The following is a 56,680-nucleotide window of genomic DNA, read 5'->3' as shown; positions in this document are numbered from 1 at the left end:
GCCTTCACCACCGCGGGATGAGCCTCGGCACGTTCCAGCAACGCTTCCCGGTCCGGGCGCCGACCGGTGAGACCTGCCACCAACTCCCGCCAGATACCGACCGGCACCTCGTACGCCTCCCCGAGCGCCAGCGCACGCAACTCGATGGGCAGAACGTCCACGTCCGTGTCCGGCGACTCGGCGGCGAGGCGCAGAGTCTGCCCACTCGCGTCGAATGCCTCCACCTCCCCGGCATGGACGGTGGCGACGACGGTGTGTCCCCGGCGGGCCACGCGCTCCAGCGCCGCCATGAGCCGCTTCGGATCCCCGCTCGTGCGCGTCAGGCCCGCGAGATCGGGATGGCGCACCAGGATCAGTCGCGTCGGCCGCTTCGGCACATGCCGCGCCGACCACAGTCCCGACGGCGGAATCCGCACGTCCAGGGCACGCAGGACCTCGGTGATCGCTTCATCCGCGGTGCCTGCGGACGCGTCGACGAGAACGCTGCCGGGCACGCGCTCGTGCACCGCGTGCAGGACCTGCTCGCCGTGCCGTCCGGACGGGTCCACAACGCAGTTCACGCCTCCGCCTGTGAGACCGGCGTACCCGCCGACGATCCGCTCGATCACGTCACTCACGGACAGCCTCGTCACGGCCACCTCCCCACTTGCTCGACCAGCGCGGCATCCGCGTACCTGCCCAGGTCCGAGTCCGCACCGACGTGCTCGACCAGCCACCGCGCCATCTGGGCGTGCACCTGCCGTGCCAGGCCCGGGTCCACCGAGCGCGCCAGCTCACGTGACCGCTTGAAGTTCCGGAACCGGTACCAGCCGCGCCGGTCGACCTCGATCTCCTCGTCGACGTCGACCGGCAGTTCCAGCTCGTCGTGGTTGAGCGCCCACGACAGCTGCCGCCACACCTCCAGCGGCGCTCCGCCGCCCTCTTGCAGGGCGAGCGCCTGCAACGCCCACTGCCTCGACTCGGCCGCGGAACGCCCGGGATCCGGCCCCCGCACGGGGCTCTCCAGCTCCAACTGCGCCCGGGTCCCGCCCCGTACCTCGTGCCAGTCCACCTCAAGGACCAGCAGCACACCCAGCGCCTCCGCGACCTCCCGCTCCAACTGCTCGAGGACCGCCGTCGGGCACCCCCACTCACGCCTTCCGGTAACCCGCTGCCCCTCGGTCAGGACGACCAGCCGCACCCCGACACCGGCCCCGGCCTCCGCGGCCTGCCACACCCCTTCCCGGATACGAGCGACCAGCGCGTCACCGTCGAGCGCCGCAGCATCGACACACACGACTCCCGGTACGGCGTCGCGTACCTGGGTGCGTACGTCGGCGCGCGCAGCCCCGGTCGAGCCCATCAACTCGACGACGCGGCCGCCGCCTTCTTGATGCCAGGCAGTGATGCGCTGGACGGCGGTCGCTGCGGTGACGGTCTCGTACACGGTTACTGGTTCTCCCCGCCCATTGCCTGCTGCCGTACGCTCGACGTCCGTGCGGTAATCCTGTCAGACCCCCTTGGGCATCTCTTGCCGACCGCTGGACCGGGAAGAGGGGCAATGGCCAGTGCAGCCCTGCCTGTCAGATGACCTCCTGCAGCCCCTCCGTCCACCAGCTGTGCGCCGCGTGCGGGCCGATGGAGCGCAGGAGGTCCTCCAACTCGTCGCGTAGGTCGAAGAGTTCGGGCTGCGTGTACGCCATCGGGAAGTGGGCGCGGAGGACTGCCCAGGTGGTGACGAGGCGGACGAAGACGTCCAGGTTCTCGGCCATGAGGTGGGGGGCGTCGTGGTCGACGTTCCATTTGCCGGAGTGCCACTCGGGGTACCAATCATCGCCGGGTGGGGTGTCGTCGGGGAGGTCGGACTCGGTCCAGTGGGCGTGGCGGGGCAGGCGGTGGACCCGGCCGGTCGTCGCGTGCACGGCGATGGGGCCGCCGTTCCAGTCGCCCAGTACGTACAGGGGGAGATCGCGGAGGCGGGGCAGCGGGGTGCCGGCCTCCGGGGCGATGCCCAGGTGGAGCTCCGCGGTCACCAGGGCCGGGAGACCGGTCGTGGTCAGGGTGTGGCGGGCGGTGGGGTCGGTCAGGTCCTCGGGAAGGTGAGCTTCGGGGAGGCGGGTCATGGATTGCGGGACGAACACCTTCCCGGGTGACGACGCGAAGTCGGCCTGGGCAGGGGCGAGATGGCAGGGGCGGACGTTGATCAGTGCGGCGCTGTTCGGGGACGGCATGGCCAGGCCGAGGCCATCGCCGCCATCACCGTCGGAGTCGTCGGAGTCGTCGGAGTCGTCGGAGTCGTCGGAGTCGTCGGAGTCGTCGGAGTCGTCGGTCCAGTCCTCGTCGAACTCGTCGTCCTCATCCACCGTCCGCGGTCCCTGGAACCCGTCCGGGAAGCGCTCCGGGTCGGTGGCCTCGACCGCGAAGATGCCGCCGGTCGACGCCACGACGACCAGCTCCCCCACCTGCAACCGGTCCCGTACGAGACCGGGGTCCGGGGGAAACGGGTCGAACGCGGCCCACGCCCGCAATCGGCCCCCGCCGCCTCCGACACTGCCCCACAACGGCTCATGCTCCCCATAGGCGGGCACCGCGCCCGTCCACGGCCCGGCGAGCACGTCACCCGTGGCCGCGTCGTACACCCAGTAGCGCGGCTTCGGCCGAGTGTCGTCCCGCGCGACGACCGCCGTCCGGCCCTCCGGGTCCCAGCCGTCGGGGGCGAGTTCGAGACCGGTCACCGGGCCGGGGAACACCCGCCGCGGGTCGACGACGCCCGGTGGACGCCAACGCGACCAGCGCACGGCCCACGGCCGGTCGGGGTACGCCTCGGCCACGGCCTCCGCCGCCGCCTCGTCACCCTGTGCCAGCGCCGCCAAGGCGAGCCAGGACGCCCATTCGTCGAACTCGAACATGCGCAGGCCGGCCGTTTCGAGGTCGCGTGCGCGGCCGGCGGTCGTGGGGGCCGACCAGGCGGCGTAGCGGTCGCGGTAGGCGGGGTCCATCCGTACGGCGTCGAGGTCGGCGCGTACCGTCTTGTCGGCCTCGATGAGGCTTTGGGGCGAGAGGCGGGCCAACAGCCGTGTGTCACCGGACAGTTCGTGGAAGGACTCGCCGTACCTCCCGCCGCGCGCCGCGTGTGCGGCCAGCGCGAGGATGGCGTAGCGGCCGACTCCGTCCCCTCGCTGGTCGACACGTTCGCGCAGCCACTGCGTCATGTCGGCGTGGACGTGGCGGGCGTGGGCCAGGTCCACCGAGGCCCGGAGTTCGTCCCGGCGCGACCAATCGGTGAACCAGACGCGGCCGTCCGACGCGACCGTGATCTCCGGGGCGTCCAGGGGGAGTTCGAGGTCGCCGCCGTTGAGCAGGCGGGAGAGTTGGCGCCACACCGCGACCGAGGCCGCGGACGACTGGGCGAGGGCGAGGGCCTGGAGGGCCCACTCGCGCAGTTCCGCCGGGGAGCGGCCGTGGTCGGGCTGACGCCGCGGTGCCTCGATCTCCAGTCGCGGCCGGGAGGTGAACCATCGGTCGTGCCAGCCGACCTCGACCACGACCAAGGCACCGGCTCCGGCTCCGGCTCCGGCATCGGCATCGGCATCGGCATGGGCCGGCCTGGCGATCTCGCGGTCGAGGAGGTCGAGCGCGGCCTCCGGGTAGCCGGTTCCGCGCCCGCCGGGTACCCCGTGCCCACCCGCGACCAGCACCAACGCGGGGCCCGCTCCGGTGTCCGCACCACGCTCCCGTAGCGCCTCGCCCACCCGATCGACCAGCTCCCGCGCCCCGAGCCCCGAGGCCTCGACCCACACCGCGCCGGGCACGGCGTCGCGTACCCGGGACAGGATCTCGGCGCGACTGCCCGGCCCCGGCCCGGCCGAACCCATCAACTCGACCACCTGACAGCCGCCTTCACGGTGCAAGGCCATGATGCGTTCGACCGCCGTCGCAGCGGTGACACTCTCGTACATGACTGGTGGTTCGCTCCCCCGACCTGGCGCGCCTGGAAGTGCTGAGCCGTGACCGGCTGCACCTAGTGCTGCGCCGCGGAAGTTCCGCCGATGGCCATCAGGCGGCAAGGCGTCTGTTGATGTCCTCGGCGTTGAACTGGGTGGGGTCGAATGCGCCGCCGACCCACTCCAGGAGGTCGTCATGTTCCTCGTGCCCGGGATCGGTGATGGCCTCGACGAAGTTTGCGTAGCCCCACGGGCCGCCGCAGTCCTCGGGCGGGCAGGCCCGGCGGCCGGTCAGGCAGCGGGGGTAGGTCGTTCCCGTGTCCCGGGGCAGGACCTTTTCGACCTCGATGTGGTGCGCCCAGTCGTCCCCGAAGTCGTAGGTGTAGCGGATCTTGTCTCCGGCGGCGGGCGCGGCCGCGCAGAGCGGGACCTTGCGTTCGTCGCGGTGACCCAACTCGCTGTCACGGCGTCCGTAGGCGCCGGCCGGGGTTTCGAAGAGGTGTATGTGGTAGTTCTCCCAGCCCATTGCGGTCTGGATCACCAGGTGCAGGCGGTCGAGGGTGAGGTCGGCCGGCACCTGCAGCCGCCGCCAGATGGGCGGGCGGATGTCGGCCAGTGTCACCTTGATCTGCAGGATGGAGTCAGCGGGCATGGAACGGTTCCTTCGCAGCGACGGCGATTCCCGCCTCAGTCTGGCGCGGGCGCCCCTCGTAGTTCCAACTGAACGGGCGAGCCGTCTCGTTGTGGACGGTGGCGAAGTCGGTCACCTTGCGAAGCAGGTCGGCGCGGGAGGAGAAGTCCCCGTGGCGCAGGACGGCGCGGGCCAGGAGGGAGAAGAAGATCTCCACCTGGTTGAGCCAGGAGGCGTGCTTGGGGGTGTGGTGTGCCACGATCCGCGGATGCCTGGCCAGCCAGGCCCCGGTGGCCTTGGAGGTGTGCGAGGAGCCATTGTCCAGGACCAGATGGATCGTCAGCCCGGCCGGGATGCGCCGCTCCAGCCGCGTCAGGAACCGGATGAAGTGCGCGGAGTCGTTGCGCGGGAGGTCCTCCACGACGACCTGCCCGGTGTGCACGTCCAGCCCGGCGGTGACCGAGACGGTGCCGTGCCGGACGTACTCGAACTCCCGCCGCCGCGCCCGCCCGGGACCGGGCGGCCGGTCGGGGAACTTGCGGGAACGCGCAGCCATCGCGGTCTTCTCGTCCACCGACACCACCACCGAACGCGGCGGTCGACAGCAGTAAAGGGCACACGCCTCGGCCGCCTTGGTAAAGAACTGCGGGTCGGCGGGCCGGGTCAGCCAGCCGCGGACCCGGTGCGGCTTGACCTGGAGCGCCGCGAGAATCCGCCCGACCTGGGAGGCAGAAATACCCGTGTCCGCCAGGTGATCGGCGATCAGCCGGTGCGACCAGCCTCCGTAGGGGCGCGGCGGCGTACTGGTGGCTGCCGCCACGACCCGCAGCCGGACTTCGGGCCCGTAGACGGGCGGTCTCCCCGAACGGGGCCGGTCCTCCAACCCTGCCAGCCCCTGCCGGGCATACCGATCCCGCCACCGGACCACCGTGGAGACGTCCACCCGGACGATCTCCGCTATCCGCCAGGCCGAACACCCTCCAGCAGCCAGCAGAACTATGCGCGCACGACGGGCCACCCGCTGCGGGGCAGTGTGCGCACGAACCCGGTCCTCCAATACACACCGATCATCAGGATCAAGCACCATGCCCGGTCAACGAGCCGATGGCCATCGGCGGAACTTCCGCGGCGCAGCACTAGTGATCCGTCAACGCCACTCCCCAGACCCCCGCCGCCGCGCCGAGCGGATCGACCGCGGACTGCAGGCCCTTCACCCGGTCCTCGAGGTCGCGCGTCTCGATCTCGTCGCCCGATGTCGTGAACACCTGGACTCCGAGGAGCCAGACGGAGACCAGCGCGAGGAAGTCGTGCAGGTTCCGGCCGACGATCTCCGCCCTGTGGAAGTCCTCGCGGTTCTCACCGGGCAGGTGGAGGATCTGCCCGGTCGGGCCGTCGATCACGACGTCGTCGCCCATCCAGAGGCCGATGGCGTAGTACGGGCCGCTGGGGGTGATCGGTTCGTGCTGGTGGTCGGTGCGCGGGACGCCGTCCGGCCAGGGCACCTCGCGCAGGAGATTCGCTGGGCGGGGCGGCAGCGGGCCCGTGTGGGTGCCCTGCGCGACGTCGGTCCAGCGGTGGTCCGGTTCCAGGCCGTAGAAGCCGAGGCCGTGCACGTCGCGGAAGGACGGCAGGCCCAGGGTGGTGAGGAACTCGCGGGTGGCCGGGTCGGTGAGGCCGTCGGGGAGCAGGGGCTCCTGCACCCGGTACAGGGTCCCGGAATCGGCCTCGAAGATCGTGTCGAGGTCCTCGGGGCCGGGGGCGGGGGCGTGGGCCGGGACGGTCGCCGGGGCGGTGAGTACGGGCGGGCACAGGGCCTCTGAGCGGTGGCGGAGGCTGAGGCCACTGAATGGCGGTGCAGCCGCTTCCTGCGTGGTGGGCTCGATGGCGAACAGGCCGCCCCAGCCGCCGAGTACGACCGTGTCGCCGATGGTCACCGGACCCGCTTCGAGGAGGTAGCGGCTCGCCGGGTCCACGTCCGGGCGGTCGTCCTCGCCGCCGGGGGTCGGCCAGCGCAGACCTGGTACGGCGTCCTCGGGAGGCTGGTTGCGCGGCCAGGCGCCGGTGGCCAGCACCTCGCCGCTCCGCGGGTCGTACACGGTCACATGGCGCTCCCGGCCCCGGTAGGCGAGGGCAGCCACCACCGGGCGGTCGTGCAGGCGCAGTTCCAGCAGGTCGTAGGCGTCGGGGATGGCGAGGTACGGCACGTGCAGGCCGGCCGGGGGCCGCCACCGCGACCACCGCACCCGCCACGGCAACCGTACGCCGCTGCGCTCCAGCTCCTCCGCCAACTCCGTGTCGCCACGAACCGTCGCCTGAAGGTGCAACCACGCCACCCACGTCGGCTGCGCGCACGGCAGGATCGCGTAGTCCCGGGCCAGCACCGCGTCGGCAAGCACGGAACCGGCGGGCGCTTGCTCCATGCCCGCGCCTTCGGCGGCCTCCAGCAGGGCTGTGGGCGGGATGTGGGCGACGAGACGGGTGTCGTGCAGGAGTTCGGTGAGCAGGGGGAAGTGCGGGTCTGCGGTGGCCATGCCCGCGGCCGCGGCGTGGGCGGCGAGGGCGATCGTGGCGTAGCGGGCCAGTGGGTCCGTGTCGGCGTCGGCGTCGGCGTCGGAGTCGGCGTCGGAGTCGGCGTCGGAGTCGGCGTCGGAGTCGGCGTCGGAGTCGGCGTCGGAGTCGGCGTCGGTGTCGGCGTCGGTGTCGGCGTCGGCGTCGGTGCGGCCCTCCGGGTGGACCCACTGTGTACTCGACTCCGCGAGGTGGGCGTAGAGGTGGCGGTGGATGCGTGCGCGGTCCTCGGGCGGGAGTTGGGCGCGCAGCTCGCGTGCAACGGACTCGTCCCGGAAGGAGACCGTCCGGCTCTCGGTCCCGGCCAGCAGGAGCTCGCCGTGCTGCTCGACCACCCGGGACAAGTCGTCGACCTCGACAGGCCGCCCGGTCATGGCCGTGACGAGTTCCCGCCAGATGACGTACGGCACCGTACGCGCCTCCGCCTGCGCCAACGCCCGTACGTCTACGGGCACTTCGCGCTCCGCCTCGGCCTGCACCGACAGCTGGAGCGGGCGGTCGCCGCGGCCGAGGTGGCGGGTGTCGCGGGTGACCACGACCACGGCGTGGCCCTTGCCGCCGATCCGGCCCAGGGCGCGCAGCAGCCGCTGCGGTTCGCCGCTGGTGCGGGTGTGGCCCACCAGTTCCAGGTGGGATACGAGCACTGGCCGCGCAGGCTTCTTCGGCACCTGCCGGGTCCAGGAACGGGGCGCCTTGGCCCGCGCGCCGAGAGCGTCCAGCACCTTGGTGAGCGCCTCGTCCGCGGTGCGGCCGGCCACGTCGACGAGGACGCTGTCGGGCACCCGTTCCCGCACGGCGTGCAGGACCTGCTCGCCGTGCCGGCCGGACGGGTCCACGACACAGGTCACGCCGCCGCCGGTGAGGCCCACGTCCCCACCGACGAACCGTTCGATCACGTCACTCACGGACAGACTGATCACGGTCGCTTCACCTGTCTGCCCGCACGTGCCGTTCCTCCCCCACTGAGCGCCGCTGCCGCAGCACCACCCAGGCGGTCACCAGCCGCACGAACGTACTGAGGCTCTCCGCCATGACGTGCGGGCGGTCGCGGTCGACGTTCCACCGGCCGGAGTGCCAGTCGGGATCCCAGTCGTCGCCGGACGGGGCGGTGTCGGCGAGTTCCGCCGGGTCCCAGTCGTCGTGCTCGGGAAGCCGGTAGCCCCTGCCGGTGACGCCGTGCAGCGCGACGGCGACGCCCGCGTGGGCGGCCGAGGTGAACTCCCATACCGGAGGTGCATGCTTCCACCCACTCCCGGGTGGGGGTGCGGAGGCGGGCGACAACGGTGCTGAGGCCGGACAGGATCGTCAGGGGCAAAAGGACCTCCGTTCCGAGGGTGCGTTGATCGTTGGGACAGCTGCTGAGTACCCATGCCCCGAGCCCCGAGCCCCGAGCTCAGAAGCCGTCCACGTCGAGCTCGGTGATGCCCGCCCAGATCCAGCTCCACAGCACACCACTGGGCACCTGCGGATCGAAGAACCCCGGTGCCAGCGCCTCCAGTTCGTCCAGGAACTCCTGTACCACCGTCTCCTGTTCCCCCTCCACCGGATAGGGGTGCCAACAGGCGTTGGAGTAGCGATACACCGCCTCCAGAACACGCGTGAACACATCGAGATCAGGCGCCAGGGGCACGAGCGTGCGGTTCGTCGGCCCTTCCAGTCGGCTCCAGATGTGCACGGATCCGTCGCGACCATGTACGTACAGATCGCCGAAGTCGCAGACCCCGAAGCCGACCAGGTCCTGTGGCAGATCATCGGCGGCGGTTGCGGGCCGCAACTCCTCGGGGGCGTACGCCGTGAACCCGACCCCATGGCACGCCCACCGCGCCGGGATGCCCACATCACGCAAATGCCGCCTGCTTTCCGGGTGCTCAAGGGCCTCTGAAAGCGCGCTGTCGGGAACGCGCAGCACGTTGCCCACTCCGAACGCGTCGTCGATCCGGGCGGCAGTCAACGGCCCCACCGGCCGCTTTCGCCCTGGGGTGGGGCCCAGCGGCAGACCCTCGGACGAAGAGGTGTCGATCCCCGCGCTTCGCGGCCAGTTCCGGAGCACCTCCGCATCCGTCTCGAGCATCGCGATGCCGTGAGAGTCCACTACGAGGTGGCGCGCCCGCCCACCCTCGGCAGACCATGCGACGGCGGCCTGCCAGCTCTCCGGTGCGGTCAGATCCCATCGGTACAACTCGGCCGGGCCGAGCGACTCCCATGACACCGTCGGTTCGCCCGCCCCTTCTTCACCGCCCAGCGGCGGCACAGGCACCCTGCGTCCCGACTCCGCATCGAGGCGGATCGGCCCCCGATGGTCCACCACCTCAACGAGGCCCGCCCCCTGGCGGCGACAACGCACCTCGAAGTAGTCACCGTTCAGGCTGGGCTGGGCAACGAACCAGCTGGCCGGCCGCCACCACGCCCACCGCGTGCTCCACGGCATCCCCGGCTCGGCTGCCAGGACTCGCGCGGCGTACTCGTGGTGCCCCGTAGCCATGGCCGCGAAGTGCAGCCAGGAGGCGAACTCGGCGGCCGGCACATCCGCGCTCCCGAAGACGGCCTCGGCCTGCAGGAAGACCTCGCGGCCCACCTCCACGCCCGTGGGCTCGGCTGCGATCCGCTCACGCACGTCCGCGCGGTCGACCGTCAACAACCTTGCCGGGTCTGCAAGTACGGCATCAAGGTCCATGCTCATCGGGTAATCCTGTCAGACTCACTTCCCCGCGGAAAGTTGCCGAACTTCTCTCCCATCCGGACTCCGTCAATGAGTAGTCACCAACGGCCGGATTCCTCTTCCAAACTGTCCAGTGAGACACACTCTTGAGGTTCCTTATCGGTGATGCGCCCCATTCCCGTCAAAGGCGGCTGAGCGACGAGCCAGTTGAGAACTGTTGATGCAGGGAGGCCGAGAGCATACGCGTCACGCAGCCGCTGAATCCAGAGACGTCCCGCTTCGAGTGCGACTTCGCCGGCTGCGGTTCGAGGTTCGAATCCAACCGCATTGTCCGTTTGCGCCGCCCATACATAGCCCAGGACTCTCCCACCGTCGTCCCGTACGGCGAGATAGGAAACGGCGTCATCGGTGACATCAAAGTATTCGCCCTCCGACGGCGGCAGTCCGAACCGAAGCCGTTGAGCCCGCGCGGGCACTTCGAAGGTCCCCCAAGCATCGATGTACGCAGGCCCCTCGACCCTGACGTCCTCGAATCCGGACTCCGTAGGCGTGGCGTACCGGTTTTCGTCGCCCGGAGTCGGCTGGACTCCCAGCAACTCGGAGATCTGTTTCAGGGCGAGTTCGAGTCGAGGAGAATTATCGGCATGAATCGCCAATTGCTCCCGGCCTCGGGTGTCAATCGTGAGCCACGCATCGCAATACGTCTCCAGCGTCACCGTCGCCAGGCTATTCTTCCAGACGTCCGCCTGGATGGTGAAGAGTTGTTCAGCGCGGTGCTCCACCCCACCGACCGTCCACACTCCAGGGCAGCGCACACGCGCATCGACGATGAAGTCGCCCTGGAAATCTTGAACTTGTTCGATGGCGCGAGTGAGTGCGCTCCTGGCCGCTTGCGTGCCATCGCCCACTGGTGCAGCGGTCTCCACAAGTCGAATGTCCCGCGCGGCACCCACCTGTCTGACCGTGACACCGACCTCGGCGACCGGAACCGCCACCCCCACACTCGCCAAGACGCTCCACACCTCTACAGCCAGTTCGATGGCGCGCGACGAGTGGATACGACCATCGACAGGGACCACTTCCCAGGTCCAGTCACCAATCGGGTCTGTAGTGATCACAGCATGTCCTTAGGGTCGGTCTTGGCGCCGGGCGGGATCACCAGTGTGCCGTCACTGAGACGTACAACAAATGTGATTCCTTCCCCCTTCGGCCCTCCCCCACCGTTGTGGATGTTCATGAGAGCCTCGTGCGAACCGTTGGACATCCAGTCGGCGCACGTGCCGCTGCCACCATCGATCAGCATGATTCGGTGATCTGCTTCGGTCCGGGCCAACTGCAGCAGGTACTTCCCCCTGGTGATCTCCGAAACCTCGTCAAGGGGGTTGTTTAGATGCTTCATCTGATAGGTGTATATTGCGCCGGATTCATCGGTGATACGAATATCGGCATCGGCACCGACAGGGATCTTGTACTCGAATTCAATGCTTTGCGCAGGTACTCCACTACGCACCAACTCATCGCCGAAGAGAATCTGATCGGCGCCGGGCTGGAACATCGCTTCCTTACGGGCACCCAACGATGAGACGACCTGCCCAAACCCCTCGCTCCGGCTGAAATTCCCAGCGGCGATGGCTTCAGCCACACGCTGCCCACCGGGCTCGGATGCCAAGCGTTCGAGCGCCCTTTCCAAGACATCCGGCTTTGGTCGCTGCTTACCTGGAATCTCCTTGATTGCTTCACGGAGCTCCTGCTCGGTGGAACCCCCACGCTCCATGGGCGGCTCAGAGTACCCCGACTGCTCGGACTCTACGTCTGGGCCCGTTCTTTCGTCCCCGTTCGAGCCAATTCCCTCCGACCCTTCCGGCCCAGGCGTCGACGACGTCGTTCCGGCGCCGCCATATTCCGGCGGGTTGCTGTTACCTGTGGGTGGCTCGGAGCTTACGGGTGGCGCATGGAGAGGGCTGGCCTGGTCGGCTGCACCTGTCGGCGGGACCCTCAGGTCCCCAGCGGCCATCGCCCCGACCCAGACTCTGCCAAGTCGCTCCAGGTTCCTGGCGAGATCTTGGTCGAACTGCTTCTTACGCTTGGCGCTACTGGTGTCCCCCTCGACCACTTCCGCGTTCTTTCGATACCCGGTGCCGTAGTAGACATCGACACCAGGAATGCGGTTCGACAGCATCCGTGAGCAATTCGCGTGCCCAGCACCAAAACCACACGGCTCCCGGTCCGTGAACAAACCCTCGACGGTGTACCGTTCACCGCGCTCGCGCCGACTGTTGAGATGATCCAGGTAGTCCAGGACGTTCTCTTCCGAATGCTTCCCCTTCTCACCGGTGCGGTTCGGGTAGGAACTGTCGACAAGGTAAGTACTTTCGTCCGTTATGGGATCACGTACTTCAATTACCGCGTAGTTCCGCCCAGTGAAGTCCGGGCGATGCTTTCCCGCATCCCGCAGCGCGCCTGCCACGCCGGAGCGCTGGTACTCCTCCTGGATCGCGGCCCTGAGCACGTCGTCCTGGCGGTGGCCGGCGTTCCATCCCGCGCGTGCATGGGCAGCGGCGCCGTGCGCGGGATGGTTGGGGTCGGCTTCCGGACTGACGCCGACGCCATGAGCGGTGTGAAAGTTGTGGCTCAATCGGGCGAGCGACGCGACGACAGCTCCTTGCTCTCCGGGGTGCATGTTCTCGAAGCCGGGGAGAATCCGGGCGAGCTCGGCCTTCGAGAGGGGCTTCGGCTTGGGAGGTGTCCCGTCCTGGTCCGGCGGCGCGTCCTGATGGGCGGCCCGCACCAGTTCCATCGCGTCGATCAAGGGGCGCCGAGGCGTCGGTGTGCCGTTCGGGTATCCGTCGGTGACGGGTTCCAACCAGGAATCGAGCTGGTTCAGGACGTGATCCATACCGACCTGCCGGACGTCGTTCGTCTGGCGCAGGTTCTGCTGGTCGGGCATGGGAAGCATTCCGTGGTGCGGGGTCGAGTCGACCGTCTCTGGAGGCGGCAGCCTCGGGTGGTCGGTAGGGGCAGGGTCAGCCTGCGGATAGTTGGGCTTGTGCGTCTGTGCGACAGCTTGTTGCTGTGTTGCTTCTTGTTGGGATGGGGTGTGCCCTGCACCAACAGGGTCGGAGGCGCCATAGGGTGTCTGGCCTGAACCCGGTGCGGGACTGCCAGCATGGTGGGAAGGCGATGCCGTAGGTGTCTGGCCGGCAGATTCATGTTCTGTTGGCGTCTGATCACCTTCAGTGGCCGCCTGGCTCTGCTCCTGCCCCTCCTGTCCTTCCGTCTCGTTCTTCTTCTCCCATGGGGCGTCCATGGTCTGGCCGTTGGGGTCGAAGGGGACGTAGCGGACGCCGGCGGCGCCGGTGTGGATGGGGTTGGGGCTGACCTCGCCGGTCTGGTGGTCGACCCAGATGATCTGGCCGTTGTGGTTGTAGACGTTGAAGGCGTGGCCGCCGCCGCCCGGCCACTGCACGCCCACCACGGCCGCCGAGCCGGGACCCGCCTCCTGGAGGTGGTGGGCGATGCGGCCGTAGGGGCTGGGGTGGTCGGCGCCGGCCCAGATCTGGGGACGGCCCGCCCAGGCGTCGAGGTTGTTGTACGAGTCGCGCTCGGGCGACATCGTGTCGAGCGAGCCGTCCTGGTTCTTGTCCGGGGTGCGGGGGGCGGAGACCTGGGGGTCACCGAACCAGGTGGACAGGCCTGCGCGGGCGTTGTCGAGGCAGTTGTTGGAACGGCCCGGCTGCGAGAGTCCGCCGTCGTTCTGGAGTTGAGCCCACTCGCCGTTGGGGTCGGGGTGGCGCTGGGGCGTGCCGTCCTCGTTGCGGGGGACGGCGTTGGCCAGGGCCTGCTGGTGGGCGGGGTCCGGCGTCAGCAGGCCGTACGGGGCGTGGTTGAGGCTGTCGCGGATCTGCTGGAGGCTCTGCCCCTGCGACAGCGGCGCCGGCTGTTCTTGCTTCGGCGGGGTGCTGTCGGGCGACTCCTGGGTGGGCTGGTCGTTCGAACTGGGCTGCTGGGTACCGGGGTTGTTGGATGTTGGCGTCTGGGGCGTTGCCTGGGTCGGGACCTGGGGCGTCGGCTGGGTCGGCGACTGGCTCGGGGTCTGATTCGGCGTCTGCGTAGGCGACTGGTTCGGGACCTGGTTCGCCGGCTGATTCGGCGTCTGCCCTGGGACCTGGCTCGGAGCCTGGTTCGGCGTCTGACTCGCAGGCTGGCTGGGCGTCTGCCCTGGGACCTGGCTCGGAGCCTGGTTCGGCGTCTGACTCGCAGGCTGGCTCGGCGTCTGGGGCGTTGCCTGATTCGGGACCTGGGTCGTCGGCTGGTTAGGAGCCTGGCTCGGCGTCTGATTCGGCGTCTGCGTAGGCGTCTGATTCGGGACCTGATTCGCAGGCTGGCTCGGCGTCTGCCCCGGAGTCTGGTTCGGCGTCTGGTTCGGCGTCTGCCCCGGAGTCTGGTTCGGCGTCGGATTCGGAGTGGGCGTCGAAGCGATGCCGGGCTGGTTCGGGGTGGTCGAGGGGTTGGGCGTGGTGGCGCCCGGCCGGGTGTTGGTGGGAGTCGTGGAAGGGTTGGGCGTGGTGGCGCCCGGCCGGGTGTTGGTGGGGGTGTTGGGGCGGGAGGTCGGCGCAGCGCCCGGCTCGGAGCGGGGTGGCGTAGGGGTCGTACGGCCGGGGCCCTCGTTGCGGGGCGTGTCCGTACGGGGCGGCGTCGTCGACTGGTTGGGCTGGCGCGTCGGGCCCTGGTTCGGCGTGGTGGGGGCGTTCGCCACCGGGCCGGGAGTCGCGGTCGGTGCCGCGTTCGGCGTCTGATTGGGGTTCGGTGTCGCGGCGTTCGGGTCGCCCGCAGGTGTTGGCGTAGGAACAGGGCGAGGCTGGGCCTCGGTGGCCGTGGCGCTCTGCGAGTGGAACGTCGGGTTGGACGACGACGTACGCGACGGTGAGTCGGAGGAGCCGCCATGGGCTCCGGCGCCGACCCCCGCGCCGGGTATGGAGCCCGGCGTCGCGGATGTACCGGTCGACGTAGAGGTGGGTGAGGAGGTGTCGGCGGGCGTGGGGGTGCCCGCCGGCGTCGCCGTGGGAGTGGCGGGCTGCTGGCCCTGGGTACGCGGGTCCGTCGCGGTCGACGGATCGTTCCCGCGGTCCGGCGAAGGGGTCTGCGCGGCAGGGCCCGTGGCCTCCTGCGCCGGGGCCGCGCTCTCCGAGGCCGTGTTGATGCCCTGGGCCTGATTCGGCGGACCTGCCGACGGCGCCGGATCCGGCGTGGGGGTCGGCGCGGGCGACGGCGTCGGCGTGGCCGTGTCCGAGTCCCCGCGCGCGGGCGGGACCGTGGGCGTCTCGTTGCTGCTGCGCGGTGCGTCCGTGCCGGTCGATACGTCCGGAGCGCCGGACGACGGTGCGGCATCCGGCGTGCTCGACGGTCCGGGCGAGCCGGGCGATCCAGGTGACGAGGAATCCGGCGCGTGCGACGGGCCCGTGGAACCCGGCGAGCCCTGTGAGCCCGCGGTGTCGGACGACGAGGAGGCCCCGGGCCCGTTCTGCTGCTCGTTGTAGCCCGCGTCGAACGGGGTCAGCGGCCGATCGGACGACGGTGCCGGGGAAGGGGGCGGTGTCGATGTAGATGTCGGGGAGGACGTCGATCCGGAGTCGCCGTTCGAGCCGGCCTGCGTACCAACACCCGTGCTGCCAATGCTTGTTGAGCCCGAGCCGCCGGTGTCTCCGGCGCCTCCGGAAGCCGAGGAACCGGCCGTCGCACGTCCCCCGTCACCGCCGGACCCGGAAGACCCCGAACCGGCGCCACCACCACTCGTGTCCGCCCCGGCTCCGGAACCGGCCCCAGAATCACCGGAACCGGAACCGGAACCACCGGATGCCGTCCCACCAGAACCAGCTCCCGCCCCGGCCCCCGATCCGGAACCGGACCCGGCACCAGAACCAGCCCCAGAACCGGAGCCTGTACCGGCCCCCGCACCGGCATCCGCCCCCGCATCCGACGACGACCCATTCCCCGCCGCACTGTCCAACCCGCCCCGCGCATGCGACCCGGCCCGGCTCCCGGCCCCGTCCCGCAGCGACTCACCCAGCGTCTGGCCGAAGTTGTCGAAGCCGTCCTTGACCGCCGTCTTGCCCGCATCCGCCGTGCGGCCCAGGTTGTAGCCGTCCTGCGCACCGAAATTCTGGTTCACCGTCTGCGCGACGAGGTCCTTGCTCATCTCCTCCAGCGCGGACACGAACGGCTCCTTGACCGCCTCCAGCGCCGCCTCCAACAGCGCCTGCGCGGCCTCCTTCAAAATCTTGCGCACCGCGATCCGGGTCACCTGCGTCATCGCCGCCGACGCCGCCGCCGATATCCCGAACGTGACCACCGCCGTCGCCGCCGCCACCGCGATCTGGACCGCCAGCACGATCAACTGAATGATCACCGCGATCTTCATCCCGATGATCAGCATCGCCGCGACATCGAAGACCGACGCGATCACCTCGGCCGCCTGCCGGGCATCGTCCAGATACCCCGAACCGCCGGAGAACTTGTCCCACTTCTCGACGAACGCGTCGATCGACTCGCCGTAATTGTCCGACGTCACATTCCCGGCCGACCGCATCGCATCCGACTGGATGTCCCCGACCTGCGCCCCGAAATCCCGCCACGTCTGCGCGGCCTGCATCATGTGGTCCTCATTGGCCGTCGGCCAATCGAAACCCAACATCTCCAGCAGCCAGGCCAACTCGTCCGGCAGCATCATCGCCATGGCGGCATCTCCCCCGTGTCGCCGTACATCCGAAGGACCCCGTGTGCCTCAACAGACGTAAATTTGCGGCGAGTTTACCAAGTCACCCTGACACCCGGGCAACCCCCGCCAGCCTCACGTACCCCGTTGTCAGAGCTCGCCCGTAGAGTGAGCAGGCACGTGTTTACGGGGAACCAGGGAGAGTCGTGAGCTGGCAGAACAGCCCCATGGCGGCGCCGCAGCAGCACCCCATGGCAGGGCCGCAGCAGGTCGCCTACGAGCCGCATCCGTTCATCGGCGGCCGCGCCTCCGCCCTGCGCGCGCTCGCCGCCTGGCGGGCCGCCGTGCCGGAGGCGCCGCGCGTCGCGCTGCTCACCGGCTCCCCGGGGTGCGGTAGTTCGCGCCTGCTGACCGGTTTCCTGATGCTGTGCGACCCCGGCCACCGCGAGCGCATCGACCTCGCGCGCCTCGACCCGTGGACCGTTCCGCCGCCACTGCCCGCGCCCGCGGTGCCGAGCGCCGCGGGGCGCACGCCCGCGCAGGTGCTGTGGCTGCTCGCCGACCACTACGGGATCGACGTCGCGCGCGACGCGGAGGTCTACGAGGCCCTGGGCGCGAGCGAACCCGTGATCGTCGTGCCCGACGTGGCCGAGGCCGGTCCCGTACGGGCGGGGCGCGGGGCCGAGCGGATGGCGCGCGAGCTGCTGCTGCCGCTCGCGGGGCTCCCTTCCGTACGACTGCTCGCCGAGGTCCCGCGCGCGGTGGCCGCCGAGATCGCCGCCGCGCTCCCCGCCGGGACGGCGCAGGTCATCGACCTCGACGCACCCGAGCACGCCGACCTCCACGGCCTCACACTGCAGACCCAGATCGCACTCGACCCGAACTTCGGGGCGCCCCGGCTGCCGTTCACCGACGACCCGCAGATGCGGCTCTGGCTCGCGCAGGGCATCGCGTCACGGACGGCCGCGGGCCCCGGCGGCAGCCGCCTCACCGCCCAACTGGCCGTCAGTGCACATCTGTTGGCGCCGGAGCCGCCGCCCAACGGTGCGCTCCTGCCCGCCGGTCCCGCCGAGGCCGTCACCATGCACGCCCAGCGCCTCGGCGCCGACCCGGCCCTGCTGACCGCGATGCTCGCCCCGCTGGCCCTCGCCGAGGGCGAGGGGCTGCCGCTTCCGTTGTGGGCACCACTGGCCTCGGCACTGGCCGCGCGCGACCTGTCGCAGGACATCGCGGGCGGAATGCCCCTGGCGGGCCCGTTCGTCACCACGGTGAACGACGAGGACGAGGCGGAACCCACCCTCGTCGCCCTCACCCACCCGGCGCTCGCCGAGTCCCTCCGCGCCACCCTGCCCGACGTACGCGCCGCCCACCTCTGCCTCGCGATGGAGCTGGCCGACCGGGTCCCCGACGAGGGCTGGGAGCAGGCCGACCCCTACGTACGGGACGGCATCGTCGGCCACCTCCTGGGCGCGGGCGAACTGCCGCGCCTGCTCAAGGACCCGTGGCTCCTTGTGCACGCGGACCCGGTGGTGCTGCGGGCCGCGCTGGAGGAGATCGCCCCGGACGACCGGACGCGCGCGTCGCTGCCCGCTCCGGGACGTACGTATCTGCGGATCGCCCCGCTGATGACGCGCACACAGGCGGGTCCGGCGCAGCGCGCGCGGATGCTGGCGTCGGCGTTCGAGGAGGACGGACTCACGCAGTACGCGAGCGCGCTGGGCTCGACCGCCCGCGACACGGCCCCCGCGGCCCGCCCCGAGGTGCAGGGCCCCACACCCACCGTGGTGGATTACCCGCTGGCCCCGCCGGCGCCATCGCCGCAGCCCCACCAGTCGACCCCCGCCCCGACCCCCGCCGGCCCACCACCCGGCCGCCCGGCGACCGGCCCGGGCAACACCGCCGTGTTCACCTACGTCGACCCGCGCACCGGCCAGGAGGCCTACGTCACCGCCGTCTCGGCGCCCGGCAAGCCACCGGCCGAGTACCAGGGCATGGGGCAACTGGGCGAGTTGCGGGTGCCCGTGGAGAACGTCGTGGCGATCCACACGGACCTGTCGCCCGGCTACTTCCCGGGCGGCTACACGGCGAACGTCCTGCTGTCCACGTTCCCGAGGGCCTCCCACTCGCACGCCCACCCGTACGGCCGGGACCAGGCCTCCCGCATCGAGGGCATCACCGCGCTCGCCTCGCACGCGCAGATGATGGCCCAACTCGCGGGCCAGCAGGCACCGCCGCAACCCTCCCGGGCCCCGCTCCCCCACCCCGTACCGCCCACGCATGTCCTGCCGGACGCGGAGCTCGGCCCGCTGCTCGTACAGGTCTTCGGCGAGCAAAAGGTCCGGCGTTACGCTCCCCAACTCCTGGCCACCGCGGCCCTCCCGGACGCGGCACGCGCGACCCTGGCCACCGTCGGCCTCCCCGCCGACGTCCCCCTCTTCTTCCTGGCGGACACGGACGCGCCCGGCGTCCCGCCCGTCATGGGCGGCATGTTCGCGGACGTGAGCACCCACCTCGTCGGCACGGGCGTCCAGTTGTCCCCCGACGCCGCCAACACCCTCGCGACCCACACCCGCATCGGCACCGACGGCATGTGCGTGATCACGGTGCAGCGCGACAGCGGCCAGGTCTGGGCGGCCCTGCCCCTGGACGGCCGCCTCCAATACGTGAACTCCTCGGTCGCCGCCTTCGCGTACTCCCTCGCCACCCTGTACGCGACGCGCGGCCACATGGTCGACGCGAACCCGCACACGGCAGGCAACATCGTCGCCGACCTCCAGACCCGCCTCCTGACCATCGACCCGAACGCCCTGTCGGAGCCGGACAACTGGTGGTCGCTGATCATCGAGCAGATGTGGCACGGGTTGTTCTGAGCGTGCCCCGGAAGATGGAGGCCCTCAGGAGCACGGCCATGTTGTCACCGGCGAGGGCGCCGGTCCGGGCTGCGTAGCGTCGACCCCCTACGAAGGGTCTGTCCGTGGTCGGCCGCATTTCGCTGCGCGGGGCGTTCCTCGCCTACGAACGGTGCAGTTGCAGCACCATGAACCTGTCCCCGCCCGGCTCGCTGATCACGCCCGCCCGGCCCGGCTCCCCCACGAACCAGGCCCCGTTCTCCAGCTCCGACACCCGCCGCCTGTGTCGCCGCGGCGCCCGCACGGCGAAGATCGGAGCCGTCGTCTTGGCGGTCGCGGTGGCCGACGCAGGAACAGCGCTCACCTGTCCCTCGCCCACCACACCCGCACCCGCACCCGTCGATCCGACCCGAAGCTCAACGGCCGGCCCCGCGCCCACCTTGACGTCCGGACGCACCACAGCGACCGCGTTCTGCCACGGCCCCGACTTCAGCACTCGGCCGACCATCGCGTACCAGCGCACCGAGTTGGCCGGCCCGATGAGGAAGAACGACCACACCATGACACCGAACGACGCGACACCCTGCACGAGTTGTGTCTCCTCCTCGGGCCCAAGAGTCGCGACACCCAACAGCACGAACCACACCACGCCCCTGATCAGCAGATTGCTGAGAGCTCTCCGCTTGGCACGCTCAAACGCCTGCCGCGTACCGGGGTCGTCGAAGGCGACCTTGCACATGGGGAGGGGGACCGTGGCCTTCACTCGTGCTGCTCCTCAGCGTCTCGTCGCGATGTCCGGCGCCACATGGTCACATACTCACGCACGGCACAGCGGCCGCACGAACCTCCCGGACCTACCGCCCCAACTCCCAAAGCCTGGGCCCCGACCGCCAGGGGCAGTTGACGCGTACGACCGACTGGTCACTGAAGGTCAGGTCACAGGCATCGGCGCCCGCCTGCGGCTGGTGGGTGACCGACACGAGGTCGCGCGCCGGGACGCTCCAGCCGGCCTCCGCCGCGCCGAGCCGGTCGCCGCGGCGTGACCGCTGTACGTAGACCAGGGTGACGTCCCGGTCCGTGAGCAGGAGGACGGTCGCGGCGCCGGTGGTCGGGACCCTCGGGTACAGCGCCGACGCGAGGCGGCCCGCGAGGCTTCCGCGCCCGCCCGTGAGGGGTTTTCCGGCACGGCGGGTGCGGTTGCGGTGCATCCACCAGAACGGGTCGAGGTCCGGGGCGACGATGTCGTAGAGGCGGAAGATTCCCCAGATGCCGCGCTTGAATCCGGCCCAGCGGTCGCCGGGCAGTCGTTCACCGACCAGTACCCGTGGCCGGTGCCGGCGTGTGGGCCTGCGCAGCCGGGGGCCGGGGTGCACCACGGTCGCCGCGTGCACGTGGGTACCCGGGGGCAGGGTGTTCACGGCGCGCTGCTCGATGTCGGAGTGGGTCGGACCGCTGAGCAGGTTTCCGGGGCTCATCCGAAGACATCCTTCACTGGGCGTTGCTGCTCGGGCACCTGTTCAACGAGGCGGTCCCGGAAGGACTCCGGCTCGGGCCGGTTCGCGTACTGCTGCTCCTGCGGGGGTTTCGGCTCCTCGCCGTCCGGCGTCTGGTGCGCGACGTCCCAGGTCTTGTCCCCCATCCTTACGGAGTCCAGCCCGGTGGCCTCGTGCAGGGTGCGCTCGGCGCCCTCAGCCGCCGCAGAGACCTTGGCGCCGACATCCACGCCCGTGGCGTCCCTGAGCATGTCGTTGGCGAGCGGCGCGGCATCCATGGCGGCCCCGCCGAGCTGTGCGCCCAGGCCGACCTTGACGGGGTACTTCACCGCGTTCTTGACCATCTTGTAGTTCTTGTCCTTGTGCCGCCAGGCTCGTTTGGCGGCCACGCGCAGCTGCCGCAGCTTGCGCAGCGCGCGCATCCTTTCGGCAAGGTCCTTGAGCTTGTCGGCGAGCTTCGCGGTGATCCGGGTGGCCTTCATGATCCGGCTCGCCGTTCCGGCCGCGCCGATCAGCGGGCCGATGGCCGCGCCGACTCCCGCCGTGAGGACGGCGACGATGGCCGCGGTGGCCGCCGCGGCGAGCAGTGCCTCGACGATCTCGACGACCAGATCGAGCATCACCTCCTCGGCCTCGGCGCAGCTCTCCGCCGCCATCTCGAGCAGCTCGGCGACCGTGTTCATGTCCTCGGCCTCGCCGCGCAGGGCCTCCTCGAATGCGGCGAGCTTCCCGCTGAAGGCCTGCGCGGCGTCACCCGTCCAGGAGGCGACGAGGGTCTTGCGCTCGGCCTCCAGGTCGTCGACGACTCCCTGCATGTCACGGGCGGCGGAGCGCCACTCCACCGCGGTCCGCGTCAGGAGTTCGTTGTCCCCGCTGACCTTCTCGATGAGTTCGTCGAGGCCGAGTTCCTTGACGGCGCCGCGGATGGTGGAGTCCAGCGCGTCGGCGAGCGGGTTGCTCCAATCGACCGAGAAGCCGATGCGGTCGAGTACGTCAGGCATCAGGAAGCGCCCCCGAACGACTGGGTCTGGGCTTCCTCGCCCTGGTCGTAGGCATCGGCCGAACCGCGAACGGTTTCGGAGATGACCGTCAGGGCGTCCTGGACATCCTTGAGGTCGGTGGCCGCTTCCTCGGACTGTTTGTCGTAGTCGGCCTTGAGCTCGTCCGACTCGGGGAGCTTTCCGAAGGTCTGCTGGTGGAGGTCGAGCGGAGCCAGTCTTCTGCGAATGCTCTCGACTTTGTCTGCCGCCTGTTCGGCCGCCTGCGCGTAGCGTCGAAGTGCCACGCTCTCGACGTCGAAGCCAGTCCCGGACATGAGACCCTTCCTGAGGTGAATTCCCGGCAGGCCCGGCCCGGTCCGACGGAACCGGCCGACGCCACCGCCGAGTTGTACGACCGTGCCGGCGTGCGGGCCGAGTTGTGTTCTCGTGCCGCCGCGAAATGACCTTGAACGATCCTAGGAACCGGCCGTCGGGCGCTACAACCTTGTGACGCGTGTTGTGAGTCACGACGAACGCCCCGGCTGTCGAGCGGGGTTCACGTCGACGCCGGTCTTCACCGAAAGTCCTTACACCACGGGCAAGTTGGCTTTTGCGCACCCGCGTGTGTCTCAAGGGCGCAGATGACACCTCCGTGCCCCAGGTAAACGTCTGATAAGAATATGCGGCGTCCCCTTCATCGGATGCATGACAAGCGTCGTCACGGGGGACGGACGTGTGTCCCCCCATTAACGAGGGATCCATGTCGTTTCAACCGCCGCAGGGATACGGGCAGTCGTATCCCCCGCAACAGCCACCCGGGCCACCGTCCCAGCCACCGGCACCGCCGACACCCCCGACTCCGGCTGGGGCTACGACGCCGACGCCGACGGGACGTTCGGTCCTGAAGTGGGTGACGGCCGCCTTCGGTGCACTCGCCGTCGTCTCGCTCGGCCTGATGGTGTTCGGCATCGCGCGGGCGGTCAGCGACGACCCGCTGCCGGTGGCGGGCGAGGGCGGCCAGGCGATCGAGATCACCCAGGACGACATGTCGTCTCTCCTGAAGGGTCACTCCGAAGCGCTGACGGGCGGTGACAAGGACGCGTACCTCGCCCCGTTCAAGGGCAGTTCGGCGCAGCTGAAGGCCAAGCAGTCCTCGCTGTTCTCGAACCTCCGCAAGGTTCCGTTCTCGGTCTCCGAGTACCAGTTCCTGAAGATCGACGGCCGCGCTGTCGACCACTACGGCGCCGGCGCATCCGCCTCCGTCGACGTGGCCTTCGTGCACCAGGTGAAGGGCGCCGACGCCGGCCCCGTGGCCGAGTGGTACCGCTGGACGGTCGAGAAGAAGACGAAGGACGCGGACCCGCAGGTCACCGCGGTCGGGCCGGCCACCCCCGAACTCGCCGGCTTCGGCGAGATGACCAACTACCCCGCCCCCTGGGACGCGTACGACGAGATGGCGGTCACGGTCAAGCCGCACACCGTCATCCTCTCGGACGCCGCGCAGGCCGCGGACGCCCGCCGCTACGCCCCGTACATCGAGAAGGCGGCGCAGGACAACCTCGCGACCTGGAAGGCCAAGGGCCCCAAGAGCGGCAGGACGATGCCCGGCTTCGTCGTCACGCTCGAGAAGAACCGCAAGGTGTACAAGCAGATGTACCGGCAGGGCACGAGGGACGAGGGCGACGAGTCGATCGCCGAGGCCGGTGTGTCCATCCAGATGCCGGCCGTGTCGGCCGGCGGCAACCAGGCCAAGGTCGACATGGAGAACGGCGGCGCCCGCATCGTCATGGACACCGCGGAGAGCCGCTTCACTCGCCCCGACTACGCCGCGGGCGTGCTGGAGATCAGCCACCACGAACTGGCGCACACCCTCGTGGAGCCGCTGACGGGCCCCGACGGCCAGGCACAACTGTGGGTCGTGGAGGGCTTCGCCGAGTACATGGCGATGCGTGACGACCCGAAGGCGGCGGCCAGGGAGCTGCGCGGCCTGAAGGCGTACTACGGGGGCCGCTTCGTCGACCCGTTCGACGGCAAGCTTCCCACCAGCGACAACTTCCACAGCACGATCGACGAGGAGAACAGCGCGCACTATTCGCTCGGTTGGCTGGGCATCCGGTTCATCGCCGAGAAGTACGGCGAGGACAAGGCGCTCGCCTTCGTCGCCGAGCAGTACAAGACCCCCAAGGGGATGGACGCGCAGCTGCGCAAGGCCACCGGCATGGGAATGAACGAGTTCCAGGACGCCTGGGCCGACTACGTGAGGAAGCAGATCTCATGACGACGCCCGGCTACCCCAACGGCATGCCGCCCGCCCCGGGCCAACAGCCGCCCCCACCCCCGTACGCACCCCCACAGCAGGCGCCGCACCAGCAGCCCCAGCAACCACACCAGCCGTACCAGCCGTACCAGGCACCCCAACAGCACTCGGTACCGCCGCAGTTCACGCCCACGCACCCGGCCGCCCATGACCTCGGCGGCAAACAGCGCGGCAAGGGGCTGATGATCTTCCTGCTGGTGCTCAGCGTCATCATGACGGGCATCACCGGCCCGGTGGCCTGGATCCTGCTTGAGCCCTCCAAGACCTCGGTCGAGTGGAGTCTCCCGTACTACGGTGGCGCGGCGGACACCCAGAACTACCTCGGTACGTGGTTCACCGGCGACAACGTCGTCCGCGCCCAGACCGACGGCATCAGCGCGCTCGACACCGGGACCGGAGAGCTCCAGTGGGGCCTCGCCGCTCCCGGCAAGGGCGCCTCCACGATCTGCCACGCGTCATCCGTGACGAGCGAGAACATCGCCGTCCTCGCCGTCGGCGCCGTGCACGACTGCGACAGCCTCTTCGCCCTCGACCTCAAGACCGGCAAGAAGCTGTGGCAGCACAAGATCCCGAAGAGCGACGACGGCCCGAGCACGGCGGTGAGCGGCGGCACGGTCGTCGTCAACGACCAGACCGCGTACGACCTGCGCTCCGGCAAGCAGCTCTGGAAGGACACCAAGGGCGGCGTGTACGGCGGCAAGCCGTGCAACGGCCAGGGATACGTCGGCGGCAAGCAGCTGATCCGCGTACAGATCTGCACCACGCGCTGGTCGTCCTACGGCTCGCCGGACGGCCGGAGCTCCGCGGCCGCGGCCGTCGACCCGGCCACCGGCAAGGCGAAGTGGACCTTCTCGATGGGTGACGGCGAGTGGGACTACGGCGGCGACGCCCAGGTCCTGTCCACCTCCCCGGTCATCGTCCGGGTCCCCCAGGAGGTGAAGGAGAACGGCTTCACGGTCCTGCGCGACAACGGCAAGGTCCGCAGCAGCCTGGCACTGGACCAGGGCGGCGACGAGTTCGTCTCCGCCGACCGGCTCTTCTCGCAGCAGGAGGGCGCGACGGCCGGCGACCCGGAGGCCGCCCTGAAGGTCATCGGCGACACCATGTACGTAGCCCAGCAGCACAAGGGCTCGGACCTGGAGACGGCGATCGACGCGTACGACCTCGACAGCGGCAAGCGCCTCTGGTCGACGGGGACCGCCACGGACGTCCAGTACGCGATGGTCCAGGGCTCCGGCGACGAACTCCTGGCCGTCAAGCACGACGACAACAGCTGGCGCGAGGACACCTTCGGCAGCGACGGCTACCCCATGTACCTGGTCAGCCTCGACCCCAGGACGGGCGCCGAGGAAGAGGTCCAGTACTACGGCCACCTCGACGGTGCGCTCGGCCAGGACACCTGGGCGATGCCGTACCTGCACGAGGATTCGCTGTACCTGGCGTCGGTGTCCAACAGCGACAAGGGCACGGTCTCGGGCGAGAAGCACGAGTCGTCGCTCATCAAGATGACGTCGCGCTGAGCGAGGACGGGACAGCAGCCGGGCGGGCGACCATGCCACATGAGGTCGCCCGCTCGTGCGCGTCGCCCCCTTAGCTGTACTGGCCACGCGGTTAGTAGTATTCGATTTCCGATCGAGAAGTGCTGGTGGCCGAGGAACGGGGATCCATGTCGTCCGTGCCGGGGACGTTCCAAGTGGATGTCGAGGAATTGAGCGGGTTCGCCGCGCGACTCGACGAGTGCGCGTCCGAGATGCGAGGAGCCGGTCAGCAGATGGGCCGGGCCTCAGTGAGCGGTATGGGCCATGCCGCCGTGGAGAGCGCCTGTAGCGGCTTCCAGGACTCGTGGCAGTACGGGATCAAGCAGCTCTCCCAGGTCACAGAGTCCATCCGGGACGGATTGCAGGCCACCGCTCAGGCGTACAGCGGAGCTGACCAAGCGGTGTGTCAGGCCATGACTCCCTCCGCGTCCGCAGCGGCGCCACCCGCACCTCAAGGCGCCGCCGGGCCGTCGCCCTTCGGCTGAGCCCGCCGTCCTGGCCTCGGCCGGAAGATCGACCATGAGTACCTGATTCAGGGGGAATCGGAATGCCCGCCATACCCACCACCGGAGCCACATATCCCGCCCTGGGCTTCGACCCGGCACCGGGCACCCCCGGAGCAGTGCAGGCGCTCGCCGACGACATCCGCGGCGCCTACGCCAAGCTCTCGGCGGCGCAGGACGTACTGACCGGGATCGTCCGCGGCAGTGGCGGCTGGACGGGAGTGGCGGCGGACGCGTTCACCGCCAAGGTGAAGGATCTGCCGGGTCTGCTGGCCACGGCGACCGACAGCTTCCAACAGGCCCAGGACGCGTTGGTCGACTGGCAGCACCAGCTCGCGTCCCTGCAGCAGACCGCCCGCGGGTACGAGGCCCAGGCGGAACAGGCACGTCGGCGAGTGCGCTCGGCGGAGGCCGCCCCGGATCTGCGGCTGGCTGGTCGGACCTTCACCAGCGAGGCCGAACTGGCCGACGCCGAGCAGCGCCTGGACGCTGCCACGCAGCACCTGAACCAGGCCCGGGGCGACCTCGACCGCATCATCGAGGACGCACAGCGCCTGCGGCAGCAACACGACTCGCTGGGCGATCAGATCGCCGAGACGTTGCGACGCGCCGCCGAGGAGGCACCCGACAAGCCGGGCTTCTTCGACAGGATCCTGGAGGGTTTCGAGCAGCTCGCGGAGGCTCATGCATGGCTCGCCAATGAGGTCGCGACCTGGGTCAAGGAGCACGCGAACGCCATCGCGGCGGTCGGCGATGTGCTGTCCACGCTCAGCACCGCGATCGGTGTCGTGGGCCTGGCCCTGGACGCCACCGCCATCGGCGCTCCGGCCGGTGCCGTCCTGGGCGCGGTGTCCGGTGGCCTTGCGGTCGGGGCGCTGGCCACGCACGGCGCCGCGGCATTGGGAGGTGCGGACGTGTCCATGCGGACGTTCGCCGAGGATGCGGCCGGCGCCATTTCCCTGGGCGCGGGCAGCGCCGCGCTCAAGGGCGCCGGAATCGCGGAACGGACAGTGGCGGCCGTAGTGGGCGGCGAGAAGGCCATCGGCGTCGGCGGCACATTCGACTCGGTGTGGGCTGCGGTGGAGGACAGCACGGCTGTGGGCCACTTCGTCCCACGTGATGCGCGTCAGGGCGCCGAGATGCTCGTACCCGGTGGCGGCCTGGCCGTCGCCTTCGAGAACGCGTGGAAGACCGGAAGCGAGAAGGACCGGAAAGCGGCGACACAGGCAACGGGAAACTGAGGGCCTCACATGCTCGACATCGTCCTCCTCGCCGTCGTGGCCATCGGGGTCGCCGGCCTGATCGCCCTGCCGTTCTTCTTCCACCACGTGCACATCGGCTCGACCGCGGCGCGGGAACGGCGCCGCCAGGAGATCCTCAGGACTCTCGACGGCAGGCCGGAGGTGAAGGTTCTCGCCTCGGGCACCGGCTGGTCCATGGACCAGACGCTGTGGATGGCCCACCAGTACGGGTACGAGCTGGCGCGCGTCGAGGGCTTCCGCGCTCAGCCCAGGTACCTGGTCCTGCGCTCCACGCGGGCACCTTTCCCGCCCTTCCCACCGCCGCCAGGAGCTTTCCCACCGCCCCCGGGGTCACCCGAACTGGCGTCTGCTGCCCAGCGCGTGAAGAGTGCGGGCAATCCGGGAGCCATCAAGATCCTGGCCCTCGTCCTTGCTGTCCCCGGTGCCGGAACAGTGGCGAAGGCGTTGATCACCGCCGCCCAGAACGGCGAGGTGTCCGCCGCGCGCACCGCGATCGGCGTCGTACTGTTCGCCGCGGGAGCAACGCTGTACGTGGTGGGACGCCGAACCGCACGCCGAAGCGCCCCCAGGAGCCACTGGTGAACGTCACCTTCCAGATCCCTCCCTTCTTCCAGGAGATCGTGCCCGGGCTCGACCCGGACCAGGCGCGCGCCCAGGCCGCGGCCCGGGTCGGTCATCGCGCCACCCCCTTGAGCGAGGAGGATCTCGACGCTCTCGGCGTGGAGTACGCCCGCGCCTCCGCGAGCCTCGCGGCGGCCAATGTCTTCTACGCCGCTACGTGCCTGGGCACCATCGACGGAGACCTGTCGAGCGGCACCCTGCTGATCGCGCGCCAGCCGCTGAGCTACCGCGATCCGCGCACCGCCGTCACCGGTATCGGCGAGGTCATGGAGCGACGACACGGCCCCGACGCGGCCGTGCGAATCTGGGACCTGCCGTGCGGCGAGGCCGTCCTGGTATTCGAGCAGAACGCCTCTCTGCGTATTCCTGCGGAAATGACCGCATCGGGCGAGGATTTCCCGGTCGAGGTTGCACAGGTCCAAGCGTTCATCCCTGTGCCCTACGAAGCGGTGCCCGGCGCGCAGGACATGATCGTGATCACCTTCAGCACTCCCAGCACGGATCACTGGGAGGACTACTCCGAGGTGTTGGCGGCATTCCTGCGCAGCCTGACTTTCACGCCGGACGAAGCCGCCGCACCCGTGGACGTGTTGGCGAACTAGGCCACGAGCGGACCGATGACCGGTTGTACACGTCTCGGGAGAACCTCAATTCCTCACTCACGCCCAGGGATTGGATGCCACCGGCACTTTACGCTCGGTCAACACCGCGCCTCTCCAGGTGGGGCGACAGCACAATGTTGACGAGCCAATCACGGTAACCCGCCTGTCCAGCACAGTCGTTCGCCAACGAGGCCCGCCGCATTCCCGGCCAAAACGGCCCCCGCATGTAACCGCCACCAACCTGAAATCGCCAGGCGACTATAGTCCCAGAGGCCAATTCCCAGGCTGCGCAGGCCTGCCCCTCCCTCACCCACATACAAGCGCACCGCGTTTATGGAGCCCCATGTCCGTGACGTCATATCCAGATCTGCCCTCGCCAGCAACGAAACCGCGCGGCAAGGCGCGCACATTCTTCGGCATCGCCCTCATCACGTGCGCCGCCATAGGGCTCCTGCTGACCCTCGCATTCGGCTGGACGATCTTCTTCGACCGTGCAACCACGCGTAATCCCGCGTACGAAGCCACAGCGTGGCGCAATGAGTCCGCCGACGAGGTGTTTCCCGACACGCTGGCCGCGTACGCCGAGGACCCGGACGACACCGAGCGGCAGATGAAGTGGGTGCGGGCCGGGATCGCACAGGAAACGTCCTGCGCCGCCGGCCTCGAAGGCCCCGCGCTGAAGCTCGCGAACGCGCGCGACTGCCAGGCCGTGTTCCGCGCGACCTACGTTGACGCCCTCAACACCCAAGTGGCGTCCGTAGGGTTGATCGTGCTCGGAGACACCAAGAAGGACACGTACGGCACCCGGCCCAACCAGCCTCTCGCCGAGGCCATCACGCAGTACGGCGACGGCGACGAGGGGGCGGGCGAGGCCAAGGGGACCGCCTTCTCCGTGCGCGCCCACAGCGTCAAGGGCACACCCGCCGCCGCCTGGTCCGACGCCCGGCGCAACTCCACGGTCGCCTCGGACTCCAGCGACAACTACGTATTCGCGGTGACCACGGGCTCGACCGACGGGCGCATGGCCGCACGCCTGCCCGCTCCCTGGAACTCGTACGGCGTGAACGCCGCGCACGGCCAGGACCGCACCGCCTACTCCGAAGCCGCCAAGGGCCTGAGCAAGGCCGCATTCATGAGCGGACTCCACGAGGATGATGACGAATGAACCTCACCCACCGCATCGCCGGCACGCTCGCGACGCTCGGACTGAGCACTGCGCTCGCCGTCTCCTCGACCACACCCGCGTCCGCCGCGTCCCGTAACTGGGAAATCCCGGCCATGGACGTGACTCAGGCCCAGTCACTCAGCCAGAAGCAGGGCGACGGCGTCACCGTCGCCGTCCTGGACACCGGTGTCGACGACTCCCACCCGGCGCTCCAGGGAAAGGTCACGCAGGGGCCCGACTTCACGGGTGGCAGCGCCGAGCAGGGCGATGCCTACTGGGGTGTACACGGCACGGCCATGGCACACGACGTGCTCAAGGTCGCTCCGAAGGCCCACATCTTGTCGCTGCGAGCCATCCTCGAAGAGGAGGATCCGGACTTCAAGAACTGGAAGGGTGACCTCAAGGGCAAGAAGTCGCCCCTGGCCGAGGCCATCGACTACGCCGTGGGCCACGGCGCCGACGTGATCTCCATGTCCCTCGGCTCGGACAGCACCTTCGTGGAGATCCCCAACGGGGACGAAGAGACCTCGATCGCCCGCGCGGTCGGCTCCGGCGTCCCCGTTCTGGCCAGCGCGGGCAACAACGGCGACAAGGTCACGCGTCTCGAGAGGCATGCAGCCAACAGCTACTCCCTGCCCGCGGGCTATCCGGGCGTGATCGCCGTCGCCGCGACCCTGCCCAGCGGCGCCCGCGCCCCGTTCTCCACGGTGCACACCTACAACGACATCGCCGTCCCGGGTACCGAGATCCACAGCGCGAAGCCCGGCGGCGGCTACGACAGCGTCTCGGGCACCTCACCGGCCTGTGCGCTGGGCTCCGGCGTCGTGGCACTGATGAAGTCACGCAACCCGAAACTCACTCCGGCGCAGACCCGCACCATCCTCACGCGAACGGCGACGCGGCCGCCCGGCGGATGGAACGCACAGATCGGCAGCGGACCGATCAACGCGGCGAAGGCCGTGCGGGCCGCGGCGAACCCACCGGCGACCTTGGCGAAGGCGGCGCCGTACGAGGGCAAGGAGTACCTGGCCGAGCCCGACGGTACGCCGGCCAAACTGGAAGCCGAGATCCACAGCGACGACATCGTGATCTTCGGCATCGGCCTCGCTCTGGGAGTCGTCATGTTGGCGGGCGGGTTCCTGCTGCTCCGCCGCCGCAAGCTGCGCCCCGGTGACGCGGGCGGCCCGCCGATCGCCGCTTCGTACGGCCCGCAGCCTGGGACGTACGGCCCTACTGGCTCACCGGGCTACCCCCAGGCGGGCGGCTACCCGCAGGCCAACGTCTACCCACAGGCGTCGGGACGGTGGCCCGGTGCGGGGAACGCGCCGCAACAACCGGGCGTCGGCACCCCGCCGCCACCGGCCCAGCCCCTGACCGGCAATCCGTACACGGACCCGCCGTCCCACACCTGACGTTCTTCACGGCAGAGGGGCTCCCGCCTGGATCAGGCGGGAGCCCCTCTGCCGTCCGAACCACTCACTCTCACTGAGTGGAACTACGACTACTGCTGGCCGTACGGCGGCTGCGAGGGTCCCTGCGGGTACGAGCCCTGCTGCGGGTAGGTCTGCTGCTGCGCCGGGTACGGCTGGTGACCGCCGCCCCAACCGCCGCCGGGGGGCGGGGGCGGGCCGCTGCCGTTGTTCTTGCGGCTGCGCACGATGACCACGACCACGATCGCCAGGACGACGAGGACGCCGGCCGCGATGCCAATGATCAGGCCGGTGCTCATGCCGCCGGACTCGGACGAGTCGGAAGCAGCGGGCACCGAGGACGACGACGTGTCCGAGGAGTCACCGCCGCCGGCCTTGCTCACCGCCGCGTTCAGCTCATCGATCTTGAGCGGGCCGTTCTCGGGGCCGGCCGGGATGTCCTTCGTGAGCGCGGCCAGCGGCTGGATGAACCCGTGGCCGTAGTACTCGTCGGGAAGCGACTTGCCCTTCGCCGAGGCGGGAAGCCCAGCGGTCTTGACGAGGCGGTTCACGAGCTGGCCGGGGGTGAGGTCGGGGAACTTCTGCTTGAGGAGGGCCAAGGTCGCGGAGGTGTAGGCGGTGGAGTCCGAGGTGCCGTTACCAAGGTTGTAGCCGTCGGAGTCGAGGCCGGCGACGACGTTCTTCACGCCAGGGGCGGCCAGCATGAGCTCAGGGCCGTAGTCGGACTTGTCCCAGATCTCGCCGCCGGAATTCACTGCGCCAACAGTCACCACACCGGGCTGGACCGCAGGGAACATATCGGATGACTTGGAGACTTCCACACCGTCATTGCCCGAGGCTGTGACAACGGGTACACCCTTGTCCAGGGCGTACTTGATCGCCTGTTGTTCCTTCAGGGCGTCCTCGCTGCCCTGATCCTCGGAGCTGCCAACACCCTGGGAAACGTTGATGACGTCTGCACCGTTGTCCACGGCGTAACGAATTGCAGGCCCGTAGAAACCTGCGCGCGAGGCCGCGTTATCGCGAATAGGAAGAATCTTGGCCTCAGGAGCCAGCCCCTTCACACCGCTTGAGTTCCCCGCACCGTGGCCGTGACCAGCAATGATCCCCGACATCGCAGTGCCGTGCCCGGGATTTTCCCCACCCGGGTCCGGCTCCACCGACGTGTCTCCATCGATGAAGTCCTTGCCCGCGAGGAACTGACCCGTGAGGTCGGCATGGTCTGTCCGGAAGCCATTGTCAATGACTGCGACCGTGACACCCTTTCCGGTCGCTTCGCTCCAGATCTTGTCGGCGGAGAACGCTGTCAGCGCCCACTGGTCGTCTCTGACCTGGTCCGCCGACGCCGTCGGCGCGGCCGCAATTAGCAGCGCTCCCGCCGCCGCTGCAGCGCCCGCTGCGCGCAGCGCTCGCGTGAAGCTCATGCCAAAACACCTTCCCTCGCAGGGCGGGGCCCACAGCCTGAAGGCTGCGGGCCCCGTCTCGACTTCACCGCATACTTAACCAGTAGGCCTGACTATTCCACGACCTTGGGGTTAACGGTGCGGTTGCTTGCCCAGGTCTCCTCGTCCTCGACGAGGTAGTCCGGGCGGGCGCTATCGCGCCTCTTCTTGTCCTTGCCATTGGCCGTCTGAGCACCGTGACCAGCAAGACCAGCGCGCCCAGCGGCGCCTGCGCCGCCCGTCGCCGTCTTCGGCTTCTGCCGCAGAGCAGAGCCGCCCTGCTGTCCAGCACCCGGGTTCATGACGGACTTGCCGATGGCGCCGCCCTTCGTTCGAGCGAGCGAGTCACCCTTCATGCCCTTCGCCGCGCCCTGGCCGGCACCTCCGGCGCCCACGCCACCGGCACCAAGGCCTCCACGGCCCATGGCACCACCGCGACCTGCGGCCCCCGCACCCGCACCGAGGCCGGCCCCAGCGCCGATACCGCCGCCGATACCGGTACCACCGACGCCTCCAGCACCGGCGCCAGCGCCAGTACCGGCCATGCCGCCACCGATGCCGGTGCCACCACCGGCTCCCGTACCGATACCACCGGCTCCGGGCCCCGAACCACCATTGAAGCTGAGGTTGCCCGAACCGATCTGCGAGCCCGCGGTCGGCTTCTGCGAGCCGATTCCTCCGCTGATGCCACCCGTCGTAGGCGCCTTCACGCCCTTGACCGATGAGGCCGAGCCTGTGGAACGGTTGAGGTTGCCGCCGCCGGCAACGCCGCCGGAGGGGCGGGAAGCGGAACCTGCGGGGATCGGCACAGGAGCGATCCCCCCGGGCTCACCCGGATAGTCCTCGGTCTGGTCCTTGCCAGACCCGGTCTTCCTCCAGGACCCCATGGACTTGGCCTGCGAGTTGTAGGCCGCCCCGAGCTCCTCCATCTTCACGGCCATCGCCATCTGCGCCTCACGACCCTCCGACATGTCGCCCTCACGACCGTCGGCGATCTGCTGCGCGGTGACATTCTTGTTGGCGAGGTCGCGGTTGAGGCCCTCCTCGTCACGCCCGCCGTCGGTGAGACGGTCGCCGACGCTGCTGCCGCCGCTCGGCTTCTGCATCGCCATGACCATCGGCTGAATGTCACCGAGTACGTTCGCCGCGCTCGTCATCGCAGTGGAGACATGCGACGCGTAGGTGGACGTGTCCTGGAGCTTCTTCGCGATCGTCTTCGACCGGGTCTGGAACTGGTCGGCCGACGGCCCCTCCCAGTGCTCCATCACCTCGGCCACAGCGTGCTCGTACGCTTCCTTGGCCGCGACGAGCTGGTCCTGAACGCCCTTCCAGCCCCGGGCAGCACGGTGCACGTCTTCCGGCTTGGCACCCTGGACCATGGCCTTCATGGTGTCCATGTCCAGGTTCTTGAAGTCAGTCGTGTTGTCGCCGACGTAGCACTGCGTCGGCGCCTGGTACGTGTAGTCCGCGCCCTGGTCACCCATCGTGCCCCAGGCCCCCTTCATCTCTCGCTTCGTGTCCTACGCGCCTGCTGCTGCCCTTGACGCCGCTACACACCGGACATCGACCCCGGCGAGGAGCCTGCGCCGATCCCGGACGACGAGGACGAAGTCGAGGTGCTGTCCGCGCCGTGCATCGCGTTCGCCGTGTCCGCCTCGGCGTCCTGGTACGCGCCATGCGCCCTCTTCGTCTTCGTACCGAAGTCGTCCATGACCCCCTCCAGGTGGTCAACGACGGCCTCGAGGTAGTGCTTCATTTCGGTGTGGGCGGCAGCGAGCTGCTCCGCCTCTTCGAACCGGCCGCCGGAAGTGCTTCCGCTGGTCGTGCACTGCCCGGCGACGCTGGCGCCCAGCGCACCTGGCGGCAGGTACGTGTTGTGCTTCGTGTCCGCGTTCGCCTTACCAAGGTCACCGATGATTGCGTTCAGCTTCTTGATGACGTTGTCGAGCGCGCTCAGATCGACCTTGTACCCGTCACCGGCCATGCGCTTGGCCCTCCCCGTTCATCCCGCTAGTCCCGTTCTTCCCGTTGGGGGCGATAAGTCCGGTCCCCTGTCACAAGCCTGTCCTTAGCCTATCGAACGGCACCCACACCCCGCTCGGTGCTACCCGTCACAACTCCGCGACAGGTGCGGCGGATGGGCCACCTTATGGGGCGCATTCCGCACAAAGTCACCCCATACGCATACCCCTCTCGGCAGCGGCAGCATGGAAGACACACCGACCACGGCTCTGACCCCGGAGCCACAGAGCGACCTCGCAACCCACGTCGCATCCAGACCACACCGGAATCGGCACCCTCCTCCTCTACGGCCTGGGCGCGCCGGCCGGAAGGATGCCCGACACCTGCGTGGCGAACGCTTTGGGGTTGGGGAGATGGAGAGTTGCCCAGGATCCGTCGGCGAAGCCGAACTCGAAGAGCTCCTCCTTCTTCTGATGCCGGATCCAGGCCAGTTGAGAACGGGGGCAGTGCCACCCGACCTCGGCGCCTTCATCGGCGATATCAGAGGGGGGCATCTCGGCACTGGGTGCGTAGAAGACCTGCAGACGATCGGGGGTCAGGACGAGGAACGAGTACACGTACCACCAGCGGGAGCGGGGCTGAATCGCGGTTTGCAGATGCCCGGCCAGACTGTCCCAGCCACCCCAGAAGCCGCGCTTCCGGCGCTTGAACTTCTCACGCTTGCCCGGATCATCACAGATGTTCTTCGTTCCATTCTTCGGGGCATTCTCGTCTCCCCAGAACAATGTCGAGGCCACCAGCTTGGTCTTCTGGCCCGTGCCCACTGGTCCGCGCTCATCAGCGAACACCTCCGGGCGCCGGTCGGCCGGAGCGACAGGCTCTCTTTCCCTCCACCAATCCAGGCGATTGACGGCGAAGGGCCCTGTGACGGGAGTTCCCGGCGGGAGCAGGGCTGCGACACGCGGTCGCATCGTCTCGACGTTCCCGGCTGCGAAGGGATCCATGGGCTGGGTGCAACTCCTGTGCTGTCGAAATGGGCGGGCCGCATAGTGCTCCGGGGGCGACTAGCCGAAGGACGTTGGCACCGAAGCGGCAGCTCCACGGGAGCACTTGGTGGTAACTGCCACGGTGCACATCCCATCCCGATACCGGTCGTGACGAGGCTCGCTTCCAGCGCAGTGGCCTGCTCTGCAGTCAGAGCCATGGACCCTTCGTTCTCCTGTTGCGAGAGCGTCGAGCCCACATCGCTCAGGTAAGTGGCGATGTCGGCCACGGCCTTGCCTGCGGACATCTCATCGAGACTTCCAATACGCCAGCGGTGCAGGGCGGCGATGCGAGTTGATCGTAGTGCTCATCGAAGGTGCCGCGACCATCCATCGCGTCGAGGAGTCGGTTCGACTGTCCTGGCAACAGGTCCTGGATTCCCGGATCGGGCAACTGTGGTTGATGCACAGGCTGTTGTGGATGTCTCTGCTGGGCAATCTCGGCGTCCGTAGCCCAGTCGATGGTGCGAAGGATCTCGGCGAACAGAAGACACAAAGCGCCCTGCCTCAACCGCCCACTCGCGCAGCGAACGGCTCCGCATGGGTCGAGGGCCACGCCACCAGAGCGATCCATGCCCCGTCCGCGAAACGAAGCTCGAAGCGCCCACGCTGGAGAATCCCCTTGGGATCCGCACGAACCCCGGCGATGGATGCGCGGGGCGCCTCCCACTGTGGTTCGTACACGCTCTTGGACTGCCACAGCTTCGACCGGTCCCCCAACGCGAGCACGCGTCGGTCGGTGAACGCGACCAGCAGTCGGGCCGCGGGAACATACGCGGCGGTGTAGTGCGTCATCAGGAACTGCCCGGCTCGGGACTCCCAACCACCGTGCAGTCCCTTGCCATGTGCAGCCCTCGACAGAGAGTTGTCGACCGCCTGCTCGGCACCTTCCATGGTGCGCGCCATCCGGCCGTCAGGCTTCGACTGGCTCGGCTCCAGAAACTTCTGTACGGGACGGGGGAGTCGGGACCTGACCTGCCGCCAGGCATCCGATTCCGGAGGAGGCCGTCGTAGCCAGTGCGGGAGGTCCGGCACTCCCGGCGCCAGCTGGCACTCACAGACAGCAATCAGAGACTCTCCTGCTTGTAGGAGCGGCTCCACCTGACGACGGCATTCATTGTTCATCGGGCACGTACCTCAGTCGGGGCGGCAATCAGCCGAGTGGATTGTCGCGGAATCGGGGTTCCACCGTCTGTTGATCTTTGCTGGACGGATTCGTGATGGTCGAACCCTCTCGAGCAGCGGTGCTGGGACTGCGATTCTCCGACAGCCGGTCGTCCACTTCGTCAGCACCGCTGCCTGCAGGCTCGCGATCCGCGTGGCGGCCAGAAGCCTTCAGCTGCCGCTGCGGCAGCTTCCGCAGCCATGGAGACTCCAGCGGTGACGGCCGCCAAGGCGACCGAAGGCGCGAGCGTGATCAACGCCCATTCGATCAGCCCGCGGATAACCGTCTCGACCGCCGCGCCTGCCGGCCCCCGCTCATATCGTCCCCCGGCTATGCGCAGCGATCGTGCGGATCTGGTCGCCGGTGTGTTCCTCGGCCTCATGGTACGAACGGGCGGTGTCCTCAATGCACTTACTGATCTGATCCTGCTGATCAACGGCGAAATGGAGGTTCCCCAAAGTGGCGTCCACACGCTCAACGTAGCCCTGCGCCGTCTCTTGGGACTCCGGGAGCTTGCCAAAGGCGTCGGCCTTCGACGAATGCGTACCAAGCGCGGCACGAATCTTTCGGAGATAGTCACAGCAGGCGCGACAGCCCAGTAGAACCACCTGCCTGACGACAGGCTGGGGCGGGCCAGTGGTCAGCAGCCCGGTCTCTCCCGCAGGCCGACCGACTCGACGCAACGGAGAACGCCGCGCTACAGCCCGCTCCGTCGCTCGATCTCATCCATCCACGCCCTGTTGTCAGGCCTCTAGGGGAAGGAGACATCCGCATGCCGATAGCTTGGGAAAATCGTTCTGCGGGCAACGTCCCAAAAGTTTCCATATCGGTGCCGACAGCCGTGAAGCGTTTCGTTCGTCGACCTCGGGCATTAGGGCGGGAAGGCGGATCGCCTTCTCCACGGTCCACCGGCTCGAGGACTCGGCCACGTCTACGTTCCGCCCCGCCCCAAGTGCCGCGTCTGGTGGGGCAGCGCACCACGGAAGCCATCACCAAGATGAGGAGGAGCCCATCCCGACCGGCATCCGGTCTAGGTGGCTCAGCCTCACCGGAAACGCCTCCGCCATGCGTCGCCAGCCCTGCCCCATGAACTGGACCGAGCACCACGAACCGTCGACGAATCCGATTTCGTGACAGCCGCCCATGACGTCGCTGCGGTCCCGGATCCAGCTCACCTTGCCGAGCTCCGTCGACCAGCCCACCTCGACCGGGCCCTGCCTGCCCGTGAGCGAGCCGGCGCGCGACACGTACGCGAGTTGCAGGTGATGTCCGGTGACCTGCATGACCACGTCCGCGCCGTTCCTGGTCCGGGGCATCGTGGCCCGCGCCAGGTGGCCCGCCATGGAGTTCCAGTCACCGCAGAATGGTTTCCCGGGTTTCTTCTCCCCGCGCCAGAAGAGCGCTTCGAAGAGCGCTTCGAACGGGTTCCAGGTCATGGAGATCAGCCTTGCTGCCCCGTGAACCGGGAGCATGCACCAGCTGAAGGGGGTCCGGCGCTCCGAGCGCAGACCGCGCGTTCGGCGGAAATGACCGGGTTCGGGCGCCCGGGAAGCCAGGGCCACCCGGTGCTCTCCTCGCGGCACTTGGCCACCCGGCGCGACCGCCCGCGCCCGCTCGACCGACTGCTGATTGCGGTCCGATCCGCTCACCCGAGAACATCCCTCACTGTCTGGGACCGCCGCTGCCGCCGCTCGTTGACCTGGGGCCAGTTTAGGGGGCCCGCTCGCGCCCAATCACAGGCTTGGCGCGGCGATGGACGCGGGCACGGCGACACGCAGGGGCTTGCGTTGACGACCCGGCGTGCGGGCCTGGGCGGGGGCTCGTGACGGGAGTCGAAGGTGGTCTGAGCGCCGACCGCCGCCCGTAGTTGGGGCCGTCGTCAACACCTCCCGTTCGCGGCGACCCGTCCGACGTAAACGTCACCTCGATCCTCCTACTTTCGGGTTACTCACACCGGTCGCCCGCCGCCCCCTCTTCCCCTTCCGCCGCACGCCTCCCCGCTCCGTGGGCCGAGATATCTGCCCCGCGTTCCGAAGAACCGGGTGACCCCGGTCGCGCCAGAATCCCCTCCTGCTCGTCGCCGCCCACTCGGCGGCGAGGGCGAATGGTCGAACGTCATGCCAGGGAAATCGCCTTGGCGGGCGTACATGCAAGGGGGAGAAATATGGCGGGATACACCGTTGAACCGGGTGCGTTGCGCGCGGCCGCCAAGAGGATTCGTGGCGCGGTGAAGGGCGTGGAGGAAGTCCATTTGGACAAGCTCGCGGACGGCGACTTCGACTTCGGGAATTCCGATGCCGCTCACGCATTCAGTGAGTTGATGGCCACGTGGCATCAGGCGCTCGGCAAGGTTCTCAAGGAGGAGGGGGAGGAAGCCGCCGAGAAGCTCGACGACACGGCGGGCTCGTACGAAGGGCGTGAGGACGACAGCGCCGGGCAGTTCGCGCCGTCGGCCGCCGGCGGGGCCCGCTGATGGCGACGAAGCTGGGTGAGACCGCCGACCCCAAAGGTCTCATCCCCGGCGAACCGGCCCAGCTGTTCACGAGCGCCGGCCGCCTCACCACCGCCACGACCACCGTCGAAGGCATCGGCGACCAACTGCGCTCCGTACGCGTCCCGGGCTGGGACGGGCAGGCCGGCGACGCGTTCTGGGACGACTTCTCGCCGCAGAAGGGCAAGTGGTACCGCGGCGCCGACTCCCTGAAGAACGCCGCGTCCGCCCTCCAGGACTACGCCGACGTACTCGAATGGGGACAGCGCCAGGCCGCACAGGCGATCGACCTCTACGACGCCGGGGACGAGACCGGCGCCGAGTCTCTGCTCGAATCGGCACGCCGTCAGGTCGAGGCCGCGGGCAGCGCCGCGGCGAAGCGGTTCGAGGCGGTCGGCGGGGGCGCGTCCGACGCTCCCAAGTGGCTGTACTGGGCGGCCCAGGACGCGCAGTCCCAGGCCGGGCAGACCGCCTTCACGCTGTGGGACCCCAACCCCTTCGAGGCCGACCTCCGCGATCCGCGCTACAAGGGCTGGGGCGCCAACACCGACCAGCAGACCGCCGAGGACCGGCGCGAGCGCGGCCCCGGGGTCAGCCTCGGAGGGGACTCCGTATCCGCCGGCGGCAGCCTGTGGAGCGTCGAGGCCATGGGGCGCGGCAGCGCGCTGGGCGGGGACGTCTCCGGGCGGGCCAGTTTCGACGTGCTCGGCGCGGAGGCGGGCGCCGGGTACGGAATCCAGGACGGCCAGGCCGAGGCGCAGGCGTCCGGGAAGGCGCACCTCATGCAGGGATCCGCCGAGGGCAAGTACGAGACGGGCGTGTTCGAGGCGTCGGGCAAGGTGCACGGGCTCTTGGGGGCCGACGCGCAGGTCTCCGGGTCCGTCGGCAAGAACGGGGCGCATCTGGGAGGCGAGGCGTTCGCGGGAGGCAGGTTGGCGGCCGACGGGCACGCCTCCGTGGCGGGGGTCGGCGTCGGCGGTACCGCCGAGGGCTGGGCGGGCGCCGGGCTCGAGGGCCACGTCGACGCCGGCATGGAGAACGGCAAGGTGCTCATCGGCGCGGACGTGGGTGCCGCAGTCGGTTTCGGGGGCAAGCTCGGGGCCGAGGTCGAGATCGACCCGATGAAGGTCGCCAAAAGCTTCGGGGACGCGGCGGACGCCGCCGGCGAATGGTCGGAAGGCGCGGCCGGTGCGGTCGGCTCGGTGTTCGGCTGAGCCGCCCCGCGCCCGTCCGGCACCCGTCCGGCACCCGCCCGGCCCCCTCAACGACCCACTCCCGACGCCGCTGCACACCCGCGCGCCTCGTACGTACTCGTACGCATCCCCACATTCGAACTCGCACTCGCACTCGCACTCGCACTCGCACTCGCACTCGCACTCGCACTCGCACTCGCACTCAAGGAGTTGAATCCACCATGCCGGGAACCCTTCCGGTCCCGCTGATCTGTGACGTCCCGCCGGGATGGCAGTCGGCCCCGCCCGAGGAGGTCGGTGCGCCGCAGGCCGCGTTCGTCGCGCTGCACGTCGCCTCCCGGGGCTCGGGGTTCGTACCCAACATCACGGTGACGGGCCGCCTCCACGAGTCCGGCGCGACGCAACCACCCACCCCGACGCCAGATCGCCTCGCCGAGCAGTCGATGCGGCGGCTGCGCGAGAGCGTCGGCCCCGTCACCCTCGTCAGGCGCACCGATGTGGGCCAGGACACCGTTCCCGGCCTCGCGCGGGCAACGGACGGCGTCGTACAGAACCTGCGGGTCCACGCCCAGTTCGACGGTCACCCCGTACAGCTCGCCCAGAGCCAGGTCCTGCTGCTCATCGAGGACGCGAACCGCTCGGACCTGGCCGCCGAGATCGAGATCGCCCTGACGGCCCGATCCGACCAACTGGACGACGTCCTCCCCGACTTCCAGCGCTTCCTCCGCACCGTACGCCCAGCCGAAGAGAACGAGTGACGCCATGCCAGAAGGCTTGCAGAACTTCCTGATTGTCGCCTGCTTCGCGTTCATCGTGAGCGCGGTGTCGTCGGCCTGGCGGCGGTGGCGGCGCGGCAGGGAGCTGAGTGCGTACGCGATGCTGTGCCGGCGGCTCGGCTGGCAGCACGCCCCGCGCGCGGTGGTGGGTGCGGTCGACCGGTTCCTCGGGGACACGCCGTTCCCCGAGGGCAGGAGCGCCGCCGTCACGGTCACCGACCACTGCCTCGGCACCTACCGCGGGCACGGGGTCTCCACGTTCGAGGCGACCTTCATCACCCGCGGCATGCCCGACGGCGACTGCGACGATCCGGGCGACTCCGAAATCCAGCGGTCCACGTTCGCGGTCTGGTCCGTCCAACTACCGCACCGCGCCGGGGAGTTCACTGTCCGCCGCACGGGTGCCGTCAGGCGTGCCCTCGGCGTGGGAACGGACGACGTACGCATCGGGCACGACGCCTTCGACGAACGGTTCACTGTCCGTACGTTGCAGGAGTCGGCCGCCACCGCGACTCTGCGCGGCGCCCTCGCCGACTTCCTCCTCACCGACCCGCGGGCCAAGGACTACCCGCTGCGGTTCACCGGCGACGAGGTGTTCAGCTGGGACGAGCACGCCCAGTCGCCCGAGCGGATCGAGCCCGCGCTCGACTTCCTCACGGAGGTCGCGGAACTGGTGGCACAGGCACCCGTGCCGGAGCCGGAGAACGGTGAGCGGCGGGGGCTCGCGACCGTGAGGACGGCGGTCGCCGCCGCCCCGGTCGCGGCGTCCCCCACCGAGCACCTCATCACGCTCGTCGAGACCGAACTCGCCCTCACCGGCGCCCCGTTCAGGATCGCCACGACCGCGTCGCGCTTCGACATCGTCCCTGACCTCGCGGACCCGCGCTGGCAGGGGCGTACGTCGGTACGGCTGTGGCAGGTCACACCGGATCCCGAGAAACGCACGTATGTCCTCGCCGTCGTGCAGCACCGCCTCAACGAGGACGGCAGCCTCGGCGGCGTGACCTTGCGCACCGTGGCCGGTGACCGCACGGTGCGGCGGGCCACGCAGGACGCGGCGGTGGCCACGGACGTGACCGGCAAGCACTTCGGCGTCGCCGTCGTCGGCCGGGTCGCGAGCGGGACGGGGTGGCGGGCGACGGGCGACTGGGTCGCCGCCCTCGCGTTCACCGCCGCGGCGATGGGCGGACTGGCGGCGGTCGCCGCGGGGATCACGCTGCTGGCGCGGTGACCGGGCACGCCGCGCCGGCACCTCGCCGGGGGCTCGGGGCGTCTCAGTACCAGTGAGGGCCCGGCTCAGTACCAGTTGGGGCTCGGCCGCACGATGCGCAGGTTCTGGTTGCCCTGTTCCTTCTCCGTTGCCGGGAGGCGGCCCTCCAGGCTGACGTTTCGGTACTCGTCGTTGTGCTGCGTGTACTTGATCTCGCCGTCCGGCATCACGGCGGTGACGATCGCGACGTGGTGCGTGTTGCCCTTCTCCTCCGTGTCGGGCGCGCCGGCCTGCTCGTAGTAGATGAGGTCGCCGGGTTTCGCGTCGGTGCGGGGGACCTCGGAGGCTCCGTGGGCGAGCATGAAGTTCTGCTGGTTCTCGGCGGCGGCCCAGGTGTCGGAGTAGGAGACGCGTTTGTCGATGGCGTCGATGCCGGTGCGGGGGCCGACCATCCACGAGTCGTCGTCCGCGGGGCCCCAGAGGCTGGTCTTCTCCTGCATTCCGGCGTGGAGGAGGGCGTTGGAGACGAAGTTGGCGCAGTTGTTGCCGAAGTCGGTGGGGTCCGGCTTGTTCCAGTTGTCGAGGGCGTACTCGATCATCTTCACGCGGTCGAACTTGCCGTCCCTGCCGCGCAGTTCACGTTGTACGTCGGCGGGGATGCCGTCGAGGCCCGCGACGGCGGTCGGCTGGGCCAGCATCATGTCCTTGCGCTGCTCGGGCGTGAGGCCGTTCCACCAGCGGCGGGCGGTGGCGGGGTCCTCGCCGACCGGGATGTCGGCGGCGAGCATCCGCATCTGGATGTGGGAGGCGTGCGTCTGGACGCCGTCGAGTGCCTTGTCCGGGTCGGTGACACCGGTCCGGCCCGCGAGCCCGGCGAACTCGGTGGCCGCCAACTCGTCTGCGGTGGTGACCTGTTGGACTGCCTGGTCGATCAGGTCCTGCACCTCGGCCCTGTACGCGTCCGTCCCCTCGGCCCCCGCCGACGGGCCCGTGATCGTGCCGTCGGCGGCGATCTCCAGGCCGTGGCGCGCCGCGAGGTCCTTCGCGGCGTCCAGGGTGCTCTGCGCGGTCTCGATGGTCGTCGTCATGCCGTCGGCGATCATGTCGACCGCGAGCAGGATGTCGTAGGCCGACTCGAACTGGTTCGCGAGCTTCTCGAACTCGGCGGCGGCCGTTGCGCCGACCGCGTCCGTCCAGTTGTCTGCGAGCGGCTTGTGACCGTACTCGCGCAGGTCCTTCGCCGCCTCCAGGGCGTACTTGGCGAGCGCGTGCCACTCGTCGCCCGCCGCCGCCCACGCCTTCGGCCGGGCGTTCTCTACGCCTTCGTACGCGACCATGTTCAGGCCCTCCCGGAGTCGTTCGGGGTGGCGGCGAGGCCCTGGAGGCCCGCGCGCAGCCGGGATTCGGCCTCGGCGTCGGCGCGGTCGTAGCCGTCCGCGGAGTCCCGCAGCTTCTCGCTCAGCTCGCCCATCCGCTTGGCGAGGGAGACGAGGTGCTCCTCCCACGCGCGGGCGCAGTCCCTGAGCCGCTCGGGGCTCTGCCATCCGTGGCCGTGGTGCGACGCGTGGACGTCGTCACTGGCGTCGAGCGAGTGGCCGAGGCGCTGCGCGGTGCTGCGGGCCAGGGACGCGGTGTCGTCGGCCGCGGTGCGTACGCGGGCGGCGTTGATGTCGATGTCTGCCATGGGTGGTGGACAGCTCCCCCGATGTGTCCTGTGTGAACGTTCCGGACGGCCGTACGAGGCCGGTTCGGATGCGGCGATCATCGTACGGGCTGGGGAGTTCGGGTTGTGGAGTACGGGCCGGGGGTTACGGGTTACGGGTTACGGGTTGCGGAGCAGTCGCGCGGCGTTGCGCTGACCTGTGCGTACAACTGTGGTGGGCAGTGCCGGTGCGTGGCCGTGCGGTGTCGACATGGGCAGGGAGTGTAGGGAACCTGTCGCGTCGGCCAACGGGGAGATGCGGGACGTCTAGGCTCCGCGACATGACTCATGGCTCGGAATTCGACGAAGAGCTGAGGTCGCGGTTCCGGGGCCAGGGGCGACCCGGCCTCACGATGGACCGACCGCGTGCGGCCCGGCAGGCGCGCCGGGTCTCCGCGGGCATCTCCGCGCTCATCGCATTCGTCGCCATCGCCCTCACGGGCATCCGCCTCGGCCAGGGCAGCGCTCCCGGCCCGTGGACGGCGCTCTACCTCGCGGGCGGGGTCATCAGCGGCTTCGGGGTGCTGCTGGCGCGGCTGGGCCGGACGCGGTGTGCGTTCGCGGCGATCTGTGTGGGGGCGGGGGTCGCGATCGTCGGGGATGGGCCGATGTTCGGGTGAGAGTTCGGACGCGGGCCCTCAATGGAAGTCGAGTACGGAGACGGGGTCGGAATCGGTCCCGGTTGTTGCGCCCATTCTCCTGCCGAGCCGTACGCCTCAATTCCCCGAACGTCCGGACATAAGCATGCACTTCGGCCGCACCCGAGCACTCCCCCTCCTATTCACCCCCTAAAAGGTCACCACTTTTTCACAATTCCGGGCCGGGACACCCCCTCCCTCCGACCGGCACCTTTGAAGACCCAGATACCCCGCGAGCACCGGCTTCGGACATGACGACCCAGCCGGTAGGGTTAATGAGAAGGTAAAGTCGGGTCCAGGGAGGGGAGTTGAGCGCGTGGCCGACGACATGTACATCGACGAGTCGGAGCTCAAGAAGCTCGGAAAGAGTTTCGAGACGTACGCATACGACCTTGAGAGCTATGTGAAGGAATTCAGCTCCAAGACCGGAAGCGAACAGATCCACGACGGCTTCGGCGTCCTCACGGAATCCGAAGAAGTGACCTCTGCCTATATCGAGTTGGCCGAGCACATGGTCCAATCCCTCGGCAACCTCCAGCGCCATTTGGACGACATCGGCGCCGGCATGAACGAGAACGCCAGGAACACGGAGTCCGCGGACGACGCCATGGCCGACCTCTTCAAGGGAGACGGCCGGTGAGCGACGAGAGCGCCGCCGAGAAGGTCTACGAAGCCGGAATCGAGATCATCAACCCCGGTGGCCGGCCTGATGTCCTGCGGGATGCCGCTCGCGGCTGGCGGGCCATGAGCAAGCACCTCGAATCGATGTTCTCCGAACTCGACAAGCAGGTGGAGAACACTCTCGGCGAACATTGGCGGGGCGACTCCGCGAATGCCTTCAAGGCCCACTGGGGCGATGTGAGGAAGGCCGTCGACGAAACACTTCCCGTGTTCGAAGAGGCGGCCAAGGGCCTGGACGAGGCCGCCGACGCCATTGAAGAGATCAACGACGAGATCCACCAGATCTACCTGGAGATCGGCGTATCCGTCGCGGCGGGCGTGGCGCTGTCCTTCGTGACCCTCGGATTCGGCGCCGCCGCCGGCGCCGCCAACGCCGCCCGCCTCGCCGCGCAGGCCGCCCGGGCGGCCACCCGCCTGGGCGCCATCCTCAGCAAGGTGGCCAAGGCGTTCCGCGCGGTGCAGACCTTCGCACGTGCGGGCAAGTGGCAGCGGCTCCTGGTGGAGATGGGCACCCAGTACGCGGGCGGATTCGCCTCCGGAGTGGGAACCAGCCTCGCCAGCGGCAAGGGGCCCGAGTGGCGCGACAACGCCATCAACGCCGGCTACGGCGCGCTCGGCGGTGCGGCGGCAGGAGCGGCCATCGGAGGGCGCCTTGGCGGCGGGATCGTCGAGAGCGCGGTGTCCGGTGGCGTCGGCGGGGCCGGAGCGAGCGTTGCGGGCGACCTGACCAACAACGCGATCAAGGGCGAGGACAATGATGCCAAGCAGATCGCCATTGGCGCTGTCGCCGGAGGGCTCGGCGGTTCCGTCGGCGGTGCCGCCACCCATCACGCCACGAACGTGCCGTCGGGCCTGAACGGGACGCGTGAACTCGGCATCGACGTCGGCATCAACGGATCTCTCGGGCTCGGGGCCGGAGAAGCCGGAAACGACGTGAAGGACGCGCAGGAAGATGCTGCGAAGTCGACGGAGAAGGGCGCGGACAGCGTGAAGGACAAGCCTGCCACCGAGATGTTCGGGGCGTTCGGATGAGCGGGAAGAGTACAGGAGCCGTTCGGCTCGGGCGGTGGGTCTGTGGGGGTGGGCTTGCCGGGCTTGTGGTGTTGACGGGGAGTTGGCTGTTTCTGGGGGCCGGGGTCGTCAGGACCGCGTTGACGTGGGCCGGGCTCGCGGTGGTCGCGGGGTGTGTGGCGGCGGTCGCGGTGCACGTGGCGTCCGGTGGGCGGGTGTCGCGTTCCGAGGCGTACGGGGAGGCGCTCGCGGCGGCCCGTGGGTCGGGTGCGGAGCAGCATGGCGTCGGCGGCGTACCGGTGACCCTGCACAGCACCCGCTGGGTCTGGATCCGTATCACGTCGGTCGCGGTCGCCGTGGTGAGTACGGTCGTGCTCGCCCTCTCCCTCGGATTCGCGCAGCCCGAGCGCTCCGAGACGGCTGCCGCGATCGCGGAGGCCGACCACGTGATCGAGGAGCTGCGGATCGTCTCCGTGGGTGAGGTGGACGCCGCGGGGAGCAGTCCTCGGAGTTCGACCATGGCGGAGTACACGGTCGAGCTGCCGTCGGCCGACGGGGGCGAGGCGGTGCCCGCGAAGTTCCGCGCGTACAACGGCAAGGGCGTGCGGGAGGCGGGCGACACCTATCAGGTCGGCTACGCTCCGGCGCGGCCCGAACTCGGCGCGGTCGGCGACGTGTCGGCCGAGGCCGTCGAGGGTCAGCTCGCCGGGTACACCCTCCCGCGGCGCAACCTCCTCGTCTTCACGGTCATGGCGGCGCTCGCGGTCGCCGTGGCAGTGGCCGTGGGCACCGGTGTGGCGTCGCGTCCACGGGGCGCACGGCGCGTGGGCGGCGACTGGGTCGCGCTGCGGGCGGTCGTCACCGGACAGGCGGTGCACGTCGAGCGGACGGGCGACGGCGACAACTCCGGCTCCCAGAACGACAAGAGTTCCAGCCGTTACGCCTGCCTGACCCTGCGGACCGATGCGGGCGACGACGTACCCCTGTCGATCCCGGCCAAGCTCCCGGCCGCCGCTCCCCTGCTCACCGGCGCCACGGGGTGGATCGTCTGGGAGCCGACGAACGACGGCAAGGCCAAGGCCGCCGCGGACTTCGTCGCCGATGACGGCTGGCAGCTCCCCGGCCGCGTACCCGGATCGGTCGCGGCCCGGATCTCCGCCGCACCGCGCGGCCCGGCGCCCCTCGACCCGAACCGTCGCACGCGCCTCCTCGAACTCGGCGCCTTCTGGCCGCGCACGGTGCCGGCGGGCCTCGTGGCCGGGTTGCTGGTCGCGGCGGCCGCCGCCGGTGCGCTGCTGCTTCCGGTCAACGGTGGATGGCGGATCTGGACGGCACTCGTGATCGTCGCCGCGCCGCTCGTGGGTCAGTTGACGGCCAGGACGGCGGACGATGCGCCCGAGTTGAGGGAGAGCGCGGCGTGAGTTTCCCCGGCGGTGGCGAAGGACTGGATCGCCGGCTCTCGCAAGGACGGATCCTGACCATCGGCGCGGTGCCCGTGTACTGGGTCCTCGTCGTGTTCTTCGCCAAGGAGGAGGGCCGGCACTTCGGTTTCCTGATCGCCGTCCTCCTCCCGCCGGTCGCCGCGTACGTGGGCGTGCGGGGCTACCGGGAGGTCCGCCCGGGCCTGACGGCGGTCGCCGTGGCCCTCGCGGCGGTCACGCTGCCGCTGATGCTGGGACTGGCGATGCTGACAGGGGGCTGAGAACCTGCCCGGTCGCCGGGGGACGTGCCCCCATCGGGCGGCCGAGGTCGGGATCAACCCACCGACGCCGCGAACGGTTCCACGTGCGTCGGCACCGCCGCCACCGCGCCCGCTCGCGGGCGGCCGTGCCGGGATTCCGTTGGCCGGACAGGCAGGCCCCACGCATGCCACCGGGGGCGGCCCGGTGCTCTCGCACCCGGTCGCCCCCGGTGACGTACTGCTGTCGCGCGCTGAGCGCTACGCGTCAGGTGTTACGACCAGACGCTGGTGTTGCGGCTCTCGGTCGCCTGGTAGTTCTGGGCGGCCGTGTCGAGCGCGCGGGCGATCGACTCGAGCGTCTGGTGCAGGGACGCGGCGCGCTGGTCCCACTCCTGCTGCTTGGCCTGGTAGCCCTCCTGGGCGGCACCTTCCCAGGTCGAAGCGATGCGCTTGACGCCGGCCTCGAGGTCGTCGAGCTGCTGGCGGACGTTGCTGGCCGTGGACTTGACGTCCTGCGAAGCCTGGGAAATGGTCTGGAAATTGACCAGAACCTGACCGGACATGATGTCTCCCCCGGGGGATGTTGGACGGAAAGATGAAGAAGGAGTACGTCGCTGGCGCGCTGCCCGCGGTCCGCTTCTGACGGCGGCACGGGATCAGCGGCCGGGGAGGCTCATCCGAAGGGGGAGGCCCCGGCGCCCGACGAGACGTGCGAGATCGAAGCGGCCTGCTCGTCCTCGGACGTCTGGTAGTTCTGGGCGGTCGCGTCGATCGCTTCCTTGATCTCGTTCAGCACGCGGTTGAGGGCGGTGGCGTCCTCGTTCACCTGGTTCTGCAGGTTGTTGTACGCAGTGGCCGCCTGGCCCTTCCAGCCGGAGGTGATCGAGTCGACCACCGTCTGCAGTCGCTGGATCTCACCCTGGATGGACTCGTTCACCTGGGAGATACGGCCGCTGAACGCGACCATCTCCTCGTGCGTCACATTAAATTGACCGGCCATGGCCACTTGCCCCCATGAGAATTCGACATCGGTCCCCGCGCCGCTCGACTCCCGGAAGGGAACTGGGGCGCGGGTGGCACTTCTCGATAGTGCCGCGACAGTACTTTAGCCACAACTGACACGGTCACCCAAGGCGGTTCCCACGTGACCGGCCGTGCCGTGACAGGATCCACACAATGTCACGGATCGACACGGGGCCACACGGCTCACACAGGGCCCTTACGTCCGTTACATCAGTTACATCAGCTATGGCAGTTACGGCGGTTAGGCCGTATTCACGCTGCTTCATGCTGGTTCACACTGCTTCAGGCTGCATTGATTGGTTACGTCATCCGAAGACGGATCTGGCACGGGCCCCCTCGGAGGTGCTCCCTGCACGCGGTTCGTCCGCCGCCTGCTGCTCTCCTCCGAGGCGTCCGACCCCGCCCTGAGCCGCGTCCCCGAGCACCCCGGTCGCGCCTTCGACCGCGCTGTCCACCGCGCCCTGGGCGGTCTCGCCCGGCGACGAGACCAGCGAACCCGGGTCCAGCGCATCCGTGACGGCCTCCCCCGCGCCCGGCAGGCTCTCGGCGGTGCTGTCGACGATGCCCTGGGCCGCCGCTCCGGCGCCCTGGCCCACTCCCTCGCCCGTCGCGTGCACACCCTCCCCGATGCCCTCGCCGACCGCGCCGAGCCCCGCGCTCGCGGCCCCTCCGACCAGCCGTCCGGCCGGGCCGAACCGCCCCGCGGCCTCGTCGACGGCGCCCGCGGCACCGTTCACGGTCTCCGAGGCGAACGTGCCCGCGCCGACCACGGCCGCCTCGCCCCACTTCATGCCGTCCTGCGCGCCGAAGTGGTTCTGCACGCCCTGCTGGAGGAGGTTCTGCCCGGCCGCCTTGCCCGCCTCGACGGCCGCCTCCTTCACCACGTCGAGGACGATCTCCTTGACCGACTGCACCGCCTGCTGCTCGACGGCCTGCGTCACCTGCTGGATGAGCTTCTGCTTCAGCTCGTCGAGGATGCGGCGCACGATGAGCCGGGTCGCCTGGGTCGCCCCGGCCGCGCCGATCTCCGAGAGCCCGAACGTCACCGGCGCAGCCGCCTGCGCCGCCGCGATCTCGAAGGCCAGCGCGATGAGCTGGACGATCACCGCGATCTTGCTGGCGACGACGATGAGGGCGACCGCGTCGAGCGCGAAGGCGAGGATCTCGGCGGCCATCGCGGCATCGTCGAGGTAGCCGCCCCCGCCACCCCCGCCGCCCGAGAACTTCTTCCACGCGTCCTCGAAACCCTGGACCGCGTCCCCGGAGTTCGATCCGAGTACGGCGCCGGCCGCGCTCGCACCGCCGTTCTGCGTGTCCCGTACGGCCGTGGCGAACTGTCGCCATGCCTCGGCCGCTTCGTGGATCTTGTCCTCGTCGGCGTCGGGCCAGCTGTAGCCGAGCAGGTCAAGAACCCATGCGACCTCGTCGGGCAGGGTCAGAGCCATGCCGTGTCACTCCCCCGTGGTTCGTGTGTTGGTGGTACGTGTGCGCCGGCGCGGCGCGCGAATGCGGCGCGTGGATGCGCGGCCTGTGGGTGCGCCCGGCGGTCAGAACCGCATGCCCAGGCCCGGGCGGCTCGACTGCTGCCCGATCATGATCTGGGCCTGGTCGTCCTCGGTCACCTCGTACTGGGTGGCCATCACCTTGAGGTTGCCGCCGATCTTGTCGAGCTCGTCGGCGAGGTGCTCCATCGAAGTGTTCATGCCTTCGCGGACGGGCTCGTAGATGTCGTTGAAGGTCCCGATGATGTCCTCGCCCCAGCCCCCCTCGGCGCTTTCGAGGGCGTCCTTGAGCTCCTTGGTCGCGGCCTTGAAGGACTTGCCCAACTCGCCGAAGGTGACTGCCTGTTCCTTGAGCACCGCCGGGTCGACGTCGAAGCTGCCCGAGCCGGAACCTGCCATGTGCTCCCCCATGAATGTGCTGAATGTGCGTGCGTGTCACGCAAGTGGGGCCCGGTGGCGCGTAGTTGATGTGCGCGGCGGGCCGATCCCCCGGACGTGGAGGTCCGACAACGCGACCTTAGTGATGCCAACACACACCACTCGCCGCGAAGCGCCGGTCTTCACCGCCTCCCCGCACGATTGCCATGTACCTGCGGTAGCGTTCCGCAACCGTCCACAACCGCATCCGTGGGGCGCGGCGGGAGCAGTACCGCGAACCGTTCGGCACAGGGGGAAACACCCGGAAGATGTCCCACCACCAGCACCAGGTCCCGTTCGCGGCGCGCCTCATCGGCGTCGGCGTCATGCTCGTCACGCTCATCGGCGGCGGCATCCTCGGCCGGCAGGCCACGTACGCCGCCGGGCTGCGCGGCTCGCACGGCGAGTTCACGGTGTCCCAGTGCTCGACGCGGACCGTCGACTACCGCTCGCACGGCAAGCACCGCACACGTGAAGAGGTGAAGTGCCAGGGGACGTTCACCGCGGACGGCGGCACGGGCAGCGACTCCGGCGCTCGCCTCGAGCCCGCGTCCTCGCACCCCGCGGGCGCGCGGATCTCCGTGACGCAGACCCAATCCGCGTCGACGCCGGCGAACCGCCGGTTCTCGTACGTCGAGGCCAACGCCTGGAACGCCGGGCTGATGTTCGCCTTCGCCTTCGGGATGCTGATCGGCACCGCCCTGGGCGCCTTCGCGACGGTGAGCGGCTACGCCGGTGCCCGCAGCCGGGTGCCGTTCGGCGCCGCGTGGCGCTCCACCGCGGGCGGCGCGACGCGGCCGGTCCTCTTCGGGCTGGCCGGGGTCGGGGCGCTGGGCGTGGTGGTGTCACTGCTGCTGGGGCTCGCGCTGTGACATGCCCCCGTGGATGTCACGTCGATGTCACCTGAGGGCCTGACCTCAGCGGATCCTGCCGTCACGCCCCGGGGCGTTCTTCGGGTCCTCGTCCGGGTCGTAGTCCCGCACCTGCTGCCGCTCCTGCGGAGACATGTTCCGCCACTGCTCCCGCATACCGGCCAGGCCCTCACCCAGGGCACGGTGACCCGACGGCGAGTCCAGCACGTCCTTCAACTCCATACGCCCACCCAGAAGTTGACGCGCGAGATCCTGCAGCGCGGGCGGCGCGTCCTTCATGTCACGCACCTTGCGAAGCGACGCCGTGAGCTGCTCGTTCTGCTCCTCGGTGAGGTTCTTGTCCTCGATCGGGTACTCCCGCTCACCCTGCGGGCCGAATTGATTTCCACCACTACTCATGCTGCGGCGCCCCCTAGCTGTGTGTCATGTCTACGTGGCGAAGCGCGCCTCCGGAACCCGGCCCGGGCGGCGCATCGCGTCCCGTACCCTAACGGACCGGGCCATCGGGCCCGCGATCGTAAGCCCCCCCCCACTCCCCCCACCGAAAGTCGGCATTCGTGAGTCAGCCCGTGGAAACGCAGCCGAGGACCCGCTTGCGGGACCGCGGTGTTCTCGGATTCGTGTTCATCGCGGCCTTTGTCGTGCTGACGGCCTGGTTCTCGTTCCAGGCGGTCTATTCCAGCGGGAATATCGGAACCGGTGGGACATTCACGGCGAGTTCGTGCGAAGAGTCCTTCAGTAGGACTCCCGGCGGCAGCTCCCGCAAGAACGGTTCCACGCACGAACTGCAAGTGACGTGCGACGGCGCGTTCCGTCCCGACGGAGGCGCCGCGGACGCCACGTCCGTCCGTATGACGCTGGAGCCCGGGGACGCCCCGGTCACCGACGGCAACGCCTACCTCCGCGATCTGCTGAACAATGGCGGCAAGGGCACCGAGCTGCACACCGCCCGCCTGAACCCCGACTCGGTCCTCGGGAACTTCCTCGGCGAGTTCAACACCTCGAACCCGGAGAAGACGGAGCGTTCCGCGCTCATCGCCCTGGGCGGCCTCCTCTTCCTCGCCGCCGGGATCTTCTGTCTTGCGGCCGACTGGCCGCGGGGCGGCGGCGGGAGCGCGCCGCTCAAGGTTGCCTGGCGCCAGAACATCGGCCCCGGTACACGCGGCACGGTGATCACGGTGGCCTCCGCCGCCGTCGTCGGCATCATCCTCGCCAAGATCTTCATCTGACCGGACACACACGTGGGCCCCGAGTCGTTTGCGACACGGGGCCCACGGCGTTGCCGCGCGTGCGTTACGTCAGGAGGACGACCAGCGGTCCCGTCACCAGGAGCACAAGGCCCAGGGCGCAGAAGCCGACGATCGACCAGAGCAGCGGGGCGCGGGAGCGTACGACCTGCCACGCCTCCCCGAAGGAGACGCGCCCCCACCGGGACCAGCCGGCCATCCGCGGCGGACGCGGGGTGTATCCGGTCGCCAGGAAGAAGGTTCCAATGCCGACCATCAGGGCGGCGGCACCGAACGCCAGGGACGCACCACCGAGCATCCCCGTGGTGACCTCGCCCGGATTGCCGTACGAGTAGTTGCCGTCGGGCGTCCGGTACACGGACGCGAGGCTGCCCTTGAACTGCTCGGTGTGGGCCATGAAGACGGCGTCGTCGAATGTCCGCCGGTCCCCGCCGTCCTCCCGGAACGCTCCCGTGCACCGGTAGTCGTCCCCGGCGGGCGCGCACGCGGCGAACCTGAACACTCCGGGCGTGCCGACGCCTTCCTGGGGAGTGGCATGCCAGCCGACCCAACCGCCCGCGGAGAACAGGATCTTGACGGCGAAGACGACGAGCGCGCCGCCGATGATCCAGCCCGGGCCCCGCCGGTACGTGAACGAGCGACGGTCCCGGTGGCGCTGCCACGCCTCGCTGTCGGTAGCCGACATCGCTAACGGATCCTGCCGTCACGCCCCGGGGCGTTCTTCGGGTCCTCGTCCGGGTCGTAGTCCCGCACCTGCTGCCGCTCCTGCGGAGACATGTTCCGCCACTGCTCCCGCATACCGGCCAGACCCTCACCCAGGGCACGGTGACCGGACGGCGAGTCCAGTACGTCCTTCAACTCCATACGCCCACCCAGAAGTTGACGCGCGAGATCCTGCAGCGCGGGCGGCGCGTCCTTCATGTCACGGACCTTGCGAAGCGACGCGGTGAGGTGCTCGTTCTGCTCCTCGGTGAGGTTCTTGTCCTCGATCGGGTACTCCCGCTCACCCTGCGGGCCGAATTGATTTCCGGTGCTCATGCTGTGTTCGTCTCCTCGTCAGGGGGCGTGCGGCGGGATGCAGGTGTGGCCGGTCAGCCGAATACGGTACGGACGCGGTCGCCCTCGGGGACGCCCTCGGCGCTCGATGCCCCGCCCTCCCTGGGCTCCGGCGGCGCCTGGGCCGCGGCGGCGGGCTCCTGCGAGGTGCCGTTGCCCGACTCCTGCGAGGTGGTGCCCTCCCCGGAACCGCCGCCCGAGCCCGACGTCGTACCGCCGCCGGAACCCTCCCCGGAACCGCCGCCCGAGCCCGACGTCGTACCCCCGCCGGAACCGCCGCCCGATCCCGACGTCGTACCGCCGCCGGAACCCTCCCCGGAACCGCCGCCGGAGTCCGGGGTCGTGCCGCTGCCCGCCTCCGCGCCCTTCTTCTCCGTGAAGTTGTTGAAGAGCTCACCGGAGCCCTGCGCCATCTTCGACAGGCCTTCCGAGTCGCCCTTGGCCACGCCGATCGCGCCCTCGACGACCTTGCCGCCCGCCTTCGTCTCGAAGTGGTAGCCGGAACCGTCGTCGTCTTCCTTGATCTCTCCGGCGACCTTGCCCAGCACCGGGTTGGCGGCGGCGACGCCGAGCGACGTCAGGTTCTCGCCCCAGCTGCCGCCCGCACCGAACGACGCCTTGATGCCCTGGGAGGCCAGCTCGCCGGCCACCTTCTTGCCGACGTCCTTCGCCAGGTCGATGGCCATGTCCTTGGCCTTGACGACGACGCGCTCCTTGACGGCCTTGATGACCGCCTCCTGGACCTTCTGCGCCGCCTCGGTCAGGGCGCGCTTGACCAGCATCCGGATCATGACGATGCGGCCGGCGAGCGCCGCCTCGGACGCGCCGAGCGTGACCGGAGCGGACGCCTGGGCAATGGCGAACTCGATGGCCAGGTCGATGAGTTGGACAATGACGAAGATCTTCAGGGCGATCACGGCGATCGCACACATCTCGAGCATCAGCGACAGCACTTGGCCGGCGCCGGCCAGTCCGTCGAGATAGCCGATCCCGGCCCCGCCGACACCGAGACCGTTGTCGGCGAACTTACCCCACTCCTTCATGAAGGCGTCCGCGGCATCGCCGACGTGCGCGCTCATGACGAGACTGGCCGCCGCATTTCCCTGCTCCTGGTACTCGGAAACGGCCTGACCGAAGTCACGCCATTCCTGAGCGGCCTGGAAAAGCAGGTCCTCATCGATGTTCGGCCATTCGAAACCCAGCAGATCGAGAACCCAGTCGAGCTCCCCGGGCAGCATGATGGACACGGGATTTTCCCCTCAGGACACGGAGTTGCGCCGCCGTATCGGCGAACGCGGATGGGACACGGACGGGCGGCCCGACGGCCGCGGGCGGATCGGCTCAGCCGTGACGCTGCTGACCCGCCTGCTTCAGCGCCTGGTAGTGGTCCTCTTCGGTCTGCTCGTAGCTGCGCGCCGTGGATTCGAGCTTCTCGCCCACGCCCTTCATGGCCTCACCGAGGTGCTCGAGGGCGCCGAGGATGCCTCCGCTCACCGGCCCGTACACATCGAGAAGCGCGCTGACGACCTTGACGTCGTCCTCGCCCCAGCCCTTCTCGAGCGCCTTCATCCGTTCCTCGAATGCCTTCGACTTGGTGGCGAACTCGCTCGCCATTCGGTCAAAGCTCCGCGCCTGCGCCTTCAGGACGTCCGGATCGACATCGAACTGCGGGCCCGCCATGTGTTCCCCCTGCTGCCTGTCACCAACGGGACCACAGTCGAATCCCGGCCAACAGGTTAGTCGACGGCCGCATCGGCCAGAGCCGGACAAACGGCATCTTCACACGTCACACGCACCACAGTCACCGTGGTCCGTTACCGTTCTGCTGCCATTCGGCCGTCAGCGCGCCGATATTCAGCAATGCGATTCAGCCAACCGGCAAAGATCATTTTCGAGTGGCCGCTCGCTCCGTCACCGCGGCCGCCTGGGGGAATTCGATGTCATCAGCACTTCCGCCGCAGCCGCCCGCCGAGGGATTCGCGGGGGCTTCCCAGTCCGTGCAAGCGGCCGCACCACCGTCGCCTGTCGGGCGCGTGTTCGGCATCGTACTGGTGGTGGCATCCATCATCGTCGCGGTCTTCACATTCTCCGGCGCCGCCGCTGCCACGGGCCTCTTCGGTACGCAGGGGAAGCTCACCGTCCAGACGTGCACGCCGGAGTACGGGAAGGGCAATTCCGGTGGTTCCGTGCACAACGGGGCGAAGGTCCTCAAGGGGGCTAAGACGTCATTTCACTTGGCCAGTCTGCGGTGACATATGAGGGCCGCGGCGATAGCGGTGAAGGCCAGGAAGTGTTCCGGCTTGCGCTCGTAGCGG

General features: G+C 69.4%; 53 protein-coding genes (1 of these 53 cut by a window edge). 22 read left to right on the top strand and 31 right to left on the bottom strand.

What is annotated here, in order from left to right; translation table 11 throughout:
- From ACFV9W_RS31965 to ACFV9W_RS31920, 10 genes are all read right to left on the bottom strand, one after another.
- Positions 1-632, bottom strand: partial view of an SUKH-4 family immunity protein gene (locus ACFV9W_RS31965; protein WP_385768015.1) — the start only. Its footprint begins 1,687 nt before the window's first position; 632 of the gene's 2,319 nt are visible here — the first part of the coding sequence; it begins with the start codon at positions 630-632; the stop codon falls past the left edge of the window.
- Positions 629-1,426, bottom strand: coding sequence for a hypothetical protein (locus tag ACFV9W_RS31960; RefSeq protein ID WP_385768012.1), 798 nt, complete (start codon positions 1,424-1,426; stop codon positions 629-631). Before ACFV9W_RS31960 ends, ACFV9W_RS31965 begins: the two co-directional genes overlap by 4 nt.
- Positions 1,427-1,562: 136 nt before the next feature.
- Entirely contained in the window at positions 1,563-3,938 is a 2,376-nt protein-coding gene (locus tag ACFV9W_RS31955; protein WP_385768010.1) for an SUKH-4 family immunity protein, read from the bottom strand.
- A gap of 97 nt (positions 3,939-4,035) precedes the next feature.
- Positions 4,036-4,575, bottom strand: coding sequence for a plasmid pRiA4b ORF-3 family protein (locus ACFV9W_RS31950; protein WP_385768007.1), 540 nt, complete (start codon positions 4,573-4,575; stop codon positions 4,036-4,038).
- A complete protein-coding gene (locus ACFV9W_RS31945) occupies positions 4,565-5,641 on the bottom strand; it encodes an IS630 family transposase (RefSeq protein ID WP_385768004.1) in 1,077 nt (358 codons plus the stop codon). The genes ACFV9W_RS31950 and ACFV9W_RS31945 overlap by 11 nt, the downstream gene beginning before the upstream one ends.
- Positions 5,642-5,690: 49 nt before the next feature.
- Positions 5,691-8,042, bottom strand: a complete 2,352-nt coding sequence (locus ACFV9W_RS31940; protein WP_385768001.1) for an SUKH-4 family immunity protein — start codon at positions 8,040-8,042, stop codon at positions 5,691-5,693.
- Between the two features lie 7 nt (positions 8,043-8,049).
- Entirely contained in the window at positions 8,050-8,403 is a 354-nt protein-coding gene (locus ACFV9W_RS31935; RefSeq protein ID WP_385767998.1) for a hypothetical protein, read from the bottom strand.
- A 112-nt stretch (positions 8,404-8,515) separates the two neighbouring features.
- Positions 8,516-9,802 carry an SUKH-4 family immunity protein gene (locus ACFV9W_RS31930; RefSeq protein WP_385767995.1) on the bottom strand — a complete coding sequence of 429 codons (1,287 nt, stop codon included), beginning with the start codon at positions 9,800-9,802 and terminating at the stop codon, positions 8,516-8,518.
- A gap of 77 nt (positions 9,803-9,879) precedes the next feature.
- Complete coding sequence (locus ACFV9W_RS31925; RefSeq protein WP_385767993.1) at positions 9,880-10,899, bottom strand: hypothetical protein; 1,020 nt, start codon at positions 10,897-10,899, stop codon at positions 9,880-9,882.
- Positions 10,896-16,514: a toxin glutamine deamidase domain-containing protein gene (locus ACFV9W_RS31920; protein ID WP_385767990.1), complete on the bottom strand. Its 5,619-nt coding sequence runs from the start codon at positions 16,512-16,514 to the stop codon at positions 10,896-10,898. Before ACFV9W_RS31920 ends, ACFV9W_RS31925 begins: the two co-directional genes overlap by 4 nt.
- Positions 16,515-16,699: 185 nt before the next feature.
- Between ACFV9W_RS31920 and ACFV9W_RS31915 the strand changes: the two genes are divergently transcribed.
- Positions 16,700-19,363 (top strand): SUKH-4 family immunity protein, encoded by a 2,664-nt coding sequence (locus ACFV9W_RS31915; RefSeq protein ID WP_385767987.1) that lies wholly within the window; start codon positions 16,700-16,702, stop codon positions 19,361-19,363.
- Positions 19,364-19,505: 142 nt separating this feature from the next.
- On the opposite strand, the gene ACFV9W_RS31910 is transcribed toward ACFV9W_RS31915, so the two are convergent.
- From ACFV9W_RS31910 to ACFV9W_RS31895, 4 genes are all read right to left on the bottom strand, one after another.
- Entirely contained in the window at positions 19,506-20,105 is a 600-nt protein-coding gene (locus tag ACFV9W_RS31910) for a hypothetical protein (protein WP_385767984.1), read from the bottom strand.
- 91 nt (positions 20,106-20,196) lie between these two features.
- On the bottom strand, positions 20,197-20,817 hold the full coding sequence (locus ACFV9W_RS31905) for a hypothetical protein (protein ID WP_385767981.1): 621 nt from the start codon (positions 20,815-20,817) through the stop codon (positions 20,197-20,199).
- Positions 20,814-21,836 carry a WXG100 family type VII secretion target gene (locus ACFV9W_RS31900; protein WP_385767978.1) on the bottom strand — a complete coding sequence of 341 codons (1,023 nt, stop codon included), beginning with the start codon at positions 21,834-21,836 and terminating at the stop codon, positions 20,814-20,816. Before ACFV9W_RS31900 ends, ACFV9W_RS31905 begins: the two co-directional genes overlap by 4 nt.
- Positions 21,836-22,150, bottom strand: coding sequence for a hypothetical protein (locus tag ACFV9W_RS31895; RefSeq protein WP_385767975.1), 315 nt, complete (start codon positions 22,148-22,150; stop codon positions 21,836-21,838). Before ACFV9W_RS31895 ends, ACFV9W_RS31900 begins: the two co-directional genes overlap by 1 nt.
- Positions 22,151-22,725: 575 nt before the next feature.
- Here ACFV9W_RS31895 and ACFV9W_RS31890 point away from each other — a divergent pair.
- The 8 genes from ACFV9W_RS31890 to ACFV9W_RS31855 all read left to right on the top strand — a co-directional run bounded on the left by ACFV9W_RS31890 (position 22,726) and on the right by ACFV9W_RS31855 (position 31,235).
- Positions 22,726-24,093 (top strand): hypothetical protein, encoded by a 1,368-nt coding sequence (locus ACFV9W_RS31890; protein ID WP_385767973.1) that lies wholly within the window; start codon positions 22,726-22,728, stop codon positions 24,091-24,093.
- Positions 24,090-25,652: a PQQ-binding-like beta-propeller repeat protein gene (locus ACFV9W_RS31885; protein WP_385767970.1), complete on the top strand. Its 1,563-nt coding sequence runs from the start codon at positions 24,090-24,092 to the stop codon at positions 25,650-25,652. Before ACFV9W_RS31890 ends, ACFV9W_RS31885 begins: the two co-directional genes overlap by 4 nt.
- Before the next feature lie 146 nt (positions 25,653-25,798).
- Positions 25,799-26,155: a DUF6507 family protein gene (locus ACFV9W_RS31880; protein WP_385767967.1), complete on the top strand. Its 357-nt coding sequence runs from the start codon at positions 25,799-25,801 to the stop codon at positions 26,153-26,155.
- A gap of 62 nt (positions 26,156-26,217) precedes the next feature.
- Positions 26,218-27,414, top strand: a complete 1,197-nt coding sequence (locus tag ACFV9W_RS31875) for a putative T7SS-secreted protein (RefSeq protein ID WP_385767964.1) — start codon at positions 26,218-26,220, stop codon at positions 27,412-27,414.
- Positions 27,415-27,423: 9 nt separating this feature from the next.
- Positions 27,424-28,017, top strand: coding sequence for a hypothetical protein (locus tag ACFV9W_RS31870; RefSeq protein ID WP_385767961.1), 594 nt, complete (start codon positions 27,424-27,426; stop codon positions 28,015-28,017).
- Positions 28,014-28,658 (top strand): hypothetical protein, encoded by a 645-nt coding sequence (locus ACFV9W_RS31865; RefSeq protein ID WP_385767959.1) that lies wholly within the window; start codon positions 28,014-28,016, stop codon positions 28,656-28,658. The genes ACFV9W_RS31870 and ACFV9W_RS31865 overlap by 4 nt, the downstream gene beginning before the upstream one ends.
- A gap of 343 nt (positions 28,659-29,001) precedes the next feature.
- The gene (locus tag ACFV9W_RS31860) at positions 29,002-29,823 is read left to right on the top strand and encodes a hypothetical protein (RefSeq protein WP_385767957.1); all 822 of its coding nucleotides are present in this window, start codon (positions 29,002-29,004) and stop codon (positions 29,821-29,823) included.
- Positions 29,820-31,235 carry a S8 family serine peptidase gene (locus tag ACFV9W_RS31855; RefSeq protein ID WP_385767954.1) on the top strand — a complete coding sequence of 472 codons (1,416 nt, stop codon included), beginning with the start codon at positions 29,820-29,822 and terminating at the stop codon, positions 31,233-31,235. Before ACFV9W_RS31860 ends, ACFV9W_RS31855 begins: the two co-directional genes overlap by 4 nt.
- Positions 31,236-31,324: 89 nt before the next feature.
- Here the strand turns inward: ACFV9W_RS31855 and ACFV9W_RS31850 are convergent, their stop codons facing one another.
- The 5 genes from ACFV9W_RS31850 to ACFV9W_RS31830 all read right to left on the bottom strand — a co-directional run bounded on the left by ACFV9W_RS31850 (position 31,325) and on the right by ACFV9W_RS31830 (position 36,606).
- The gene (locus tag ACFV9W_RS31850; protein ID WP_385767951.1) at positions 31,325-32,677 is read right to left on the bottom strand and encodes a S8 family serine peptidase; all 1,353 of its coding nucleotides are present in this window, start codon (positions 32,675-32,677) and stop codon (positions 31,325-31,327) included.
- A gap of 92 nt (positions 32,678-32,769) precedes the next feature.
- Positions 32,770-34,179: a PPE domain-containing protein gene (locus ACFV9W_RS31845; protein WP_385767948.1), complete on the bottom strand. Its 1,410-nt coding sequence runs from the start codon at positions 34,177-34,179 to the stop codon at positions 32,770-32,772.
- 65 nt (positions 34,180-34,244) lie between these two features.
- On the bottom strand, positions 34,245-34,679 hold the full coding sequence (locus ACFV9W_RS31840; RefSeq protein ID WP_385767945.1) for a hypothetical protein: 435 nt from the start codon (positions 34,677-34,679) through the stop codon (positions 34,245-34,247).
- A gap of 322 nt (positions 34,680-35,001) precedes the next feature.
- Positions 35,002-35,661, bottom strand: coding sequence for a hypothetical protein (locus ACFV9W_RS31835; RefSeq protein WP_385767943.1), 660 nt, complete (start codon positions 35,659-35,661; stop codon positions 35,002-35,004).
- A 546-nt stretch (positions 35,662-36,207) separates the two neighbouring features.
- Entirely contained in the window at positions 36,208-36,606 is a 399-nt protein-coding gene (locus ACFV9W_RS31830; RefSeq protein WP_385767940.1) for a hypothetical protein, read from the bottom strand.
- Positions 36,607-37,080: 474 nt separating this feature from the next.
- Here ACFV9W_RS31830 and ACFV9W_RS31825 point away from each other — a divergent pair, with 474 nt between their 5' ends.
- Positions 37,081-37,467 (top strand): hypothetical protein, encoded by a 387-nt coding sequence (locus ACFV9W_RS31825; RefSeq protein ID WP_385767937.1) that lies wholly within the window; start codon positions 37,081-37,083, stop codon positions 37,465-37,467.
- A gap of 387 nt (positions 37,468-37,854) precedes the next feature.
- On the opposite strand, the gene ACFV9W_RS31820 is transcribed toward ACFV9W_RS31825, so the two are convergent.
- Positions 37,855-38,301, bottom strand: coding sequence for a hypothetical protein (locus ACFV9W_RS31820; RefSeq protein WP_385767934.1), 447 nt, complete (start codon positions 38,299-38,301; stop codon positions 37,855-37,857).
- Between the two features lie 728 nt (positions 38,302-39,029).
- On the opposite strand from ACFV9W_RS31820, the gene ACFV9W_RS31815 reads away from it, so the two are divergent.
- The 4 genes from ACFV9W_RS31815 to ACFV9W_RS31800 all read left to right on the top strand — a co-directional run bounded on the left by ACFV9W_RS31815 (position 39,030) and on the right by ACFV9W_RS31800 (position 42,556).
- On the top strand, positions 39,030-39,338 hold the full coding sequence (locus ACFV9W_RS31815) for a hypothetical protein (protein ID WP_385767932.1): 309 nt from the start codon (positions 39,030-39,032) through the stop codon (positions 39,336-39,338).
- A complete protein-coding gene (locus ACFV9W_RS31810; RefSeq protein WP_385767929.1) occupies positions 39,338-40,570 on the top strand; it encodes a putative T7SS-secreted protein in 1,233 nt (410 codons plus the stop codon). Before ACFV9W_RS31815 ends, ACFV9W_RS31810 begins: the two co-directional genes overlap by 1 nt.
- Before the next feature lie 200 nt (positions 40,571-40,770).
- Positions 40,771-41,307: a hypothetical protein gene (locus ACFV9W_RS31805; protein WP_385767926.1), complete on the top strand. Its 537-nt coding sequence runs from the start codon at positions 40,771-40,773 to the stop codon at positions 41,305-41,307.
- Positions 41,308-41,311: 4 nt separating this feature from the next.
- Complete coding sequence (locus tag ACFV9W_RS31800; RefSeq protein ID WP_385767923.1) at positions 41,312-42,556, top strand: hypothetical protein; 1,245 nt, start codon at positions 41,312-41,314, stop codon at positions 42,554-42,556.
- A gap of 65 nt (positions 42,557-42,621) precedes the next feature.
- Here ACFV9W_RS31800 and ACFV9W_RS31795 read toward each other — a convergent pair whose 3' ends face one another.
- Positions 42,622-43,872: an amidase domain-containing protein gene (locus ACFV9W_RS31795; protein ID WP_385767920.1), complete on the bottom strand. Its 1,251-nt coding sequence runs from the start codon at positions 43,870-43,872 to the stop codon at positions 42,622-42,624.
- Positions 43,873-43,874: 2 nt separating this feature from the next.
- Positions 43,875-44,219 carry a type VII secretion target gene (locus tag ACFV9W_RS31790; RefSeq protein WP_385767918.1) on the bottom strand — a complete coding sequence of 115 codons (345 nt, stop codon included), beginning with the start codon at positions 44,217-44,219 and terminating at the stop codon, positions 43,875-43,877.
- 299 nt (positions 44,220-44,518) lie between these two features.
- Between ACFV9W_RS31790 and ACFV9W_RS31785 the strand changes: the two genes are divergently transcribed.
- The 5 genes from ACFV9W_RS31785 to ACFV9W_RS31765 all read left to right on the top strand — a co-directional run bounded on the left by ACFV9W_RS31785 (position 44,519) and on the right by ACFV9W_RS31765 (position 48,269).
- Positions 44,519-44,857 carry a hypothetical protein gene (locus ACFV9W_RS31785; protein WP_385767915.1) on the top strand — a complete coding sequence of 113 codons (339 nt, stop codon included), beginning with the start codon at positions 44,519-44,521 and terminating at the stop codon, positions 44,855-44,857.
- Positions 44,858-45,191: 334 nt separating this feature from the next.
- Complete coding sequence (locus ACFV9W_RS31780; protein WP_385767911.1) at positions 45,192-45,515, top strand: hypothetical protein; 324 nt, start codon at positions 45,192-45,194, stop codon at positions 45,513-45,515.
- Entirely contained in the window at positions 45,512-46,588 is a 1,077-nt protein-coding gene (locus ACFV9W_RS31775) for a WXG100 family type VII secretion target (RefSeq protein ID WP_385767908.1), read from the top strand. Before ACFV9W_RS31780 ends, ACFV9W_RS31775 begins: the two co-directional genes overlap by 4 nt.
- A gap of 119 nt (positions 46,589-46,707) precedes the next feature.
- Entirely contained in the window at positions 46,708-47,988 is a 1,281-nt protein-coding gene (locus tag ACFV9W_RS31770) for a hypothetical protein (protein WP_385767905.1), read from the top strand.
- A complete protein-coding gene (locus tag ACFV9W_RS31765) occupies positions 47,985-48,269 on the top strand; it encodes a hypothetical protein (RefSeq protein ID WP_385767903.1) in 285 nt (94 codons plus the stop codon). Before ACFV9W_RS31770 ends, ACFV9W_RS31765 begins: the two co-directional genes overlap by 4 nt.
- Before the next feature lie 251 nt (positions 48,270-48,520).
- Here ACFV9W_RS31765 and ACFV9W_RS31760 read toward each other — a convergent pair whose 3' ends face one another.
- From ACFV9W_RS31760 to ACFV9W_RS31745, 4 genes are all read right to left on the bottom strand, one after another.
- Entirely contained in the window at positions 48,521-48,811 is a 291-nt protein-coding gene (locus tag ACFV9W_RS31760) for a WXG100 family type VII secretion target (protein WP_385767900.1), read from the bottom strand.
- Positions 48,812-48,921: 110 nt separating this feature from the next.
- Positions 48,922-49,248: a WXG100 family type VII secretion target gene (locus ACFV9W_RS31755; RefSeq protein WP_385767897.1), complete on the bottom strand. Its 327-nt coding sequence runs from the start codon at positions 49,246-49,248 to the stop codon at positions 48,922-48,924.
- A gap of 328 nt (positions 49,249-49,576) precedes the next feature.
- Positions 49,577-50,716, bottom strand: a complete 1,140-nt coding sequence (locus ACFV9W_RS31750; protein ID WP_385767894.1) for a PE-PGRS family protein — start codon at positions 50,714-50,716, stop codon at positions 49,577-49,579.
- 102 nt (positions 50,717-50,818) lie between these two features.
- Positions 50,819-51,172, bottom strand: coding sequence for a WXG100 family type VII secretion target (locus tag ACFV9W_RS31745; protein WP_385767891.1), 354 nt, complete (start codon positions 51,170-51,172; stop codon positions 50,819-50,821).
- 287 nt (positions 51,173-51,459) lie between these two features.
- On the opposite strand from ACFV9W_RS31745, the gene ACFV9W_RS31740 reads away from it, so the two are divergent.
- Positions 51,460-52,062, top strand: a complete 603-nt coding sequence (locus tag ACFV9W_RS31740) for a hypothetical protein (RefSeq protein WP_385767889.1) — start codon at positions 51,460-51,462, stop codon at positions 52,060-52,062.
- A gap of 45 nt (positions 52,063-52,107) precedes the next feature.
- On the opposite strand, the gene ACFV9W_RS31735 is transcribed toward ACFV9W_RS31740, so the two are convergent.
- Entirely contained in the window at positions 52,108-52,461 is a 354-nt protein-coding gene (locus ACFV9W_RS31735; RefSeq protein ID WP_385767886.1) for a hypothetical protein, read from the bottom strand.
- A 392-nt stretch (positions 52,462-52,853) separates the two neighbouring features.
- Between ACFV9W_RS31735 and ACFV9W_RS31730 the strand changes: the two genes are divergently transcribed.
- Entirely contained in the window at positions 52,854-53,291 is a 438-nt protein-coding gene (locus tag ACFV9W_RS31730) for a hypothetical protein (RefSeq protein ID WP_385767883.1), read from the top strand.
- A gap of 64 nt (positions 53,292-53,355) precedes the next feature.
- Here ACFV9W_RS31730 and ACFV9W_RS31725 read toward each other — a convergent pair whose 3' ends face one another.
- From ACFV9W_RS31725 to ACFV9W_RS31710, 4 genes are all read right to left on the bottom strand, one after another.
- Entirely contained in the window at positions 53,356-53,994 is a 639-nt protein-coding gene (locus ACFV9W_RS31725) for a hypothetical protein (protein ID WP_385767880.1), read from the bottom strand.
- 2 nt (positions 53,995-53,996) lie between these two features.
- Complete coding sequence (locus ACFV9W_RS31720; protein WP_385767877.1) at positions 53,997-54,347, bottom strand: hypothetical protein; 351 nt, start codon at positions 54,345-54,347, stop codon at positions 53,997-53,999.
- A 53-nt stretch (positions 54,348-54,400) separates the two neighbouring features.
- A complete protein-coding gene (locus tag ACFV9W_RS31715) occupies positions 54,401-55,612 on the bottom strand; it encodes a hypothetical protein (RefSeq protein ID WP_385767874.1) in 1,212 nt (403 codons plus the stop codon).
- 94 nt (positions 55,613-55,706) lie between these two features.
- A complete protein-coding gene (locus ACFV9W_RS31710; RefSeq protein ID WP_385767871.1) occupies positions 55,707-56,045 on the bottom strand; it encodes a hypothetical protein in 339 nt (112 codons plus the stop codon).
- Positions 56,046-56,419: 374 nt separating this feature from the next.
- On the opposite strand from ACFV9W_RS31710, the gene ACFV9W_RS31705 reads away from it, so the two are divergent.
- Positions 56,420-56,617, top strand: coding sequence for a hypothetical protein (locus ACFV9W_RS31705; protein WP_385767868.1), 198 nt, complete (start codon positions 56,420-56,422; stop codon positions 56,615-56,617).
- The last annotated feature ends 63 nt before the right edge of the window (positions 56,618-56,680 follow it).

Origin of the sequence: Streptomyces sp. NPDC059897 (genome assembly GCF_042730865.1) — a bacterium.
Lineage (GTDB): Bacteria > Actinomycetota > Actinomycetes > Streptomycetales > Streptomycetaceae > Streptomyces.
Note: the sequence above shows the minus strand (reverse complement) of the source record. Positions and strands in the feature narration are given on the sequence as shown.

Coding starts and splice junctions, on each gene's coding strand:
- ACFV9W_RS31955 (WP_385768010.1), bottom strand. CDS start 3,938: ATGTACGAGAGTGTCACCGCTGCGACGGCGGTCGAACGCATCATGGCC.
- ACFV9W_RS31950 (WP_385768007.1), bottom strand. CDS start 4,575: ATGCCCGCTGACTCCATCCTGCAGATCAAGGTGACACTGGCCGACATC.
- ACFV9W_RS31945 (WP_385768004.1), bottom strand. CDS start 5,641: ATGGTGCTTGATCCTGATGATCGGTGTGTATTGGAGGACCGGGTTCGT.
- ACFV9W_RS31930 (WP_385767995.1), bottom strand. CDS start 9,802: ATGAGCATGGACCTTGATGCCGTACTTGCAGACCCGGCAAGGTTGTTG.
- ACFV9W_RS31920 (WP_385767990.1), bottom strand. CDS start 16,514: ATGGCGATGATGCTGCCGGACGAGTTGGCCTGGCTGCTGGAGATGTTG.
- ACFV9W_RS31905 (WP_385767981.1), bottom strand. CDS start 20,817: ATGAGCCCCGGAAACCTGCTCAGCGGTCCGACCCACTCCGACATCGAG.
- ACFV9W_RS31900 (WP_385767978.1), bottom strand. CDS start 21,836: ATGCCTGACGTACTCGACCGCATCGGCTTCTCGGTCGATTGGAGCAAC.
- ACFV9W_RS31895 (WP_385767975.1), bottom strand. CDS start 22,150: ATGTCCGGGACTGGCTTCGACGTCGAGAGCGTGGCACTTCGACGCTAC.
- ACFV9W_RS31885 (WP_385767970.1), top strand. CDS start 24,090: ATGACGACGCCCGGCTACCCCAACGGCATGCCGCCCGCCCCGGGCCAA.
- ACFV9W_RS31880 (WP_385767967.1), top strand. CDS start 25,799: ATGTCGTCCGTGCCGGGGACGTTCCAAGTGGATGTCGAGGAATTGAGC.
- ACFV9W_RS31875 (WP_385767964.1), top strand. CDS start 26,218: ATGCCCGCCATACCCACCACCGGAGCCACATATCCCGCCCTGGGCTTC.
- ACFV9W_RS31870 (WP_385767961.1), top strand. CDS start 27,424: ATGCTCGACATCGTCCTCCTCGCCGTCGTGGCCATCGGGGTCGCCGGC.
- ACFV9W_RS31860 (WP_385767957.1), top strand. CDS start 29,002: ATGTCCGTGACGTCATATCCAGATCTGCCCTCGCCAGCAACGAAACCG.
- ACFV9W_RS31855 (WP_385767954.1), top strand. CDS start 29,820: ATGAACCTCACCCACCGCATCGCCGGCACGCTCGCGACGCTCGGACTG.
- ACFV9W_RS31850 (WP_385767951.1), bottom strand. CDS start 32,677: ATGAGCTTCACGCGAGCGCTGCGCGCAGCGGGCGCTGCAGCGGCGGCG.
- ACFV9W_RS31845 (WP_385767948.1), bottom strand. CDS start 34,179: ATGGGTGACCAGGGCGCGGACTACACGTACCAGGCGCCGACGCAGTGC.
- ACFV9W_RS31840 (WP_385767945.1), bottom strand. CDS start 34,679: ATGGCCGGTGACGGGTACAAGGTCGATCTGAGCGCGCTCGACAACGTC.
- ACFV9W_RS31835 (WP_385767943.1), bottom strand. CDS start 35,661: ATGGATCCCTTCGCAGCCGGGAACGTCGAGACGATGCGACCGCGTGTC.
- ACFV9W_RS31830 (WP_385767940.1), bottom strand. CDS start 36,606: ATGGCGCGCACCATGGAAGGTGCCGAGCAGGCGGTCGACAACTCTCTG.
- ACFV9W_RS31820 (WP_385767934.1), bottom strand. CDS start 38,301: ATGACCTGGAACCCGTTCGAAGCGCTCTTCGAAGCGCTCTTCTGGCGC.
- ACFV9W_RS31815 (WP_385767932.1), top strand. CDS start 39,030: ATGGCGGGATACACCGTTGAACCGGGTGCGTTGCGCGCGGCCGCCAAG.
- ACFV9W_RS31810 (WP_385767929.1), top strand. CDS start 39,338: ATGGCGACGAAGCTGGGTGAGACCGCCGACCCCAAAGGTCTCATCCCC.
- ACFV9W_RS31805 (WP_385767926.1), top strand. CDS start 40,771: ATGCCGGGAACCCTTCCGGTCCCGCTGATCTGTGACGTCCCGCCGGGA.
- ACFV9W_RS31800 (WP_385767923.1), top strand. CDS start 41,312: ATGCCAGAAGGCTTGCAGAACTTCCTGATTGTCGCCTGCTTCGCGTTC.
- ACFV9W_RS31795 (WP_385767920.1), bottom strand. CDS start 43,872: ATGGTCGCGTACGAAGGCGTAGAGAACGCCCGGCCGAAGGCGTGGGCG.
- ACFV9W_RS31790 (WP_385767918.1), bottom strand. CDS start 44,219: ATGGCAGACATCGACATCAACGCCGCCCGCGTACGCACCGCGGCCGAC.
- ACFV9W_RS31785 (WP_385767915.1), top strand. CDS start 44,519: ATGACTCATGGCTCGGAATTCGACGAAGAGCTGAGGTCGCGGTTCCGG.
- ACFV9W_RS31760 (WP_385767900.1), bottom strand. CDS start 48,811: ATGTCCGGTCAGGTTCTGGTCAATTTCCAGACCATTTCCCAGGCTTCG.
- ACFV9W_RS31755 (WP_385767897.1), bottom strand. CDS start 49,248: ATGGCCGGTCAATTTAATGTGACGCACGAGGAGATGGTCGCGTTCAGC.
- ACFV9W_RS31750 (WP_385767894.1), bottom strand. CDS start 50,716: ATGGCTCTGACCCTGCCCGACGAGGTCGCATGGGTTCTTGACCTGCTC.
- ACFV9W_RS31745 (WP_385767891.1), bottom strand. CDS start 51,172: ATGGCAGGTTCCGGCTCGGGCAGCTTCGACGTCGACCCGGCGGTGCTC.
- ACFV9W_RS31740 (WP_385767889.1), top strand. CDS start 51,460: ATGTCCCACCACCAGCACCAGGTCCCGTTCGCGGCGCGCCTCATCGGC.
- ACFV9W_RS31735 (WP_385767886.1), bottom strand. CDS start 52,461: ATGAGTAGTGGTGGAAATCAATTCGGCCCGCAGGGTGAGCGGGAGTAC.
- ACFV9W_RS31725 (WP_385767880.1), bottom strand. CDS start 53,994: ATGTCGGCTACCGACAGCGAGGCGTGGCAGCGCCACCGGGACCGTCGC.
- ACFV9W_RS31720 (WP_385767877.1), bottom strand. CDS start 54,347: ATGAGCACCGGAAATCAATTCGGCCCGCAGGGTGAGCGGGAGTACCCG.
- ACFV9W_RS31710 (WP_385767871.1), bottom strand. CDS start 56,045: ATGGCGGGCCCGCAGTTCGATGTCGATCCGGACGTCCTGAAGGCGCAG.